49 protein-coding genes and 1 pseudogene (2 of these 50 running past the window's edge) are annotated in these 55,921 nt (G+C 70.4%); 30 read left to right on the forward strand and 20 right to left on the reverse strand.

What is annotated here, in order from left to right; genetic code table 11:
* A protein-coding gene (locus U742_RS0112525) for a glucokinase (protein ID WP_029353489.1) crosses the window boundary here: on the reverse strand, positions 1 to 472 show its 5' end (the start). It extends 512 nt beyond the left edge of the window; only the first 472 of its 984 coding nucleotides appear in the window; it begins with the start codon at positions 470 to 472; its stop codon lies off the left edge, out of view.
* Positions 473 to 625: 153 nt separating this feature from the next.
* On the opposite strand from U742_RS0112525, the gene U742_RS0112530 reads away from it, so the two are divergent.
* The 3 genes from U742_RS0112530 (at position 626) to purH (ending at position 5,718) form a co-directional block, all read left to right on the forward strand.
* Positions 626 to 2,020: an RsmB/NOP family class I SAM-dependent RNA methyltransferase gene (locus U742_RS0112530; protein ID WP_081852974.1), complete on the forward strand. Its 1,395-nt coding sequence runs from the start codon at positions 626 to 628 to the stop codon at positions 2,018 to 2,020.
* A gap of 230 nt (positions 2,021 to 2,250) precedes the next feature.
* Entirely contained in the window at positions 2,251 to 3,969 is a 1,719-nt protein-coding gene (locus tag U742_RS0112535; RefSeq protein ID WP_029353493.1) for a heparinase II/III family protein, read from the forward strand.
* A 147-nt stretch (positions 3,970 to 4,116) separates the two neighbouring features.
* Positions 4,117 to 5,718 carry a bifunctional phosphoribosylaminoimidazolecarboxamide formyltransferase/IMP cyclohydrolase gene (gene purH, locus U742_RS0112540; protein WP_029353495.1) on the forward strand — a complete coding sequence of 534 codons (1,602 nt, stop codon included), beginning with the start codon at positions 4,117 to 4,119 and terminating at the stop codon, positions 5,716 to 5,718.
* A 146-nt stretch (positions 5,719 to 5,864) separates the two neighbouring features.
* Here the strand turns inward: purH and U742_RS0112545 are convergent, their stop codons facing one another.
* Positions 5,865 to 6,551, reverse strand: a complete 687-nt coding sequence (locus U742_RS0112545; RefSeq protein WP_029353497.1) for an OmpW/AlkL family protein — start codon at positions 6,549 to 6,551, stop codon at positions 5,865 to 5,867.
* Between the two features lie 238 nt (positions 6,552 to 6,789).
* Here U742_RS0112545 and U742_RS0112550 point away from each other — a divergent pair, with 238 nt between their 5' ends.
* Positions 6,790 to 11,664 (forward strand): NAD-glutamate dehydrogenase, encoded by a 4,875-nt coding sequence (locus U742_RS0112550; RefSeq protein WP_029353499.1) that lies wholly within the window; start codon positions 6,790 to 6,792, stop codon positions 11,662 to 11,664.
* A gap of 121 nt (positions 11,665 to 11,785) precedes the next feature.
* Here U742_RS0112550 and acs read toward each other — a convergent pair whose 3' ends face one another.
* A complete protein-coding gene (gene acs / locus U742_RS0112555) occupies positions 11,786 to 13,741 on the reverse strand; it encodes an acetate--CoA ligase (protein ID WP_029353501.1) in 1,956 nt (651 codons plus the stop codon).
* A gap of 198 nt (positions 13,742 to 13,939) precedes the next feature.
* Entirely contained in the window at positions 13,940 to 14,587 is a 648-nt protein-coding gene (locus U742_RS0112560; protein ID WP_029353502.1) for a class I SAM-dependent methyltransferase, read from the reverse strand.
* A gap of 114 nt (positions 14,588 to 14,701) precedes the next feature.
* Here U742_RS0112560 and U742_RS0112565 point away from each other — a divergent pair, with 114 nt between their 5' ends.
* Positions 14,702 to 15,256 carry a DUF3280 domain-containing protein gene (locus U742_RS0112565; protein WP_051661123.1) on the forward strand — a complete coding sequence of 185 codons (555 nt, stop codon included), beginning with the start codon at positions 14,702 to 14,704 and terminating at the stop codon, positions 15,254 to 15,256.
* Positions 15,257 to 15,266: 10 nt separating this feature from the next.
* Here U742_RS0112565 and U742_RS0112570 read toward each other — a convergent pair whose 3' ends face one another.
* From U742_RS0112570 to tsaD, 3 genes are read right to left on the reverse strand one after another with little or no spacing between them, the layout of a single operon-like run.
* Positions 15,267 to 15,686, reverse strand: a complete 420-nt coding sequence (locus tag U742_RS0112570) for an EVE domain-containing protein (protein ID WP_029353504.1) — start codon at positions 15,684 to 15,686, stop codon at positions 15,267 to 15,269.
* 25 nt (positions 15,687 to 15,711) lie between these two features.
* Complete coding sequence (locus U742_RS0112575) at positions 15,712 to 16,707, reverse strand: NAD(P)H-dependent glycerol-3-phosphate dehydrogenase (RefSeq protein WP_029353506.1); 996 nt, start codon at positions 16,705 to 16,707, stop codon at positions 15,712 to 15,714.
* Entirely contained in the window at positions 16,707 to 17,789 is a 1,083-nt protein-coding gene (tsaD, locus tag U742_RS0112580) for a tRNA (adenosine(37)-N6)-threonylcarbamoyltransferase complex transferase subunit TsaD (protein WP_029353507.1), read from the reverse strand. Before tsaD ends, U742_RS0112575 begins: the two co-directional genes overlap by 1 nt.
* 105 nt (positions 17,790 to 17,894) lie before the next feature.
* Here tsaD and hemC point away from each other — a divergent pair, with 105 nt between their 5' ends.
* From hemC to U742_RS0112600, 4 genes are all read left to right on the forward strand, one after another.
* Complete coding sequence (gene hemC, locus U742_RS0112585) at positions 17,895 to 18,824, forward strand: hydroxymethylbilane synthase (protein ID WP_029353509.1); 930 nt, start codon at positions 17,895 to 17,897, stop codon at positions 18,822 to 18,824.
* Between the two features lie 2 nt (positions 18,825 to 18,826).
* On the forward strand, positions 18,827 to 19,531 hold the full coding sequence (locus U742_RS0112590; RefSeq protein WP_029353511.1) for a uroporphyrinogen-III synthase: 705 nt from the start codon (positions 18,827 to 18,829) through the stop codon (positions 19,529 to 19,531).
* Between the two features lie 90 nt (positions 19,532 to 19,621).
* Positions 19,622 to 20,962: a hypothetical protein gene (locus U742_RS0112595; protein WP_029353513.1), complete on the forward strand. Its 1,341-nt coding sequence runs from the start codon at positions 19,622 to 19,624 to the stop codon at positions 20,960 to 20,962.
* Entirely contained in the window at positions 20,959 to 22,575 is a 1,617-nt protein-coding gene (locus U742_RS0112600; RefSeq protein WP_029353514.1) for a heme biosynthesis protein HemY, read from the forward strand. Before U742_RS0112595 ends, U742_RS0112600 begins: the two co-directional genes overlap by 4 nt.
* Before the next feature lie 708 nt (positions 22,576 to 23,283).
* Here U742_RS0112600 and cobT read toward each other — a convergent pair.
* From cobT to U742_RS0112615, 3 genes are all read right to left on the reverse strand, one after another.
* A complete protein-coding gene (cobT, locus tag U742_RS0112605) occupies positions 23,284 to 25,236 on the reverse strand; it encodes a cobaltochelatase subunit CobT (protein WP_029353516.1) in 1,953 nt (650 codons plus the stop codon).
* A gap of 4 nt (positions 25,237 to 25,240) precedes the next feature.
* Positions 25,241 to 26,227: a cobaltochelatase subunit CobS gene (gene cobS / locus U742_RS0112610; RefSeq protein WP_029353519.1), complete on the reverse strand. Its 987-nt coding sequence runs from the start codon at positions 26,225 to 26,227 to the stop codon at positions 25,241 to 25,243.
* 121 nt (positions 26,228 to 26,348) lie between these two features.
* Positions 26,349 to 26,975 (reverse strand): J domain-containing protein, encoded by a 627-nt coding sequence (locus U742_RS0112615; RefSeq protein WP_029353521.1) that lies wholly within the window; start codon positions 26,973 to 26,975, stop codon positions 26,349 to 26,351.
* A 111-nt stretch (positions 26,976 to 27,086) separates the two neighbouring features.
* Here U742_RS0112615 and U742_RS0112625 point away from each other — a divergent pair, with 111 nt between their 5' ends.
* Complete coding sequence (locus tag U742_RS0112625; RefSeq protein WP_029353523.1) at positions 27,087 to 27,383, forward strand: BolA family protein; 297 nt, start codon at positions 27,087 to 27,089, stop codon at positions 27,381 to 27,383.
* A gap of 64 nt (positions 27,384 to 27,447) precedes the next feature.
* Here the strand turns inward: U742_RS0112625 and U742_RS0112630 are convergent.
* From U742_RS0112630 to U742_RS0112640, 3 genes and pseudogenes are all read right to left on the reverse strand, one after another.
* Positions 27,448 to 28,161: pseudogene (locus U742_RS0112630) on the reverse strand (transporter associated domain-containing protein); the annotation flags it as partial.
* A gap of 161 nt (positions 28,162 to 28,322) precedes the next feature.
* Positions 28,323 to 29,450, reverse strand: coding sequence for a 3-dehydroquinate synthase (aroB, locus tag U742_RS0112635; protein WP_029353528.1), 1,128 nt, complete (start codon positions 29,448 to 29,450; stop codon positions 28,323 to 28,325).
* Positions 29,447 to 30,061, reverse strand: a complete 615-nt coding sequence (locus tag U742_RS0112640) for a shikimate kinase (RefSeq protein ID WP_156034220.1) — start codon at positions 30,059 to 30,061, stop codon at positions 29,447 to 29,449. The genes aroB and U742_RS0112640 overlap by 4 nt, the downstream gene beginning before the upstream one ends.
* A 179-nt stretch (positions 30,062 to 30,240) precedes the next feature.
* Here U742_RS0112640 and U742_RS23375 point away from each other — a divergent pair, with 179 nt between their 5' ends.
* The 6 genes from U742_RS23375 to U742_RS0112670 all read left to right on the forward strand — a co-directional run bounded on the left by U742_RS23375 (position 30,241) and on the right by U742_RS0112670 (position 36,979).
* Positions 30,241 to 30,384 carry a hypothetical protein gene (locus tag U742_RS23375; protein WP_197028249.1) on the forward strand — a complete coding sequence of 48 codons (144 nt, stop codon included), beginning with the start codon at positions 30,241 to 30,243 and terminating at the stop codon, positions 30,382 to 30,384.
* Positions 30,381 to 31,391, forward strand: coding sequence for a site-specific tyrosine recombinase XerD (locus U742_RS0112650; protein ID WP_029353531.1), 1,011 nt, complete (start codon positions 30,381 to 30,383; stop codon positions 31,389 to 31,391). The genes U742_RS23375 and U742_RS0112650 overlap by 4 nt, the downstream gene beginning before the upstream one ends.
* 77 nt (positions 31,392 to 31,468) lie before the next feature.
* Positions 31,469 to 32,860 carry a pyridoxal phosphate-dependent decarboxylase family protein gene (locus U742_RS0112655; RefSeq protein ID WP_029353532.1) on the forward strand — a complete coding sequence of 464 codons (1,392 nt, stop codon included), beginning with the start codon at positions 31,469 to 31,471 and terminating at the stop codon, positions 32,858 to 32,860.
* A 35-nt stretch (positions 32,861 to 32,895) separates the two neighbouring features.
* Complete coding sequence (locus tag U742_RS0112660) at positions 32,896 to 34,014, forward strand: PLP-dependent cysteine synthase family protein (RefSeq protein ID WP_038361389.1); 1,119 nt, start codon at positions 32,896 to 32,898, stop codon at positions 34,012 to 34,014.
* A 177-nt stretch (positions 34,015 to 34,191) separates the two neighbouring features.
* Positions 34,192 to 35,145: an acetyl-CoA carboxylase carboxyltransferase subunit alpha gene (locus U742_RS0112665; protein ID WP_029353539.1), complete on the forward strand. Its 954-nt coding sequence runs from the start codon at positions 34,192 to 34,194 to the stop codon at positions 35,143 to 35,145.
* Positions 35,146 to 35,314: 169 nt separating this feature from the next.
* Complete coding sequence (locus U742_RS0112670) at positions 35,315 to 36,979, forward strand: L,D-transpeptidase family protein (protein ID WP_051661124.1); 1,665 nt, start codon at positions 35,315 to 35,317, stop codon at positions 36,977 to 36,979.
* A gap of 12 nt (positions 36,980 to 36,991) precedes the next feature.
* Here the strand turns inward: U742_RS0112670 and U742_RS0112675 are convergent, their stop codons facing one another.
* The gene (locus tag U742_RS0112675; RefSeq protein ID WP_029353542.1) at positions 36,992 to 37,858 is read right to left on the reverse strand and encodes a DMT family transporter; all 867 of its coding nucleotides are present in this window, start codon (positions 37,856 to 37,858) and stop codon (positions 36,992 to 36,994) included.
* 225 nt (positions 37,859 to 38,083) lie between these two features.
* Complete coding sequence (gene secA / locus U742_RS0112680; protein WP_029353544.1) at positions 38,084 to 40,882, reverse strand: preprotein translocase subunit SecA; 2,799 nt, start codon at positions 40,880 to 40,882, stop codon at positions 38,084 to 38,086.
* A 359-nt stretch (positions 40,883 to 41,241) separates the two neighbouring features.
* Here secA and U742_RS0112685 point away from each other — a divergent pair, with 359 nt between their 5' ends.
* The 4 genes from U742_RS0112685 (at position 41,242) to U742_RS22925 (ending at position 44,372) form a co-directional block, all read left to right on the forward strand.
* Positions 41,242 to 42,234 carry a peptidylprolyl isomerase gene (locus U742_RS0112685; protein ID WP_029353546.1) on the forward strand — a complete coding sequence of 331 codons (993 nt, stop codon included), beginning with the start codon at positions 41,242 to 41,244 and terminating at the stop codon, positions 42,232 to 42,234.
* A gap of 148 nt (positions 42,235 to 42,382) precedes the next feature.
* A complete protein-coding gene (argJ, locus tag U742_RS0112690) occupies positions 42,383 to 43,636 on the forward strand; it encodes a bifunctional glutamate N-acetyltransferase/amino-acid acetyltransferase ArgJ (RefSeq protein WP_029353548.1) in 1,254 nt (417 codons plus the stop codon).
* An 82-nt stretch (positions 43,637 to 43,718) separates the two neighbouring features.
* Positions 43,719 to 44,123, forward strand: a complete 405-nt coding sequence (mutT, locus tag U742_RS0112695) for an 8-oxo-dGTP diphosphatase MutT (RefSeq protein ID WP_029353550.1) — start codon at positions 43,719 to 43,721, stop codon at positions 44,121 to 44,123.
* Between the two features lie 33 nt (positions 44,124 to 44,156).
* Complete coding sequence (locus tag U742_RS22925) at positions 44,157 to 44,372, forward strand: Flp family type IVb pilin (protein WP_081852979.1); 216 nt, start codon at positions 44,157 to 44,159, stop codon at positions 44,370 to 44,372.
* Positions 44,373 to 44,378: 6 nt separating this feature from the next.
* Here the strand turns inward: U742_RS22925 and U742_RS0112705 are convergent, their stop codons facing one another.
* On the reverse strand, positions 44,379 to 45,293 hold the full coding sequence (locus U742_RS0112705; RefSeq protein WP_038361393.1) for a methyltransferase domain-containing protein: 915 nt from the start codon (positions 45,291 to 45,293) through the stop codon (positions 44,379 to 44,381).
* Positions 45,294 to 45,393: 100 nt separating this feature from the next.
* Between U742_RS0112705 and U742_RS0112710 the strand changes: the two genes are divergently transcribed.
* From U742_RS0112710 to U742_RS0112730, 5 genes are all read left to right on the forward strand, one after another.
* Entirely contained in the window at positions 45,394 to 46,215 is an 822-nt protein-coding gene (locus U742_RS0112710; RefSeq protein WP_029353553.1) for a ComF family protein, read from the forward strand.
* A 61-nt stretch (positions 46,216 to 46,276) separates the two neighbouring features.
* Positions 46,277 to 46,540 carry a glutaredoxin 3 gene (gene grxC / locus U742_RS0112715; protein WP_029353554.1) on the forward strand — a complete coding sequence of 88 codons (264 nt, stop codon included), beginning with the start codon at positions 46,277 to 46,279 and terminating at the stop codon, positions 46,538 to 46,540.
* 34 nt (positions 46,541 to 46,574) lie between these two features.
* Positions 46,575 to 47,495 (forward strand): carbon-nitrogen hydrolase family protein, encoded by a 921-nt coding sequence (locus tag U742_RS0112720; protein WP_051661129.1) that lies wholly within the window; start codon positions 46,575 to 46,577, stop codon positions 47,493 to 47,495.
* Positions 47,492 to 47,959 (forward strand): DUF1178 family protein, encoded by a 468-nt coding sequence (locus tag U742_RS0112725; protein WP_029353558.1) that lies wholly within the window; start codon positions 47,492 to 47,494, stop codon positions 47,957 to 47,959. The genes U742_RS0112720 and U742_RS0112725 overlap by 4 nt, the downstream gene beginning before the upstream one ends.
* Before the next feature lie 23 nt (positions 47,960 to 47,982).
* Entirely contained in the window at positions 47,983 to 48,402 is a 420-nt protein-coding gene (locus tag U742_RS0112730) for an Ivy family c-type lysozyme inhibitor (RefSeq protein ID WP_197028250.1), read from the forward strand.
* 25 nt (positions 48,403 to 48,427) lie between these two features.
* Here the strand turns inward: U742_RS0112730 and U742_RS0112735 are convergent, their stop codons facing one another.
* From U742_RS0112735 to U742_RS0112745, 3 genes are read right to left on the reverse strand one after another with little or no spacing between them, the layout of a single operon-like run.
* Positions 48,428 to 49,051, reverse strand: a complete 624-nt coding sequence (locus U742_RS0112735; RefSeq protein WP_029353562.1) for a DsbE family thiol:disulfide interchange protein — start codon at positions 49,049 to 49,051, stop codon at positions 48,428 to 48,430.
* Positions 49,048 to 49,218: a heme exporter protein CcmD gene (ccmD, locus tag U742_RS0112740; RefSeq protein ID WP_029353563.1), complete on the reverse strand. Its 171-nt coding sequence runs from the start codon at positions 49,216 to 49,218 to the stop codon at positions 49,048 to 49,050. The genes U742_RS0112735 and ccmD overlap by 4 nt, the downstream gene beginning before the upstream one ends.
* An 8-nt stretch (positions 49,219 to 49,226) precedes the next feature.
* The gene (locus U742_RS0112745) at positions 49,227 to 49,961 is read right to left on the reverse strand and encodes a heme ABC transporter permease (protein WP_029353565.1); all 735 of its coding nucleotides are present in this window, start codon (positions 49,959 to 49,961) and stop codon (positions 49,227 to 49,229) included.
* A gap of 277 nt (positions 49,962 to 50,238) precedes the next feature.
* On the opposite strand from U742_RS0112745, the gene U742_RS0112750 reads away from it, so the two are divergent.
* The 3 genes from U742_RS0112750 to U742_RS0112760 all read left to right on the forward strand — a co-directional run bounded on the left by U742_RS0112750 (position 50,239) and on the right by U742_RS0112760 (position 52,088).
* A complete protein-coding gene (locus U742_RS0112750; protein WP_029353568.1) occupies positions 50,239 to 50,841 on the forward strand; it encodes a GNAT family N-acetyltransferase in 603 nt (200 codons plus the stop codon).
* A gap of 10 nt (positions 50,842 to 50,851) precedes the next feature.
* Complete coding sequence (locus tag U742_RS0112755; RefSeq protein ID WP_248310349.1) at positions 50,852 to 51,217, forward strand: ArsR/SmtB family transcription factor; 366 nt, start codon at positions 50,852 to 50,854, stop codon at positions 51,215 to 51,217.
* A gap of 121 nt (positions 51,218 to 51,338) precedes the next feature.
* Positions 51,339 to 52,088: an SDR family NAD(P)-dependent oxidoreductase gene (locus U742_RS0112760; RefSeq protein ID WP_029353570.1), complete on the forward strand. Its 750-nt coding sequence runs from the start codon at positions 51,339 to 51,341 to the stop codon at positions 52,086 to 52,088.
* Positions 52,089 to 52,133: 45 nt separating this feature from the next.
* Here U742_RS0112760 and U742_RS0112765 read toward each other — a convergent pair whose 3' ends face one another.
* The gene (locus U742_RS0112765) at positions 52,134 to 53,618 is read right to left on the reverse strand and encodes a pyruvate kinase (protein ID WP_029353572.1); all 1,485 of its coding nucleotides are present in this window, start codon (positions 53,616 to 53,618) and stop codon (positions 52,134 to 52,136) included.
* 319 nt (positions 53,619 to 53,937) lie between these two features.
* Between U742_RS0112765 and ffh the strand changes: the two genes are divergently transcribed.
* Together ffh and rpsP are read left to right on the forward strand one after the other, a co-directional pair.
* The gene (gene ffh / locus U742_RS0112770) at positions 53,938 to 55,488 is read left to right on the forward strand and encodes a signal recognition particle protein (protein WP_029353574.1); all 1,551 of its coding nucleotides are present in this window, start codon (positions 53,938 to 53,940) and stop codon (positions 55,486 to 55,488) included.
* 183 nt (positions 55,489 to 55,671) lie between these two features.
* Positions 55,672 to 55,921, forward strand: the 5' portion of a protein-coding gene (gene rpsP / locus U742_RS0112775; protein ID WP_029353577.1) for a 30S ribosomal protein S16. It continues 110 nt past the right edge of the window; 250 of the gene's 360 nt are visible here — the first part of the coding sequence; the start codon lies at positions 55,672 to 55,674; the stop codon falls past the right edge of the window.

The raw sequence follows: 55,921 nt of genomic DNA on the forward strand, positions 1-55,921 counted from the left end.
GGATCAGCCCGGCGACGCCGAAGCCGGTGCCGGGCCCGCAGACCAGCATCGGCGCGCGCGGATCGGCATGGCCGCCGCCGACCGTCACGAGATCGGCTGCGGTGAAGGCCGGCACGCCATAGGCGAGCGCCTCGAAATCGTTCATCGCGACGAAGCGCGTCCAGCCGAAGCGGCGGCGGATCGCGCGCTTGGAGAAGGACCAGCCGCGATTGGTGAGCCGCACATGGTCGCCATCCGCCGGACCCGCTACCGCCAGCATGACGCCGCGTATGGCCGCCGCCACCTCCGGCTCGCGGGCGGCGAGGTCCGCCTCGATCAGCGCCTCGAAGCCCGGGAAGGCGTCGTTGCGATAGATGCGCGGATCGGTCGGCACGCCGTCGGTGCCGACGGTGGCGAGCCGGGCGGAGGTGCCGCCGACATCGGCGACGAGAACGGAATGCAAGGGGGAGGCGGAGGCGTCGGTGGACAGCATGTACGGGCCGTGCGGCAGGGGGACGGGTGGAGGTTTGTTCGGGCGGCACTGTGCGGAGCTTGCGCGGGCGGCGCAAGCGGACGGGTGTGATCCTCCCGTCAAGCGTCCGGGAGGCGGTTGCGTTCCCGGGCCGGGCGGCCTAACCCGGCAGGGATGAGCAAATCAGAGCGCAATCCGCCGCCGCGCGCCTCCCGCGCTCCGCAGGGGCATGACCGGGATGCGGCCCGCGAGCCGAATCCCTCCGCGCCGGCTGCCGGCCTCGATTCCCGCCGCGCCGCCGTGGCCGCGATCGAGGCCGTGCTGGGCAAGGGCCGTCCGCTGGAGGAGACGCTGGAGCGGCTGACCCGCGATTTCGAGCCGCGGGACCGCGCGCTGGCGCGGATGATCGCGGCGAGCGTGCTGCGCCGCCTCGGCTCGCTGCGCGCGCTGCTCGGCGGGCTGCTCGACAAGCCGCTTCCCGAGCGGGCGCGCCGGGCCGAGACGCTGCTGCTGGTCGGCGCGGCGCAGGTGCTGCTGATGGACGTGCCGGACCATGCGGCGGTCGCCACCAGCGTCACGCTAGCCGGCGAGGAGGCGGCGAGCGCCGGCTACAAGGGGCTGATCAACGCCGTGCTGCGTCGGATCGCGCGAGAGGGCACGGAGCGCTTCGCCGCGCTCGACGGCGCCGGTCTCGATCTGCCGGAATGGCTGATGGCCGGCTGGGTCGCGACCTATGGCGAGGCGACGGCGCGGCGCATGGCGCTTTCGCTGCTCACCGAGGCGCCGCTCGACCTCACCGTGCGCGCCGACCCGGAGCTCTGGGCCGAACAGCTCGGCGGGCGGGTGCTGCCGACCGGCTCGGTGCGCCTCGCCGACGCCGGCAACGTGACCGCGCTGCCGGGCTTTACGGACGGCGCGTGGTGGGTGCAGGACGCCGCCGCGGCGCTGCCGGCCCGGCTGCTCGACGTCCGGCCGGGCATGAGCGTCGTCGATCTGTGCGCGGCGCCGGGCGGCAAGACCGCGCAGCTCGCGCTCGCCGGGGCGCGCGTCACCGCCGTCGACCGCTCCGGCCCGCGCCTGCGGCGGCTCGCGCAGAATCTCGCGCGTCTCGATCTGGAGGCGGCGATCGTCGAGGCCGACGCGACGAACTGGACAGCGCCGCCTTTCGAGGCGCTGCTGCTCGATGCGCCCTGTTCCTCGACCGGCACGCTGCGCCGCCATCCCGACGTCGCCTGGACCAAGATGCCGGACGACATCGCCAGCCTCGCGGCGCTGCAGGAGCGGCTGCTCGATCATGCGGTCGAACTCGTCGCCCCGGGCGGCCTCATGGTCTATTCGACCTGCTCGCTGGAGCCGGAGGAGGGCGAGCGCCAGATCGAGCGGTTGCTGGAGCGCCGCTCGGAGTTGGAACGGGTGCCGGTGACGGCGGGCGAGTGCGGCATCGCGCCGGAATGGATCAACGCGGCGGGCGAGGTGCGCACGCTGCCCTGCCACCTTCCCGACCCTGACCCGCGCCTCTCCGGGCTCGACGGCTTCTTCGCCGCGCGGCTGCGCCGGCGGCAGGGTTAACTTTATTTAAATGCCTCCGAAGGCTTCCTCGACCAGGTGGAAACATCTGCTCGATGCGAAAACGGCTCCGATTCGGGAGCTTGATTTCCCAAATCGCACGGTTCGCTCCGAGCCGCGCGGAACGGGCCTCGGGTGCCCTGGTACGGTTGGCCGTGTTGGATCGCTTGTTTAAGCTGCCCGACCTCGGACGGATAGTCCGGATCGATGCGCTGTCAGGGGGAGCGGCATCCATGTCCCGCGAGGCCTACGCGGAACGTGCGCGGCTGGCCCTGTTCGTCACGGGCTTCGGGTGGCGCACGCTGCGCGCGCGGGCGATGGCGCATCCCTTCTTCCCGTGGCGGGTCTCCGCTATTCCGGTGCCCGCGCGCCTGCTGATCGCGCCGCACGAACTGCGCACCGGCGATCCCACCCGCGCCACCGAGATCTATTCCGGCCGCTTCGCCTTCGCCGGCAAGATCGTGATGGCGGAGGGGCGCTCGCCCTTCGACATCCCGCATCCCTCGCGCGAATGGGGCGAGGTGCTGCTCTCCTTCTCCTGGCTCCGCCATCTGCGCGCCGCCGACACCACCATCTCGCGCGCCAATGCCCGCGCGCTGGTGAGCGACTGGATCGCGACGCGCGGTCACCGCAATCCGGTCGCGGCGCGCCCGGAGGTGGCGGCGCGGCGGCTCATAAGCTGGCTGTCGCAGGCGCCGCTGGTGCTGCAGGACGCCGACAAGGCGTTCCACAACCGCTTCATCCGCAGCCTGACCACGCAGGTGCGCTATCTGAAGGGCGTCGGTTCGGATGCGCGCGACGGCTATCCGCGCCTCATCTCGGCGATCGCGCTGTGCCTTGCCGGGCTATGCATGGCCGACCAGGCGCGGCTGCTGCGCTTCGCGCAGAAGCGCCTCGTCGAGGAGCTCGACCGGCAGGTACTGCCGGACGGGGGGCACATCAGCCGCAATCCGCGCACGCTGATCGAGCTGCTGCTCGACCTGCTGCCGCTGCGCCAGGCGTTCCACGCGCGGCACATGCCGCCGCCGCCGGCGCTGCTCAACGCCATCGACCGTATCATGCCGATGCTGCGCTTCTTCCGACACGGCGACGGCACCTTCGCGCATTTCAACGGCATGGGGCCGACGCCGGCGGATTCGCTCGCCACCGCGCTCGCCTATGACGATGCGCGCGGGTCGCCGGTCGCCAATGCGCCGCATTCCGGCTATCAGCGGCTGGAGGCCGGCGGCACGGTGATGATCGCCGATACCGGCCGCCCGCCGCCGATCTCGGTGAGCAGCGACGCGCATGCCGGCAGCCTCTCCTTCGAGCTGTCCTCGGGGCGCAACCGCCTCGTCATCAATTGCGGCACGCCGGAATCGAACCGCGATTCCTGGCGCACCGCGGCCCGGCAGACGGCGGCGCATTCCACCGCGGCAATCGAGGACACCTCGTCCTGCCGCTTTGTCGGCGACGGCGCCGTCACGCGGCTGTGCGGCACGCCGGTGATCGAGGGGCCGGCGGAGATCGGCGTCGACCGCTTCGAGCACGAGGGCGCGCAGATCGTGCGCGCCAGCCATGACGGCTATCGCCGCCGTTTCGGGCTGGTGCATCAGCGGGCGTGGCGGCTGTCTCTCGACGGGCGGCGTCTCGACGGCGAGGACGTGTTCCAGCCCGCCTCCGAGGAGGCGCAGGGCGGCAGCCGGGCCGGCAGCTTCACCATCCGCTTCCACCTCCACCCGTCGGTGACCGCCAGCCGCATCTCGGACGGCCCCATGGTGCTGCTGGCGCTGCCGGGCGGCGAGCGCTGGGTGTTCTCCGCGCCGAACGCCGAGGTCGAGATCGAGGAGAGCGTGTTCCTCGCAGCCAGCGGCGGCCCGCGCCGCTGCGAGCAGATCGTCGTCACCGGGCAGATACAGACGATGCCGCGGCTGGTCTGGACCTTCATGCGGGCGGAGGCGAGCCAGCTCTGAAGCGGGGGGCTATCGTCCCGGATTGTCGGCCAGCCCATGCCGCTCCGCGCCCCGCACGCGGCTGCGTGGCGCGGCATGCGGTTCACCTTGAGGCCGTGACGTGATAGGGCGGCGTCTTCCGCATGCCCTGACATCCGAGACCCCGCCATGCCCGACGCCGCGTCCGCCGATCTGCGCCCCATCCGGCGCGCCCTCCTGTCGGTCTCCGACAAGTCGGGGCTCGTGCCCTTCGCGACGCGTCTCGTCGAGGCCGGGGTCGCGTTGATCTCGACCGGTGGCACGCGCAAGGCGCTGGCCGAGGCGGGGCTGCCGGTCACCGACGTCGCCGACGTCACCGGCTTTCCCGAGATGATGGACGGGCGGGTGAAGACGCTGCACCCGATGGTGCATGGCGGCATCCTCGCCATCCGCTCCGATGCGGGGCACAGGGCGTCGATGGAGGCGCACGGCATCGCGCCGATCGACCTCGTGGTGGTCAATCTCTATCCCTTCGAGGCGACGGTGGCGGCGGGCGCCGGCTTCGACGACTGCATCGAGAACATCGACATCGGCGGGCCGGCGATGATCCGCGCCGCCGCCAAGAACCACGACGACGTCGCGGTGGTGGTCGATCCCGCCGATTATGACGCGGTGCTCGGCGAGATCGCGGCGCAGGGCGGCACCACGCGGGCGACGCGCCGGCGCCTCGCGCAGGCCGCCTTCGCGCGCACCGCGACCTATGACGCGGCGATCTCCAACTGGTTCGCGCAGGCGATCGGGGAAGACACGCCGCCCCGCCGCGCCTTCGGCGGCGCTCTCGCCGAGAAGCTGCGCTATGGCGAGAATCCGCACCAGCTCGCCGGCTTCTATGTCGGCGGCGCGGCGCGGCCCGGCGTCGCCACCGCCCGACAGCTTCAGGGCAAGGCGCTGTCCTACAACAATCTCAACGACACCGACGCCGCCTTCGAGGCGGTCGCCGAGTTCGACCCGACCCGCGCGCCGGCGGTGGTCATCGTCAAGCACGCCAATCCCTGCGGCGTGGCCGAGGGTGAGACGCTGGAGGCGGCCTATCGCAAGGCGCTCGCCTGCGACCCGACCTCGGCCTTCGGTGGCATCGTGGCGCTGAACCGCACGCTCGACGCCGAGGCGGCGCGGGCCATCGTCGAGATCTTCACCGAGGTGATCGTCGCTCCCGACGCCACCGAGGAGGCCATCGCCATCGTCGGCGGCAAGAAGAACCTGCGCCTCCTGGTCACCGGCGCGCTGCCCGATCCGCGCGGCGCCGGGCTGCAGGTGAAATCGCTGGCCGGCGGGCTGCTGGTGCAGACCCGCGACAATGCCGTGGTCGACGACATGGAGCTGAAGGTCGTCACCAAGCGGGCGCCGACCAATGCCGAGCTCGCCGACCTCGCCTTCGCCTTCCGGGTGGCCAAGCACGTGAAGTCGAATGCCATCGTCTATGCGAAGGACCTCGCGACGGTGGGCATCGGCGCCGGGCAGATGAGCCGGGTCGATTCGGCGCGCATCGCGGCGCGCAAGGCCCAGGACGCGGCGGCCACGGCCGGCCTCGCCGAGCCGCTGACCAAGGGCTGCGTCGTCGCTTCCGACGCCTTCTTCCCCTTCGCCGACGGGCTGATGACGGCGGTCGAGGCGGGCGCCACCGCGGTGATCCAGCCGGGCGGCTCGATGCGCGACAACGAGGTGATCGCCGCCGCCGACGCCGCCGGCGTCGCCATGGTGTTCACCGGCGTGCGCCATTTCCGGCACTGAGCCGGAGCGCCCGGACGCACGGCCGTCCCGGCCGAGCGGAAGCGGAGCCGGAATCGCTCGCCGCGGATGCGCTACGCAAACACGACGATCCCGGACACGGCCTCGCGGCCGTTCCGGGATGACGTCTCGTTCCGAAGGCGGTCCGCTCAGAACCGGTAGGTGACGCCGAGGCCGACGATCCACGGGTCGAGGTCGGCGGTGCCGGTCAGAGGCGTGCCATTCACGGTCACGTCGAAATCGGGCTTCAGGAAGAGCTTCTTGACGTCGACGTTGATGCCCCAGTGCTGGTCGAGCATGTAGTCGAAGCCGATCTGCAGCGCCCAGCCGAAGGTGTCCTTCACGTCCAGCGAATCGGCGCTGCCGGTACCCTCGTCGAAGAAGACCGTGTAGTTGATGCCGGCGCCGATATAGGGCTTGAACGCGCCGAAATTGGTGAAGTGGTACTGGAAGGTCAGCGTCGGCGGCAGCAGCCAGACATCGCCGATCTTGCCGAGGCCGGAGAGCGAGCCGCCGCCGTCGATGTCGTGCGGGGTGACGCCGAGGATCAGTTCGGCCGCGAAGTTCTCGGTGAAGTAGTAGGTGATGTCGAGTTCCGGCACCACCGAGTTCGAATAGCTCAGGTCAGAGCCAGGAACGCCGTCGACCGAACCGCCGTCATGCGGCAGCACGGCGAGCGCGCGCACGCGGATCTGCCACGGGCTCGGCGCCTCGATCACCGGGGCCGGCGCCTTCACCGGCATCGACGCGATATCGGCGGCAGAGGCACCGCCCACCATGCCAGACGCCAGCGTCGCCGCCGCCAGAACCGACATCCCCAAAAGCCTTGCAGACATTGCTGCACCCCCGTTAGCCGTCAATTGTTTATGAATGTATCTGGCGCCGCCGCGTCCACCCTCCTCTTGATCCAGATCAACCCGCTGCCCTCGCGGCAGGCGAGGCCCGCATGTTCCTCACCGCATGTTGCGCCGCCGCAACAGATGCCGCCCTGCTGTCATCCGGCCGTCGGGTGTAAGGTGCAGGGATAGGCGCCAGCCGTTCATCCCGGCTCGGGCGTCGTGGGAGGAGAAAAGAATGGGTGTCGAAGGTTTCCTCGCGAGCGAGGACGAGCGGGCCGCGCGGCAATTGGTCGAGCAGGCCGACGTAATCCTCGATGCGACCGACGACGAGGTGCCGGTGCATTTCGCCGCGCGGCTGTTCGGGCGGGCGGTGGCGGAGGATGTGAGGCTCTACAGCGCGCACGAGCTGGCCGAGCTCGCCCGCGCGGCCTTCGCGCATCTCAAGCGGCGCACCACGCGCGGCGCCGACATCCGCGTCTTCCTTCCCGAGCCTGCCGATGGCGAGCGCCTCGGCGAGGTCACCGTCATTGAGATCCTGAACGACGACATGCCATTCCTGCTCGATTCGGCGATGGCGGAGCTGAACGCGCAGGGCCTTGTGGCCAGCCTGGTGGTGCACCCGATCCTGAAGGTGGAGCGCGATGCCGCCGGCACGCTGCACGGGCTCGCCGATACCGACGCCGGCCCGGCCGACCGCGCGCAGGACGCCCGCGCCCGGCGCGAGAGCCTGATCCACATCCATGTCGCCCGCATCGAGGACGAGGGCCGCCGGGAGACGATCGCCGCGGCGCTGGGCGAGGTGATGCGGGAGGTGCGCTCGGCGGTCGACGCATGGCAGCCGATGATGCGCCAGGTGACGCAGGCGGTGGAGGAATTGCGCGCCGCGCCCGGACCGGCCGACGAGGTGAGCGAGGCGGTCGCCTTCCTCGAATGGCTGCTCGCCGGCAACTTCACCTTCCTCGGCTGCCGCCATTACGACATTGCCGTTCCGGCGGGCGAGCGGGCCGATCTAGGCAGCTTCGTGCGCCGCATGGACGACGCGCTCGGGCTGCTGGCCGATTCGGAATTCCGGCTGTTCCGCCGCCCGGCCGACCCGGAAGGCGTCTCCGTCGACCTTTCCGACGTGCTGGGCGAGCCGAGCCCGCTGATCGTCACCAAGTCACGCACGCTCTCGCGCGTCCATCGCCGGGCGTGGATGGATGTCGTGGTTGTCAAGCGCTACGACGAGGCCGGCCGGATCGTCGGCGGGCTGTGCATCGCCGGCCTGTTCACCGTCACCGCCTATACCAGCTCGGCGCGCACCATTCCGCTGCTGCGCCGCAAGGTCGCCGACGTGCTCGCCCGCGCCGGCTTCGCACCGGAGAGCCATTCCGGGCGGGCGCTGGTGAAGGTGCTGGAGAGCTATCCGCGCGACGACCTGTTCCAGGTCGATCCGCCGACGCTCTACCATTTCGCGCTCGCCATACTCCAGCTCGACGAGCATCCGCGCGTGCGCGTGCTCTCGCTGCGTGAGCGCTTCGACCGCTTCGTCTCGGTGCTCGTCTTCGTGCCGCGCGACCGCTACGACAGCTCGGTGCGCGAGCGCATCGGCGCCTATCTCGCCGCCAGCTACGGGGGACGCCTAACCAGCTTCCGCCCGCTGTTCATGGAAGGCCCGCTCACCCGCGTTCACTTCAACATCGAGCGGATGAGCGAGCAGGCGCCCGACGTGCCGCGCGCCGAGCTGGAGGCACAGGTCTCCGCCATCATCCGCACCTGGGACGACGGGCTCTCCCGCGCCATCGGCCTCGTCTATCCGCCCGATCAGGCGGCGGCGCTGCGGCTGCGCTATGCCAGCGCCTTCCCCGCCGGCTACCAGGACGGCTATCCGCCGGAGGGGGCGCTCGCCGACATGCGGCTGATCGAGCGGCTGGGCGATGCGAAGCCGGTCGCGGTCGATTTCCACCGGCCGCCCGGGCTCGACCGACCGGACCGAAGCCGCGTCGCGCTTAAGGTGTTGAGCTACAAGGTGCCGCGTCCGCTCTCCGAGCGTGTGCCGCTGCTGGAGGCGATGGGCTTCGTCGTGGTCGACGAGCGCACCTTCACCGTGAAGCCGGCCGGCGGGGCGCCGGTCTATGTCCACGACATGGTGCTGGGCCGGCGCGGCGAAGGCGAGATCGCGCTCGACGTGCTGGAATCGCGCCTGCACGCCTGCCTCATGGCGGTGCTGACCGGCACGGCCGAGAGCGATGGCTTCAACGCGCTGGTGCTGAATGCCGGGCTCGGCTGGCGCGACGTCGCGCTCATTCGCACGCTCGCCCGCTATCTGCGGCAGGTCGGCGTGCCCTACAGCCAGGACTATCTCTGGGCGACGCTGAACGCGCATCCCGCCATCGCGGAGAAGCTGGTGGCGCTGTTCCACGCCCGGTTCGAGCTCGGGCCCGATGAGGGCCGCGCCGAGCGGCAGGCGACGATCCGCGCCGAGATCGAGACCGCGCTCGCCGACGTGCAGAGCCTCGACGAGGACCGCATGCTGCGGCGCTTCGCCAATCTGATCGAGGCGGCGCTGCGCACCAATTTCTTCCAGAACGGCCCGGACGGGCACCCGAAGGGGGCGATCGCCGTCAAGTTCGCCAGCGGCGAGGTCGAGGGCCTGCCGCTGCCGCACCCGCTGTTCGAGATCTTCGTCTATTCGCCGCGCGTCGAGGGCGTGCATCTGCGCTTCGGCCGGGTGGCGCGTGGCGGGCTGCGCTGGTCCGACCGGCCGCAGGACTTCCGCACCGAGGTGCTCGGCCTCGTCAAGGCGCAGCAGGTGAAGAACGCGGTGATCGTGCCGGTCGGCGCCAAGGGCGGCTTCGTGCCGAAGCAACTCCCGGCCGGCCCGCGCGAGGCGATCCAGGCGGAGGGGATCGAGGCCTACAAGCTGTTCGTCGGCAGCCTGCTCGACCTCACCGACGACATCGAGGGCGCCGAGATCGTGCATCCCAGCGAGGTGGTGCGGCACGATGCGGACGACCCCTATCTCGTCGTCGCCGCCGACAAGGGCACGGCGACCTTCTCGGACATCGCCAACGGCCTGTCGCAGGCGCGCGGCTTCTGGCTGGACGATGCCTTCGCCTCCGGCGGCTCGGTCGGCTACGACCACAAGGGCATGGGCATCACCGCCCGCGGCGCCTGGGAGGCGGTGAAGCGGCACTTCCGCGAGATGGATGTCGACATCCGTGTCACCCCCTTCACCGTGGTCGGCGTCGGCGACATGTCGGGCGACGTGTTCGGCAACGGCATGCTGCTGGAGGACACGATCAAGCTGGTCGCGGCCTTCGACCATCGCGACATTTTCCTCGATCCGAACCCGGATCCGGTCGCCTCGCTCGCCGAGCGCCGGCGGCTGTTCAACCTGCCGCGCTCGAGCTGGCAGGACTACGACAAGGCGCTGATCTCGGAAGGCGGTGGCGTGTTCTCGCGCGCGGCCAAGAGCATCCCGCTATCCCCGCAGGTGCGCGCCGCGCTCGGCTTCGACAAGGCGAGCGCCTCGCCCGCCGAGGTTATGAGCGCGATCCTGCGGGCGCCGGCCGATCTGCTCTGGTTCGGCGGCATCGGCACCTATATCCGCTGGTCCGGCGAGACCGACGCGCAGGTCGGCGACCGGGCGAACGACGCCATCCGCATCGCCGCCACCGAGGTTCGCGCCAAGGTGATCGGCGAGGGCGCCAATCTCGGCGTCACCCAGCGCGGGCGCATCGAGGCGGCGCGCCGGGGCGTACGGCTCAACACCGACGCCATCGACAACTCGGCCGGCGTGAACACCTCGGACGTCGAGGTGAACATCAAGATCGCGCTCGGCAAGCCCTATCGTGACGGGCGCCTCGACGCCGAGGCGCGTGCGGCGCTGCTCGCCGGCATGACCGACGAGGTGGCGGTGCTGGTGCTGCGCAACAACTACCTGCAGACGCTGGCGCTCTCGCTCGCCGAGCGGCGCGCGCTGGATGAGCTCGGCTTCCACCAGCGGCTGATGGCGAACCTCGAATCGCGCGGGCTGCTCGACCGCGCCGTCGAATTCCTGCCCTCGGATGTCGAGCTTACCGAGCGGCGCGGGCGCGGCGAGGCGCTGACCCGGCCGGAGCTCGCGGTGCTGCTCGCCTATGCCAAGCTTACCGCGCATTCCGACCTGCTCGACAGCGACGTGCCTGACGATCCTTATCTTGCCCACGAGCTGAAGGCCTATTTCCCGCTTGAGCTGAATGACCGCTTCCCGGACGGCGTCGACGGGCACCGGCTGCGCCGCGACATCATCGCGACCCAGCTCTGCAACGCCATGATCAACCATGGCGGGCCGGCCTTTCTGACGCGGCTCGCCGACGAGACCGGGGCGGATGCCGGCTCGATCGCCAAGGCGTTCGCGGCGACGCGGGACGGCTTCGACGTCGAGGGCCTCAACCGCTCCATCGACGCGCTGGACGGCAAGGTGCGGGGCGCGGTGCAGCTCGAGCTCTACGCCGCCGTGCAGGAGCTGGTGCTCGACCGCACCGTCTGGTTCCTGCGCAACGTCGATCTCAAGCGCAGCCTCGACGAGCTGGTGGCGCATTATGCCGCCGGCGTGGCACCGGTGGTCGACACGCTGCGCGGGGTGGTGCGCGACCTGCTGCCGGAGGAGACGCGCGCGCAGAACCAGGCGCGCGTCACCGGCTGGACGCAGGCCGGCGTGCCCGAGGAGCTGGCGCGTCGCATCGCCATGCTGCCCGCCGTGGAGAACTCGACCGACATCGTGATGATCGCCGACCGTGCCGGCGCCTCCATCTCCGATGTCGCGGCGACCTTCTTCGCGGTGGCGCTGAGCTTCCGGCTCGACCACATTCTCGGCCCGGCGCGGGCGCTCTCGGTGCCGGACTATTACGACCGGCTGGCGCTGGAGCGCGCCATCGCCTCCTTCGAGATCGCGGTGCGGCGCCTCACCGCCGAGGTGCTGGCAGGCTTCGGTCCGGGCGCCGCCGGCGTCGAGGGCTGGGCGCAGGCGCGCGGCGCCGAGGTCGAGCGTGCGCGCAACGCCGTGCACGAGATCGCCGGCTCGGGGCTGAGTGTCTCCAAGCTGTCGGTGGCGGCAAGCCTGCTTGGGGACCTGGTGAAGGGGTAGGTCCCCGTCATGGCCGGGCTCGTCCCGGCCATTGACGTTTCTGGTCGCCCTTGGGAGACGCGAATGCCCGGCACGAGGCCGGGCATGACGTCATTCGTGCGGGGACGATCTCCCGGCGCGGCTACGCCGCCCCGGCCTCGCGCTTGTTCTGGCGGTTGCTGATCAGGTCGTCGACCACGGCCGGGTCGGCCAGCGTCGAGGTGTCGCCAAGGCTGCCGAACTCGTCCTCGGCGATCTTGCGCAGGATGCGGCGCATGATCTTGCCGGAGCGGGTCTTCGGCAGGCCCGGCGCGAACTGGATGAGGTCGGGCGAGGCGATCGGGCCGATCTCCTTGCGCACCCAGACGACAAGCTCCTTGCGCAGCTCCTCGGTCGGCGCCTCGCCGGCCATCAGCGTCACATAGGCGTAGATGCCCTGGCCCTTGATGTCGTGCGGATAGCCGACCACGGCGGCCTCGGACACCTTCGGATGGGCGACAAGGGCGCTCTCCACCTCGGCGGTGCCCATGCGGTGGCCGGAGACGTTGATCACGTCGTCGACGCGCCCGGTGATCCAGTAATAGCCGTCGGCGTCGCGCCGGCAGCCGTCGCCGGTGAAATACTTGTTCGGATAGGCCGAGAAATAGGTCTGCATGAAGCGGTCATGGTCGCCGTAGACCGTGCGCATCTGGCCGGGCCAGCTATCGGCGATGACGAGGTTGCCCTCGCAAGCACCCTCCAGCACATGGCCTTCGGCATCCACCACCTGGGGCTGCACACCGAAGAAGGGCAGCGTCGCCGAGCCCGGCTTCAGTTTCATGGCGCCGGGCAGCGGGGTGATGAGGATGCCGCCGGTCTCGGTCTGCCACCAGGTGTCGACGATCGGGCAGCGCTCCTCGCCGACGACGCGGTGATACCATTCCCACGCTTCCGGATTGATCGGCTCGCCGACCGAGCCGAGCAGGCGCAGCGAGGCGCGGCTGGTCTTCTTCACCGGCTCGTCGCCGCCCTGCATCAGCGCGCGGATGGCGGTCGGCGCGGTGTAGAAGATGTTGACCTGGTGCTTGTCGATCACTTCCCAGAAGCGGGAGTTGGTCGGATAGTTCGGCACGCCCTCGAACATCAGCGTAGTGGCGCCGTTGGCGAGCGGGCCGTAGACGATGTAGCTGTGCCCGGTCACCCAGCCGACGTCGGCGGTGCACCAGTAGATGTCGCCCTCGTGGTAGTCGAAGACATACTGGTGCGTCATCGAGGCGTAGACGAGATAGCCGCCGGTGGTGTGCAGCACGCCCTTGGGCTGGCCGGTCGAGCCGGAGGTATAGAGGATGAACAGAGGGTCCTCGGCGTTCACATGCGTCGCCGGGCACTCGCTGGTCACGAGATCGGCCGCCTCGTGATACCAGACGTCGCGGCCGGGGGTCATGTCGACCGCGCCGCCGGTGCGCTTCACCACGATGACGTGGTCGACCCCGTCGGTCTTGGCGATGGCGGCGTCGACATTGGCCTTCAGCGGCACCTTGCGGCCGCCGCGCAGGCCTTCGTCGGCGGTGATGACGACCTTGGAATCGCAGTCGCGGATGCGGCTCGCGAGGCTGTCCGGCGAGAAGCCGGCGAACACCACCGAATGGATCGCCCCGAGCCGCGCGCAGGCCAGCATGGCGAAGGCGGCTTCCGGGATCATCGGCAGATAGATGGTGACGCGGTCGCCCTTCTCGACGTTGCGGTTGCGCAGCACGTTGGCGAAGCGGCAGACCTCGTCGTGCAGTTCCTGATAGGTGATGGTGCGCGACTGCGAGGGATCGTCGCCTTCCCAGATGATGGCGACCTGGTTGCCGCGCGTCTTCAGATGCCGGTCGATGCAGTTCCAGGCGACGTTGGTGACGCCGTCCTCGAACCATTTGATCGAAACGGCGCCCGGAGCGAAGGATGTGTTCTTCACCTTGGTGTAGGGCCGGAACCAGTCGATCCGCTTGCCCTCCTCGCCCCAGAAGGCCTCGGGGTCGGCGATCGAGGCGGCATAGCGGGCGCGGTAGCCGGCTTCGTCGAGATAGGCGCGTTTCGTCCAGACGGAGGGGACGTCGTAGACTTTCTCGGACATGGCGTTTCTCCCTTGCGCGCCGAGGGCGTCTGTCGTGGACAGCCCGTCTTGCATCGTGAGGGGATTATGGTCAGCACCCCGGCGCCCGACAAGGATGCACGGCGCGAGACTTTGGTCGTGCGATAAAGTGCTTATACGGCGCCCGAAACAGGCGATCCCGACCCGGGGAGCAGCCCCCCGTTCGACGCTGTGCCCGGCTCAGGCGCGGGGCCGCCAGACGGCGGTGCGCTTGATCTCGCTGTCCTCGAGTTCGCGCGAGACCGGCACGCCGTATTCCGCGAGACGCTCGAGCCGCTCGCGCGGCAGATAGGAGCGGCCCGGATCGCCGATCAGCACGCGCGCCCCGCGCCGGGCGAGACCTTCCATCCAGGCGAAGACGCGTCCCGCGAGATCGCGCTCATAGGCGATGTCGCCGGCGAGGACGACGTCCCAGCCGGCGTCGGTGCCGATGAGGTCGGCCGCGACGGGCTGGAGCAGGGCTGTCTCGTTGGCTTCCGCGTTCAGCCCGATCGCCGCGACGGCGAAGGCATCGATGTCGGCGGCGGTGACATGGCGCGCGCCGGCCTTCGCGGCGGCTATGGCGACCAGCCCGGAGCCCGAGGCGAAGTCGAGCACCCGCATGTCCCGCACCGTCTCGGGATGGTCGAGCACATAGCGTGCGAGCGCCTGACCGCCCGCCCAGGCAAAGGCCCAGAAGGGCGGCGGCAGGCCCATCGCGCCGAGCTCCTCCTCGGTGCGCTGCCAGATCGGCACCGCCTCGTCGGCGACGTGCAGGCTGATCTCCGGCACCAGCGGCACCGGGCGCAGCCGCGTCTCGGCGCGGATGAAGGCGGCGGGCGCGATCATAGCCGTCCCCGGAGCGCAGCGGCGCGGGGCGGCGATGGCGGGACGGCTCGCGGAGCGAGGCCGAGAAGCGTATGCTCGGATTTCTCGATGCCAGCCTCGCGCCGAAGGTGCCGCATGTCAGAGACGCTTCCACCTGTTCATGGCCGGCTGCCGATCCGGGCCGGGCTGGTTATCGGCCTTGCCCTGCTGAGCGCAAGTCCCGCGCTCCGGGCGGCGGAATCCGTACCCACGAAGATCGCCGTCTTCGATTTCGAGCTCAATGACCGCAGCGCCGGCGGCGGCGTTATCGCCGAGGACGCCAACGACCGGACCAACCTCAAGGCGGCGAGCGAGCTCGCCCGAAAGATGCTCGAAGCCTCCGGCCGCTACAGTACGGTCGATACCGCCGCCGCCGTGGCCGGCATCGCCTCGGCGGGCGGCGTGCGGGCCTGCAACGGGTGCGACTCGGCGCTCGCCCGCGATCTCGGCGCCGACCAGTCGATGGTCGGGCTGATCACCCGCGTGAACCGCACCGAATACACCATGCAGATCATGGTCCGCGACGCGCGGACGGGTGCCGTGGTCAGCAATGCGTTCACCGGCCTCAGGATGGGCGCCAACTATGCCTGGCCGCGCGGCGTCAAATGGCTGATGGACAACAGGCTGCTCGCGGCACCCCGCACACCGTGACAAGACCCGCTCAGCTCTTCGCGCCGGCCATCTCCAGCACGATCTTCCATTCCGCGTCGGTGACCGGCTGCACGGAGAGGCGGGAATATTTCAGCAACGCCATCTCGGCGAGGCGCGGCTCATCCTTGATAGCGGCGAGGCTCACCGGCTTCGGCAGCGGCTTCACCGCCTTGAGGTCGACCATGAAGAACTTGCCGGTCGGGTCGGAGGGGTCGGGGTACGCCTCCTTGATCACCTCGACGATGCCGACGATCTCCTTGCCCTCGTTGGAGTGGTAGAAGAACCCCTGGTCGCCGAGCTTCATGGCCAGAAGCTGCTGCTTGGCGAGGTGGTTGCGCACGCCGTCCCAGTGCGTGCCCTTGGCGCCGGCGGCGACCTGCATGTCCCAGGACCATTTGAAGGGTTCGGATTTGTAGAGCCAATGCGCCATGATTCGTCTATCTCGCTGTTCGCACTTACGTTTCGGCTTTCTGCGGGCGTGCCAGCAGTAGCCCGATCGCGGCGTCGATGTCGCGGCTTCCGGCCAGTACGCTCGCCACCGCCTCGGCGATCGGCATGTCGACGCCGCGCGCGCGCGCCATCTCGACCAGCGCGCCGGCGGTGAAGGCGCCCTCGGCGAGCCTGGTGCCGGCCTCGCCCGAGAAACGGCCGGTCTTCCCGATGTCGATGCCCAGCGCATAGTTGCGCGACTGCGCGGTGGAGGCGGTGAGGATGAGGTCGCCGAGGCCGGAGAGCCCGGTCAGGGTCTCGGTCCGCGCCCCGAAGGCCTTGCCGAACCGCATCAGCTCCGCGAAGCCGCGGGCGATCAGCGCCGCCCCGGCGCTGGCACCCAGAGCCCGGCCGGCGACGATGCCGGCGGCGATGGCGAGCACGTTCTTCGCCGCCCCGCCGATCTCGACGCCGCGCACGTCGTCGCTGTGATAGAGCCGGAAGGAGGGCGAGCCGAGCGCCGTCGAGAGCGCCTCGGCGAGGCCGAGATCCTGCGCGGCAAGGGTCACCGCCGTCGGCAGGCCGGCGGCGACGTCGGCGGCGAAGCTCGGACCGGAGAGGATCGCCGGCACCGCCGCCGGGCAGGCCTGCGCCACCACCTCGGTCATGAACTTCAACGTTCCGCGCTCGATTCCCTTGGCGCATGTGACCACCGGCGTGCCGGGCCTCACATGCGGCGCAAGGGCCTGAGCGGCCTGGCGGCTGGCTTGCGCGGGCACCACCAGCAGCACGACCTCGCAGTCGGCCAGCCGGTGCAGCGAGGCGGAGGGCGAGACCGACGGCGCCAGCTCGACGCCGGGCAAATGCCGCTCGTTGCGCCGCGTGCGCGCCATCTCGGCGATCGCGGCCTCGTCGCGCCCCCACAGCACCACCTCGCGGCCGGCGCGGGCGGCAGCGTTGGCGAGCGCGGTGCCCCAGGCGCCGGCGCCGGCGACGCCGAATCGGTTGAAGCGCTCGGGCATCAGTCGGTGGACTCGGAAGCAGGTCCGGCGGCGGGCGCGGCGGCAGGCTCGGCCAGCGGCCAGCGGGCGCGGGGCGGCACGTCGAGATCGTCGACGAGGCCGAGGGCGAGGCGCTCGGCGCCGGCCCAGGCGATCATCGCGCCATTGTCGGTGCAGAGCGCGGGCGGGGGCACGGCGAGCCTTGTGCCGGCATCCGCCGCGACCTTCTGCAGCGTGCGGCGGACCGCCTCGTTGGCGCCGACGCCGCCGGCGAGCACCAGCGCGTTCGGCTTCTCGCCGCGCTCGCGCATCAGCCGGAGCGCCGCGCGCACCCGGTCGGCGATCACCTCGACGATGGCGTGCTGGAAGGAGGCGCAGAGGTCGGCCACGTCCTGCTCGCTCAACGGCGCGATACGCATCGCCTCCTGCCGCACCGCGGTCTTGAGGCCGGAGAGCGAGAAGTCCGGCTCGCGCCGCCCCAGCATCGGGCGCGGCAGGGCGAAGCGCTCGGCATTGCCCCTCACCGCCGCGTTCTCCACCGCCGGTCCGCCCGGATAGGGCAGGCCGAGCATCTTGGCGACCTTGTCGAAGGCTTCCCCGATGGCGTCGTCGATGGTGCCGCCGAGCTTCACGTACTGGCCGATGCCGGTGACGCAGACGAGCTGGGTATGCCCGCCGGAGACCAGCAGCAGCAGATAGGGGAAGGGCACGGAATCGGTCAGCCGCGCGGTCAGCGCATGCGCTTCGAGGTGATTGACCGCGATCAGCGGCTTGTGGGCGGCGAGCGCGATCGCCTTGGCGGTGGTCAGCCCGACGATGACGCCGCCGATCAGACCCGGCCCGGCGGAGGCGGCGATGCCGTCGAGATCGGCCAGCGTCACGCCGGCCTCGCTGAGCGCCTGCGCCACGACCTCATCGAGCACCTCGACATGGGCGCGCGCGGCGATCTCCGGCACCACGCCGCCATATTCGGCATGGTCGGCGATCTGCGAGAGGATGACGTTGGAGAGGATTTCGCCGCTCGCATCGGGATGGCGGCGGATCACCGCGGCGGCGGTCTCGTCGCAGGTGGTCTCGATGCCGAGCAGCAGGAGGTCGCTCATCGCGGGTGCCGTGGCCTTGCGGGCGCGTGATGCGACCCGCCGTTGACTTTGCGGTCGGGCTGAGTGTTCTGGACCGCCCTGGAACCGCTATCATCGCTGACCATCATGACGCAATCGCTTCCCCGCCTCCGCATCGGCACCCGTGGCAGTCCGCTCGCCCTCTGGCAGGCCCATGCGGTGCGTGAGGCGCTGGTCTTGCGCCATGGCTGGCCGGAGGAAGCGGTGGCGATCGAGGTGATCCGCACGTCGGGCGACACCATCACCGACCGGGCGCTGGCGCTCGCCGGCGGCAAAGGGCTGTTCACCAAGGAGATCGAGGACGCGCTGCTCGACGGGCGCATCGACCTCGCGGTGCATTCCGCCAAGGACATGGCGACGCGGCTGCCGGACGGGCTGCACATCGCCGGCTATCTGCCGCGCGCGGATGTGCGCGATGCGCTGATCCTGCGCGAGGGGAACTCGCTCGACGACCTGCCGCCCGGCGCCAGGGTGGGAACCGCCTCGCTCAGGCGCGAGGCGCAGCTCAGGCGCCTGCGGCCCGACCTTCAGGTGTCGCTGCTGCGCGGCAATGTGCACACACGGCTCGCCAAGGTGGAGAACGGCACCTTCGACGGCACGCTGCTCGCCTATGCCGGGCTCTCCCGCCTCGGCCTCGCAGGGCGTGCCAGCGCGGTGCTCGACACCGATCTGTTCCTGCCGGCGGTGGGGCAGGGGGCGGTCGCCATCGAATGCCGCGCGGAGGACCCGCCGACCAACCTGCTGCTCGCCGCCGTGACCGACGCCGACACGGCGCTCGCCGTCTCGATGGAACGGGCCTTCCTCGCCGAGCTGGACGGCTCCTGCCGCACGCCCATCGCCGGCCTCGCGCAGGTCACCGACGACGAGATCAGCTTCCGCGGCATGCTGCTCGCCACCGACGGCAGCGCGGCCTTCGAGACGGCGCGGCGCGGCCCGCGCGCGGAAGCGGTGCGGCTCGGCGCGGATGCGGGGCGCGAGGTGCGCGCAGCGGCTCCGCCCGGCCTGATCCCGACCTAGCCATGCGCGTGCTGGTGACGCGCCCGCAGCCGGATGCCGACGCCACCGCCGCGCGGCTGGCGGCGATGGGCCACGAGGCGCTGGTCGATCCGATGCTGGTCGTCGAGCCGGTTCCTGGGGCGCGGCTGCCCGCCGGCCGTTTCGATGCGGTGGTGCTGACCAGCGTGAACGGGGCGCGGGCGCTGGCCGGTCGGCCGGAGCTTGTCGGCCTCAAGGGATTGCCGCTCTACACGGTCGGCCGGCGCACGGCCGCGGCGGCGCCGGAAGGCTTTTCGCGCGTCGCGGTGGCCGGTGGCGACGGCGCGGCGCTCGTCGTCCTGCTGCAGGCCGAGCTGCCAAAGGGTGCACGGCTCCTGCACATCGCCGGCGAGGAGCGGGCGGTCGATCTCGGCGCGGCGTTGGCGCAGGTCGGCATCGCGGTGGAGCTGTTCGTGATCTACCGCGCGGTTGCCGCGTTGCGACTTTCGGACGCGACCGTAGCGGCCCTCGGGGGCGGCGGGATTGACGTCGCGCTGCATTTCTCGCCGCGCACCGCCGCGACGCTCGCCGCGCGGGCCACCGAGGCCGGCCTTGCCGCCGCATTGGCGCGGATCGACCATCTGTGCTTCTCGCGGAATGTCGCCGCGCCGCTGGAGGCGGCAGGCGCGCCGGCGCGGATCGCGGCCGCCCCCACCGAAGAGGCCTTGCTCGACCTCATCGGCCGGTGAACCATAAGCGTCCTGCCGAGGTTGCAGAGGAGGGACGGGCGGTCTATCCCCAAGGGGCCGGATCGGCGTTCAAGATCGGTGAGGTGGGCAGTGGCAAGCGACGACCCGGCAGATGATCCCAAGCACGCACCGGCCTCGCACGACCCGGCCGCCGGCGCGCCGCAGCGCGATTCCGCGAGCGGGCGCTTCAAGCGGCGCGCGCCGCCGACCATCGACCTCGCCGCCACCGACGTGACGCCGCGCGATCCGGCGCCGGACGCGGCCACTGAAGATTCGCCGCCAGACAAGGCGGAAGGCGGCTCCGAGGCCATGGCTGCCGAGGCCGGCGAAACCGCCGAGCCGACGCCGGCCGGCATCGCCGGAGCCGAGGCGCCGTCATCCTCCCCGCCTGAGACGCCGGAGCGCCGGCCGATGGGCTTCTTCGCGGTGCTCCTCGCGGCGCTGCTGTCCGGCCTGATCGGCGGGGGCTTCGCCTTCGCGGTGGCATCCAGCTTCTATGGCGCGGCGGAGAACATCGACGCCATCACCGATGTCGAGGCGCGCGTGGTCGACCTGCGCCAGCGCATCGAGGTGCTGGAGAGCCGGCAGGCGAGCGTGCCGCCGGCCGATGTCGGGCCGCTGAAGGCGCAGATCGCCGAGCTCGAAAAGAAGATCGTGGCGGTGGAGACGGCGGCGACATCCGCGCCCGCACCTGCGGCGCCTGCCGCATCGCCGGAGCTGATGGAGCGCATCGCCGCGGCCGAGGCGCTCGCCAAGCAGGCCAATACCGACGCCAGCCGGCCGGCCGCCTCGCCGGAGGCGCTCACCGAGCTCGGCGCCAAGGTCGCCGGGCTGGAGCAGCGCATCGAGGCGGCGGCTAAGGCGGGCGAGGATAAGGCGCGCGGCGCGGCGCAGCTCGGCGCGCTGGCGGCGCTGCGCGGGGCGATCGCCTCCGCCGCGCCGTTCGAGGTCGAGCTCGGGGCCGCCCGCTCGCTGCTCGGACCGGCCGGGGCGGCGCTCGCGCCGCTGCAGGCGAGCGCGGCGAGCGGCCTGCCGAACGGCCCGCAGCTCGCCGAGCGCCTGCGCGCGGCCTTCGCACCGCAGGCGGCGCCCGCGCCGGCCCCTGCGGCGGAGTCCGCTTCGCCGCCCGCTGGCGGCGAGGAGGGGATGTTCGACCGTCTGAAGCGCAGCGCCGTCGGCCTCGTCAGCGTCAAGCGCGTTGCCGAGGCGCCGGTCGCCGGCGCCGTCACCCCGGCGCAGGTCGGCACTGCCGAGGCCGCCCTCGCGCGCGGCGATTTCGACGCGGCGTTGGCCAGCCTGAAATCCCTGCCGGAGGCGGAAGCGGCGCCGGCTGCGCCGATCGTCGCCGCCATCGAGGCACGCCAGAGCGCGCTCGCCGCCGTGGCGACGCTCGACCGTCAGGTTCTCGCCGGCCTCGGAGCGACGCCATGATCCGCCTCGTCGTCTATCTCCTCGCGCTCGCGTTGCTCGCCTTCGGCATCGCCTGGCTCGCCGATCGTCCGGGCGAGGTGGCGATCGTCTGGCAGGGCTGGCAGATCCAGACCAGCGTGATGGTGGCGGCGAGCGCGCTGCTGGCAGTCATCGCCGCGGCGATCCTTATCTGGTCGCTGATCCGGCTGCTCTTCCGTTCGCCCGACCTGATCGCGCTCGCGCTGCGCAACCGGCGCTCGGCGCGCGGCTGGGCGGCGGTCTCGCGCGGGCTGGTGGCGGTCGGCTCCGGCGATGTCGCCGGGGCCCGGCGCGCCGCCTCCGATGCGCAGCGCCTGATCGCGAGCGAGCCGCTGACCCGGTTGCTTGCCGCGCAGGCGGCGCAGCTTTCCGGCGACGCCGAGGGCGCCGAGGCGGCGTTCCGCGCCATGGCGGAGACGCCCTCGACCCGGCTGCTCGGCCTGCGCGGCCTGCATGTCGAGGCGCGCCGCCGGGGCGATGCGGCCGCCGCGCTGGTGACCGCCGAGGAGGCGGTGCGCTTCGAGCCGGGGCTCGCCTGGGCGGCCGATGCGGTGATCGAGGCGCGCTGCCTTGCTGGCGATTACGGCGCCGCGCGCGCGATGCTGGAGCGCGAAGCCGCGCACGGCTCGCTCGACCGCGCGACGCACCGGCGCCGGCGCGCCGTGCTGCTGGCGGCGGAGGCGCAGGCGCTCGAGCTGTCCGATCCGGCGGTGGCGCGTGAGCGGGCTCTGGAGGCGGTCAAGCTGGTGGCGACCCTGGTGCCGGCGGCGGCGACCGCCGGCCGGCTGCTCGGCGCCAGTGGTGATGTGCGCAAGGCCTCGAAAATCCTCGAGGCCGCCTATGCCGCGACCCCGCATCCCGACCTCGCCGAGGCTTATCTCTATCTGCGCGCCGGCGACGCGGCGCGTGACCGGCTGAAGCGCGTGCGCAATCTCATCGCCCGCGCGCCGGCGCACCCGGAGAGCGCGATGGCGCTCGCCCGCGCGGCGCTCGACGCGCAGGACTTCGCCGCCGCCCGGGCCGCGCTGGCGCCGCTGCTGGAGGCGCCGACGCAGCGCGTCTGCCTGCTGATGGCCGAGCTGGAGGCGGCGGAGAGCGGGGATGTCGGTAAGGCGCGCGAATGGAGCGCGCGGGCAATGCGCGCCGCGCGCGATCCGGTCTGGATCGCCGACGGGGTGGTGGCTGAGCGCTGGGCGCCGATCTCGCCGATCAGCGGCCGGCTCGATGCCTATGTGTGGGAAGTGCCGCCCGGAGTCGCGGCGACACCGGTGCTGGAACACGAGGCGGAACGGGTGACGGCGGCCATCGCCGCCGCGGTGCAGAGCCGGGCACTCGCGGAAGCGGCCGAGACGCGCCAGACCGTCGTGGTGGTGAACGAGCCGGCGACACCGGAAAAGGCTCCGACGCCGGAGCCGCCGACCTTGGTGGCCGCGCCGGCGCTGGTGCCGACCCAGGAGCCGCGCCCTGCGGCCGTGGCGGCCGGCCGGGCCTCGGCAGTGATCGCGACGCCGCATCTGCCGGACGATCCCGGACCGGGGGGCGATCCCGACGACATGCCCGACGGGCGCGCGTCGTCGCCTCAATTCCGGGCCTGAGGTCGCCTCGCCAGCCTTTTGACGGGCTGTCTGCGCCGAAAACGCGAACGCCCCACGCTGGCAGAGCATGGGGCGTCGACAGAGGAAAGCGGGAAAGAGGGGTCGCCCGATAGGCGATCCCGCCAGAGCCCCGATCGCTCGTCAGGCGATCGGGAGGGAAAGACCGGGCCGGAGTACATCCGTCCTGACCCGGTCACGAGCCGGCGCGGTGTTGACGAAACACCGCCTGAGGCCGACCTCAGCGTGAGGCTTCGCCTCGCGAGACACAGCCGACCGGCCGCCCTGTTCTGGGGGATGACGCCTATATGGGGCGCCGCGGCGGATGTTCAAGGGGGGCGATTGTCGGGGTCGAAGCAAGCCGTCATCCCCGACGGCCGCAGGCCGATCCGGGATCGTCCGACGTGCAGGCCGACGCCCCTCCGCCGGCACCCCTCCGCCGGATCGTGCCATGAGTCTGTCGGCACGCGATCCCGGCTCTTCGCTGCGCTGCGGCCGGGATGACGGGGTGCGGGAAGCGGCGAGGCACCTGAAAGCAGCCGTCATCCCGAGGTGCTCGACCGCAGGTCGAGCCTCGAAGGATGGTCGTCCGGGTGCGCCTGACCCCCATTCTTCGAGGCCCGCTGACGCGGGCACCTCAGGATGACGTTGTTCAGAGTGGAAGCGGGCAGAGTGGAAGGGGCCCGCGAGCCCCCGCCACCGACTGCCGGATCACTGCAGCCGCTGGCCGGCCGGCGCGCCGGCGCTGCGGGCGGGCGAACGTGACGGGCCTCCGCGCGGCGAGCCGCCACGCGCGATCTTCGCGTTGGCCTTCTCGTCGAACAGCTCGGCGAGCTTCTCGGTCATGGCGCCGCCGAGTTCCTCGGCGTCGACGATGGTGACGGCGCGCTTGTAGTAGCGCGTCACGTCGTGGCCGATTCCGATGGCGATCAGCTCCACCGGCGAGCGGTCCTCGATCTGCTGAATGATCCAGCGCAGATGCCGCTCCAGATAATTGCCGGGGTTCACCGAGAGAGTGGAATCGTCGACCGGCGCGCCGTCGGAGATCATCATCAGGATGCGGCGGGACTCGTTGCGCGCCAGCAGGCGGTTATGCGCCCAGTCCAGCGCCTCGCCGTCGATGTTCTCCTTCAAAAGGCCCTCGCGCATCATCAGGCCGAGATTCTTGCGCGCGCGGCGCCAGGGGGCGTCGGCGGCCTTGTAGATGATGTGGCGCAGGTCGTTGAGCCGGCCGGGCGCCACCGGCTTGCCGGAGGCGAGCCACGCCTCGCGCGCCTGCCCGCCCTTCCACGCCTTGGTGGTGAAGCCGAGGATCTCGACCTTCACGCCGCAGCGCTCAAGGGTTCTGGCAAGTATGTCCGCGCAGGCGGCGGCGACCGTGATCGGGCGCCCGCGCATCGAGCCGGAATTGTCGAGCAACAGCGTCACCACGGTGTCGCGGAAGTCGGTGTCGCGCTCGCGCTTGAAGGAGAGCGGCTGCATCGGGTCGATGATGACGCGCTGCAGGCGCGCCGGGTCGAGCATGCCCTCTTCGAGGTCGAACTCCCAGCCGCGGCTCTGCTGCGCCATCAGCCGGCGCTGCAGCCGGTTGGCGAGGCGGGCGACGACGCCCTGCAGATGCACGAGCTGCTTGTCGAGATAGGAGCGCAGACGCGAGAGCTCCTCGGGGTCGCACAGCTCGTCGGCGTTCACCGTCTCGTCGAAGCGCGGCGTGAAGGGGTGGTATTCGGGCGCGCGCGGCTCGGCCACCGCCGGCGTCTGCGGGCGCCAGGGCTCGCTCGAATCATCCGCATCGCCGAGCTCGGCGTCGTCGGAGAGCTCGGAGGTCGGCTGCTCCTGCTGCTCCTCGGAATCCTCGGGCGTCTGGTCGGAGGAGAGCTCGCTCTCGACCTCGGTGGTGCCCTCGGCGTTCTCCTCCTGATCGGCGTCGGCGCCCTTGCCGGCGTCGTCCTCGCGCTTGTCGTCGGCGTCGGTGGAGGGGTCGTTGTTCTCGTCGAAGGGGGCGATGTCCTCGCCCATGCCGAGCGAGGAGAGCAGATCGCGCATCGCCTCGGCGAAGTGTCGCTGGTCGTCGGCGGCGGTCGCCAGCTCGTCGAGCGCGGTGGCGCCGCGTTCCTCGATGAAGCCACGCCAGAGATTGACCATCTCGCGCGCGGCGGCCGGCGGCGCCATGCCGGTGAGGCGCTCGCGCAGGATCAGCGAGAGCGCGTCTTCGAGCGGCGCGTCGGAGCGGTCGGCGAGCTGGGCGAAGTTGGCCTTCTGGTAGCGGTCCTCCAGCATGGCCGAGAGGTTCAGCGCGACGCCGTCCATGCGCAGCGCGCCGAGCGCCTCGCAGCGCGTCTGCTCGGCCGCCTCGAAGGCGGCGCGGGCGGCCTGCCCGGTGGGCACCAGCCTCTTGTGCACCTTCGGATCATGGCAGGCGAGGCGCAGCGCCATGGAATCGGCGTGGCCGCGCAGCACGGCGGCGTCCTGCTTGGTCAGGCGACGGCTCGGCTCGGGCAGGCGCGCGCGGCCCTCGCCATAGCCCGGCCGCTCGGTGCCGAAGGTCACCTCGATCTCCCGATTCCCCGCAATCGCGCGCAGGCAGCCGGTCACCGCCCGCTTCAGCGGCTCGGTGGGGGATTCCTTCGGCGGGGTGCGCGGATTGCGGTTGGTCGAGGACATGAGGTCAGCTCAGCGCGACGTTGACGGCGGACTCGGTCAGCTCCTTGCCGAAGCAGCGCTGGTAGAACTCGGCGACCAGCGTGCGCTCCAGTTCGTCGCACTTGTTGAGGAAGGTGACGCGGAAGGCGAAGGCGAGATCCTTGAAGATGTCCGCGTTCTCCGCCCAGGTGATCACCGTGCGCGGGCTCATCACGGTCGACAGGTCGCCATTGATGAAGGCCTGCCGCGTGAGGTCGGCGAGGCGCACCATGCGCGAGACCGTGTCGCGGCCTTCCGTGGTCTGGAAGTGCTTGGCCTTGGCGACGACGATGTCGACCTCCTTGTCGTGGGCCAGGTAGTTCAGCGAGGTGACGATGGACCAGCGGTCCATCTGCGCCTGGTTGATCTGCTGGGTGCCGTGATAGAGGCCGGTGGTGTCGCCGAGGCCGATGGTGTTGGCGGTCGAGAACAGCCGGAAGGCGCTGTGCGGGCGGATGACGCGGTTCTGGTCGAGCAGCGTCAGGCGGCCGGAGGATTCCAGTACGCGCTGGATCACGAACATCACGTCCGGGCGGCCGGCGTCATATTCGTCGAACACCAGGGCGACGTTGTTCTGGTAGGCCCAGGGCAGGATGCCGTCGCGGAACTCCGTGACCTGCATGCCTTCCTTCACCACGATGGCGTCCTTGCCGATCAGGTCGATGCGGCTGATGTGGCTGTCGAGGTTGACGCGCACGCAAGGCCAGTTGAGCCGCGCGGCGACCTGCTCGATATGGGTCGACTTGCCGGTGCCATGATAGCCAGTGACCATCACGCGGCGGTTATGGGCGAAACCGGCAAGGATGGCGAGGGTAGTGGCGCGGTCGAACAGATAGTCCGGGTCGAGGTCCGGCACATATTCGTCGGGTTCCGCATAGGCCGGCACTTCGAGATCGACGTCGAGGCCGAAGACCTGACGAACCGAGACCTTCATGTCCGGAACCGGGGCAGCTTGGGTGGTGGTCGCGGTCATCCTTCCTCCGTTGCCGCCGCTGCGGCATGGTCGTGAGCGTCTCGTGAACGTCAGGTTGTCTTAAAGCCTTTTGCCGCGCTGCGAAATGCTTCGCGTCGAGCGGCACGGGCACAATCGAGCATCAACAGAAGCCTGCGCCTTTCAGGTAGTTATAGGCCTGAATCACATCGCGCAGGCGATCTTCGGTCGATATGTCGCCCCCGTTCGCGTCGGGGTGGTATTTCTTTACGAGCACCTTGAAGCGGGCCTTGATCTCCTCGGCCGAGGCGCTGAGCTCGACGCCGAGCGTCTCCAGCGCCTTGCGCTCGGCGTTGCGGATCATCCGGCTCTCGCGGGCGGGCTCCGCCTCGGGCCGCGCGGTGCCGCCGAACTCACCGAACACGCCGAAGGGATCAGCGAAGCCGGCGCCGGGATGGCTGCGCTGGAACTCGTCGGCGACGCGGGCGCGCCCGCCGTTCTGGCCCATCTTCCAGGTCGGCCGGTGGCCGGTCAGCGCGTCCTTCTGATAGGCGGCGACGGCGTCGTCCGGCATGCCGGCGAAGTAGTTGTAGGACTGGTTGTAGGCGCGCACATGCTCGAAGCAGTAGCGCCAGAACTGGCCTTCCTGGTGCCGCCCCTTGGGTGCGCGGTGGGTGGCCGGCTCCTCGCATCCGGCCCATTCGCAGGTCGGGCAGGCGGCGGCGCGCAGGCGCCGGTCCTTGTCCGGCTTGACGCGGATGCGATCGAAGATGGGAGAGTCGAGTTTCATGGCGGCGATTATGCTGGCGTGGGCTCAGGTATACAAGAAACCTCGGGGGCATAACCGCCTCCGCGGGCCGGATATTGACGCGGTGTTGCGCGCCGGGTACCGCATCGCGGCATGAACAGCCCGACGCCGCCTTCCCCCGCCGTTGCCGACGCGCTGGCGCGCATCCGCGTGGCGCTGGCCGAGCTCTCCCCGACCGTGCTCGACCTCGAGGATGAAAGCCATCGCCACGAGGGCCATGGCGGCCATCGTCCCGGTCAGCTCACCCACCTGAGGGTACGCATCGTGGCCGAGGCGTTCCGCGGACTGTCCCGCATCGAGCGGCATCGGGTGGTGAACGGCCTTCTGGCTGCGGAGCTGGCCCGCAGCCTGCACGCGCTCGCCATCGAGGCGAAGGCGCCGGGGGAATGATCTGAAAGGCTGGGTCGCCCGCCAGATATGGGTGCGCGGGGTCGAAATTCCAGACGCCGGTGCCTCACGCTACACGCTGCGCCGGCAGGGGCATCACCCGGAGCAGGGTGATGCGGTTGCGCTGCTTGCGCATCACCTGGAAGCGGAAGCCGTGGAAGATGAAGGTCTGGCCCGGCTCGGGGATGATGCGCGCCTCGTGGATGACGAGGCCGGCGATGGTGGTGGCTTCCTCGTCCGGCAGGTGCCAGCCCATGGCGCGGTTGAGGTCGCGGATGGCGACGCTGCCCTCGACGCTGACCGAGCCATCCGGATGGCGGCGGGCGCCGGTGAAGGCGATGTCGTGCTCGTCGGCGATATCGCCGACGATCTCCTCCAATATGTCCTCCAGCGTGACGAGGCCCATCACCTCGCCATACTCGTCGACCACCAGCGCGAAATGCTGCTTGCGGCGGCGGAAGGCCTTGAGCTGGTCGGCGACCGAGGTGCTGTCCGGCACGAACCAGGCGGGCAGGGCGATCTTCTGGATGTCGAGCCGGGTGACGTCGTTGGCGAGCGCCTGCAGCTCGCGCAGCAGGTCCTTGGCGTGCAGCACGCCGACGATGTTGTCCGGACTGTCGCGCCACAGCGGTAGGCGGGTGAAGGGGGAGGCCAGCACCTCGCGCACCAGTTCCTCGGGTGGCTCGCCGGCGTCGAGCGTCGCCATCTTGGTGCGGTGGACCATGATGTCGGAGACTTCGAGCTCGCGCAGATTGAGCAGGCCCGCGACCATGTCGCGGTCGTCGTCCGCGAGCCCGGCTGCCGTCTGCAGCGTCGCGATCGCCTCGCGGAGCTTTTCCTCCTCGTTCGGAGCGGGAGGCTGTGGCGGGGGCGCCGCGGCGGCCGTCTCGTTGCGGCGTCGCCGTGCCGCCGCGCGCAGCCGGGCGATGACCGCGAGCGACCTCATTGCCGCTCGGCCTCGAGGAAGGCGCGCACCGCGGCGGGATCGACGTCGCGGGCGATGAAGCTCTGGCCGATGCCGCGGGCGAGGATGAAGGTGAGCGCGCCGCGCGAGACCTTCTTGTCCTGCGCGATCAGGTTCATCAGCCCGTCGGTGTCCGGCAGTTCGCCGGGGATGTCGGCGATGCGGGTCGGCAGCCCGACGGCGCGCAGATGCGCGGCCACGCGCTCGGCGTCCTGGCCCGCGCACAGGCCCTGCGAGACCGAGAACCGGAAGGCCTGTGCCATGCCGACCGCCACCGCCTCGCCATGCAGCAGGCGCTGCGAGAAGCCGGCGCCGGCCTCCAGCGCGTGGCCGAAGGTGTGGCCGAGATTGAGCAAGGCGCGGTCGCCGGTCTCGAACTCGTCGCGCGCCACCACGTCGGCCTTGGAGGCGCAACTGGTGGCGATCGCCTCGATGCGCGCCGGGCCGCCGGCGAACACCTCGCGCCATTTGCGCTCCAGCCACTCGAAGAAGGGGGCGTTGTCGATCAGCCCGTATTTGGCGACCTCGGCATAGCCGGCGCGGAACTCGCGCAAGGGGAGCGTGTCGAGCGCGTCGGTGTCGGCGAGCACCAGGACCGGCTGGTGGAAGGCGCCGATCAGGTTCTTGCCGTGGCGCGAATTGATGCCGGTCTTGCCGCCGACGGAGGAATCCACCTGCGCCAGCAGGCTGGTCGGCACCTGCACGAAGTCGACGCCGCGCCGCAGCGTCGCGGCCGCGAAGCCGGCGAGATCGCCGACCACGCCGCCGCCGAGCGCCAGGACGAGGTCGCGCCGCTCGATTCGGGCGGCGAGCAGGCCGTCGAGCACGGCCTCGAAGGTGGCGAAGCTCTTCGAGCCCTCGCCCGGCGCCACGGTGACGGTCGAGGGGGTGAGGCCGGCCTCCTTCAGCGAGGCTTCGACCGGCGCGAGATGGCGTTCCGCCACATTGGCGTCGGTGACGATGCCGACCCGCGCGCCGGGCCGCAGCGCGGCGATGCGGGAGCCGAGGCCGGCGATCAGCCCCGGCCCGATCACGATGTCATAGGCGCGGGCGCCGAGGCCGACAGGCACCACGGTCGGGGCTTCGATGTCGTGAAGGGCGCTCACGCCTCGTCTCCTTTCGGCACGTCCGCATCCGGCGATCCCGCAAGGTGCTGGCCGAGCGCGGCCATCACCTCCTCGACCATGATCTCGTGCGGAACCTCATGCGAGATGACGGTGACATCGGCGAGACCATAGACCGGGTAGCGCTCCTCGATCAGCCGCGACAGCGTGGCGGCGGGGTCGCCGCTCTTCAGGAGCGGGCGGTCGTCGCGCCGGCGCACGCGGCGCAGCAGCACGTCGAGCTCGGCCTTCAGCCAGACCGAGACGCCCCGCTCGGCGATGGCCGCGCGGGTCTCGCCATTCATGAAAGCGCCGCCGCCGGTCGCCACCACGTTCGGCGCACCTTCCAGCAGGCGGGCAATGACGCGCTTCTCGCCGGCCCGGAAAGCGGGCTCGCCGTGCTGGGCAAAGATCTCGGGGATGGTCATGCCGGCGGCATGCTCGATCTCGGTGTCGGCATCGACGAAGGGCAGCCCCATGCGCCGGGCGAGACGCTTGCCGAGCGACGACTTGCCGGCCCCCATCATGCCGACCAGCACGATGGAGCGCTCGCCGAGCTGCCGGCGCACCCGCGCGGCGTGCTCGTCTTCCGGTTCGTTGGTCGCGGCGTCCATGGCGGCGGCGTCCATGCGGCGGTGTTCCATGGCCGGCGGGGAGGCCGGCCGCTCCGCCACCTATCACCGGTCGCCGGGCGAGGCAATTCGGCGCGCGCGCCGTTCCGTCAGGGGGGCGAAGGCACTAGCATGGAGGGTACCGACATCCCGCGATTCGAACCGCCAGATCCGCGACCGCCATGCCGAGCCTGATCCGCCTTCTCGTCATCCTCGGAGTGATCGGCGGCATCGCCTATGGCACGCTCTGGGTGTTCGCCAATCTCGTGGAGCCGCATCCGCGCGAGATGAGCGCCACCGTCCCGCAGGAGCGCTTCGCCAAATGAGCGCCGGCAAGGGCATCCCGTCGCGTGGCCCGGTCGCCCTGTTCCTCGACATGCTGGCGGCCGAGCGCGGGGCCGGGCCGAACACGCTCGACGCCTATGGGCGCGATCTGTCGGACTATACGGAGTTCCTCGCGAGCGAGGGGTGCGGCCCGCTCGACGGCGGCACGCAGGCCATCCGCACCTATCTCGCCGAGCTGACGAAGCGCGGCTTCGCCACCACCACCGTCGCCCGCCGCCTCTCCGCCATCCGCCAACTCCACCGCTTCCTCTACGTCGAGGGCTACCGGGGCGACGATCCTGCCGCCGTGCTGGAGGGGCCGAAGCGCGGCCGGCCGCTGCCGAAGGTGCTCTCGCTCGACGAGGTCACGCGGCTGATCGAGACCGCCCATGCGCGCGCCGGCGATCCGCAGGCCTCGCCGTCCGAGCGGGCGCGCCGGGCGCGCGTTGCCTGCTTCATCGAGCTGCTCTACGCGACGGGGCTGCGCGTTTCCGAGCTCGCGGCGCTGCCGGCGAGCGCGGCGCGGGCGCAGGGCGACGCGCTGATCGTGCGCGGCAAAGGCAACAAGGAGCGGCTGGTGCCGCTCGGCGACCCGGCCAAGGCCGCCATGGCCGCCTACCGCGCCGCGCAGGAGGCCGCATCGCAAGCCGCCGCCGAGGCTGCGAAAGCTGCGAAAAGGGCAGGGGGAAAGCGCCCGGCCGGGCAGAAGGCGACCGGCGGCTCGCGCTGGCTGTTTTCCTCGGCGGCGGCGAGCGGGCACATCACCCGCCAGCAGGTCGCGCTCGATCTCAAGGACCTCGCGCTCAACGCCGGGCTCGACCCCGCCAAGCTCTCCCCGCACGTGCTGCGCCACGCCTTCGCCAGCCACCTGCTCGCCCATGGCGCCGACCTCAGGGTGGTGCAGACCCTGCTCGGCCACGCCGACGTCTCGACCACGCAGATCTATACGCATGTGCTGGACGAGCGGCTGAAGAGCCTCGTCAGGGACCTGCACCCGCTGGCGGAATGACCGTTGCCGACGCGGGCCGCTCCATCGGATCGAATTATGGTCTAGCTTCTGCCCATTGAATCGCGGGGGCGGATGAGATGCGCGAGCTGGAGATATCCGATCAGGAGCTGTCGGCGCTGATGGAGCGCACGCTCGGGCTCGCCCGGACCTACTGGTCCGGGGTCGAGGCCCTGCCGGCCGCCCCGGTGGCGAGCGCCGGGCAGATGCAGGAGCTGTTCGCGAGGCCGTGGGCGGAGACCGGCCGTGGAAGCACGGTGTTGGACGACTTCACGCGCATCTCCGCGCATGTGCGGCCCTCGGGCGGGCGGTTCTTCGGCTATGTCTTCGGCTCCGGCGAACCGGTCGGGGCGCTCGGCGAATGGCTCGCCGCCGTGCTCAACCAGAATGTCGGGGCCTGGCGGTCGGCGCCCGCCGCGACCGCCATCGAGCAGACCGCCGTGGGCTGGCTGGCCGAGGCGGTCGGCTGCGCCGGCTTCACCGGCAGCCTGTGCGGCGGCGGCTCGGCGGCCAACCTGATGGCGCTCGCCATGGCGCGCGAGGCGAAGCTGCCCGCCAATGAGGACGGCGCCCGGCCGGGCATCGTCTACGCCTCCGAGCAGGTGCACATGTCGATCCCGAAGGCGGTCGCGCTGCTCGGCCTCGGGCGCAAGAACCTGCGGCTGATCCCGGTCGACGACGGTTTTCGCATGCGGGTCGACGCGCTGGAAGCGGCGATCGCGCAGGATCGGGCCTCGGGCGCGACGCCGATCGCGATCGTCGCGACGGCCGGCGCGGTGGCAACTGGCGCCATCGACCCGCTTGAAGAGATCGCCGCAATCGCCCGCCGCGAATGGCTGTGGATGCATGTCGACGGCGCCTATGGCGGGCTCGCCGCGCTGGCGATGCCGGAACAGTTCCGCGGGCTGTCGGAGGTCGATTCGCTCTCCCTCGACGCGCATAAATGGCTCTACCAGCCGGTCGATTGCGGCTGTCTCGTCTATCGCGACGCAGCGGTCGCGCGCCTCGCCTTCTCGCACAGCGGCGACTATGTGCGGGCGCTGAACGAGAATCCGCAGGAGGCGTTCGCCTTCTTCGAGGAATCGGTGGAGCTCACCCGCCGTTTCCGCGCCCTGAAGCTCTGGATGTCGCTGCAATATCACGGGCGTGCCGCTTTCCGCGCGGCGATCGCGCGCGATCTCGGCCATGCGCAGATGCTGGCCGAGGCGGTCGCGGCCCGTCCCGAGCTCGAACTGCTCGCGCCGGTACCGCTCAGCGCGGTGTGCTTCCGGCATCGCGCGCGGGACAATGCCGCGGTGCTGCGGCGGGTGCTGGCGCGCGGGCGGGTGTATCTGTCGAACGCGACGATTAACGGGCAGTTCGCGCTCCGGGCCTGCTTCGTCAATCACCGCACCCGGCCGGAGGACGTCGCGATGATCGTCGAGGAGGTCCTCGCCGCCGCGGACGATCTCAATGACCGCCCCGCCGCCTGACGCCGCGCGGGTTGAGCACGGCCCGGCAAGCCGCAATGGGGGACACGCCCTTGGAGAGTGACGACATCGCACTTCCCGCCTGCCGGGACCGCGCATGGACACGCCGCGCCATCGAGCTGCTGCAGGGCGACCGCCGGCGCTCGGCGGACACGCACCTTCTCAAGCCGTTCTTCGCTGGGCTCGGCGGCCTGTCCATCTATCTCAAGGATGAATCCACCCATCCGACCGGCAGCCTCAAGCACCGGCTCGCCCATTCGCTGCTGCTCTACGGCATCTGCAACGGGCGGATCGACGAGGGCACGACGCTGGTCGAGGCGTCCTCCGGCTCGACGGCGGTGAGCGAGGCCTATTTCGCCCGGCTGCTCGGCCTGCCCTTCATCGCGGTGATGCCGCGCTCGACCAGCCGCGCCAAGGTCGAGGCGATCGAGAGCTTCGGCGGCCGCTGCCATTTCGTCGACACGCCCGGCGAGGTCTACGGCGTCGCCGCCGAGCTCGCGCGGGCGACCGGAGGCCACTATCTCGACCAGTTCACCAATGCCGAGCGGGCGACCGACTGGCGCGGCAACAACAACATCGCCGAGAGCATCTTCAACCAGATGCAGGCCGAGCCGGCCCCGGTGCCCGACTGGATCGTGATGAGCGCGGGGACCGGCGGCACCTCGGCGACGATCGGGCGCTATATCCGCTACCGCAACCTGCCGACGCGACTCTGCGTCGCGGATGTCGAGCATTCGGCGTTCTACGACGCCTATGTCACCGGGGACATGTCCGTCACCTGCTCCACCCCCTCGCGGATCGAGGGGGTCGGCAGGCCGCGCGTCGAGCCGTCCTTCACCCCCGGCGCCATCGACCACATGATGCGGGTTCCCGACGCAGCCTCCATCGCCGCCGCGCATGTGCTCTCGGACCGGCTGTTCCGCCGGGTCGGCGGCTCGACCGGCACGAATTTCTACGCGCTGTGCCGCCTTGCCGCGGCGATGCTGCGCGAGAAGCGCGGGGGCGCGCTGGTGACGCTGATCTGTGACAGCGGCGAGCGCTACGCCTCGACCTATTTCGACGCCGACTGGCTGAAGGCGAACGGCATCGACATCGCTCCCCACCGCACCACGATCGAGCGCTTCCTCGACACCGGCGCGTTCCTGCCGGAGCGCTGAGCCGCCGGCGGATCGCCCCATCGTGAAACCGCCGGGCCGGCCGCGCCGTTGGGGAAGGACCCGCCGGGGTTTGCCTTTGGCGGCGGCTGCCGGTATCTGTCCGCACCGCCGTCATCAGTATGTGCCAGTTTCGCTTTGCCCCTCGCTTTTCCGATCAATCCGGATCTCCCATCGCCGATGCGCAGCTACCTCGATTTTGAAAAGCCCGTTGCCGAGCTCGAGGCGAAGCTCGAGGAATTGCGCGCGCTCTCGGCGGAAGGCGGCGCGGTCGCGATCAGCGACGATATCGGCCGGCTGGAGGCCAAGGCCGGCGAGGCGCTGGTCCAGCTCTACGCGAACCTGACGCCCTGGCAGAAGACGCAGGTGGCCCGCCACCCGATGCGCCCGCACTTCTCCGACTATACGGCGCGCGTGTTCGAGGACTTCACGCCGCTCGCCGGCGACCGCAAGTTCGGCGAGGACGCGGCGATCCTCGGCGGCTTCGCGCGCTTCCGCGGGCAGGCGGTGTGCCTCATCGGGCAGGAGAAGGGGTCGTCCACCGAGACCCGCATCAAGCACAATTTCGGCATGGCGCGGCCGGAGGGTTACCGCAAGGCGGCGCGGCTGATGGAGCTCGCCGACCGCTTTTCGCTACCGGTCATCTCGCTGGTCGACACCGCCGGCGCCTATCCCGGCATCGGCGCGGAGGAGCGCGGCCAGGCCGAGGCGATCGCCCGCTCGACCGATGCGTGCCTCTCGCTCGGCGTGCCGAACGTCGCCCTCATCATCGGCGAGGGCGGCTCGGGCGGGGCGATCGCGCTCGCCACCGCAAACCGGGTGCTGATGCTGGAGCACTCGATCTACAGCGTCATCTCGCCGGAAGGCGCGGCCTCGATCCTGTGGCGCGACACTGCCAAGGCGCAGGAGGCGGCGACCAATATGCGCATCACTGCGCAGGACCTCGCGAGACTCGGCATCATCGACACCATCGTGCCGGAGCCGACTGGGGGCGCGCATCGCGATCCCGACGCGACGATGGACGCGGCGGGCAACGCGATCGAGGCGGCGCTGGAGAGCCTGCAGGGGCTCGATGCTTCCGCCCTGCGCAAGGCGCGGCGCGAGAAGTTCCTGGCGATCGGTCGCAATCTCTGAAGGTGCCATGATGCCGTGACTGACGACCGGTATCGGGGGCCGGGCTTGCGGGAACGGCCTGTCGAGGATAACGCTTACCCATGTTGCTGTTCGTCGGGGCGTTCAGGGGAGTCGCGCGTTGATCGCTGGGGTTCCTTCGCAGCCGTCGCGGGGGCGTCGGCCTGTCACCATGCGCAGCGGCCTTGCCGCGCGCTGGCGCGGGGCGCTGCTGGCCGGCGTCGCGGCGCTGGCGCTCGCCGCCTGCAACGGTGGCAGCGGACCGGGACCGGGCGCCAAGGCGATGAAGCCGCTCTCGCCCGAGATGGTCTCGCTCATCGAGAGCAAGGGCATGACGAAGGACAGCCCCATCGTCGTGCGCATCTTCAAGGAAGAGTCGGAGCTGGAGGTCTGGAAGGAGACGCGCAACGGCGAGTATGCGCTGCTCAAGACCTATCCGATCTGCCGCTGGTCGGGCGAGCTCGGTCCGAAGGTGAAGGAAGGCGACCGGCAGGCGCCGGAAGGCTTCTACACCATCACGCCGGGCCAGATGAACCCGAATTCGAACTACTACCTCGCCTTCAACATGGGCTTCCCCAACGCCTATGACAAAGCGTGGGGCCGCACCGGCGCCAATCTGATGGTGCATGGCGACTGCTCGTCCTCGGGCTGCTACGCCATGACCGACGAGCAGGTGCAGGAGATCTTCGCGCTCGGGCGCGACAGCTTCCTCGGCGGGCAGCGCTCCTTCCAGGTGCAGGCCTATCCGTTCCACATGACCGCCTCGAACATGGCGCGTCACCGGAACAATCCGAGCATGCCGTTCTGGCGGATGATCAAGGAAGGCCACGACGCCTTCGAGATCGCCAAGGCGCCGCCCAAGGTCGACGTGTGCGAGAAGCGCTACGTCTTCAACGCGACGCCGACCGACCCGACGCAGAAGTTCAATCCGAGCGGCCCCTGCCCCGAATTCACGCAGCCGGAGGACATCCAACAGCAGGTCGCGGCGCGCAAGGCGGCCGACACGGCGCGCATCGCCGCGCTGTCGCCGATGACGCCGGTCGCGCCGGTGCGCACCGGCAAGGACGGCGGGATGAACCAGGTGTTCCTCGCCAAGCTGCAGAACCCGAAGCTGAAGGCGCCGGGCTCGCTGCCGCCGGTGGTGAAGCCGCCGGGGCTCGACTATGGCGTCGCGACCAACGAGCCGGCGCCGGCCGAACTGCTCGCGCCCGACAGTGCGACGCCGAGCGCCACCGAGAGCGTCGCGCTCGCCTCGGCGAACGTGCCGATGCCGATGCCCCGCCCGGCCGGCGCGCCGCGCGCCCAGCCCGAGACGGTGCTGTTCGCGAACAACAGCGCGCCCGCCGCGCCGGCAACCCGCGTCGCCTCGATCGACAGCGGCGGCTTCCTGAGCGGCGTGACGAAGTTCTTCGGCGGTGGCGACGAACCGGCGGCCGCTCCCGCGCCGTCGGCGACCGCGCCGTCTTCCGCTCCTGTGGCGTCGTCCGCCGCGCCGGCGCCGTCCGCCTCGCCCTCGCTGTCGTCGCGTCTCGGCCTTTCCTCGCTCGGCAAGTGGTTCGGGCAAGGCGAGCCCGAGCCGGCCGCGCCGGTGGCTATGGCCACGCCCGCCGCCGTTCCGGTGCCGCCGACCCGCCCGGCGGCGCCCAAGCCGCAGGCGACCGCGCCCGCCGCCACGCCGCGCGCGGCGGCGGCCCAGCCGGCTTCCCAGCCCGCCGCATCCCAATCCGTCGCGCCGGCGCCGCAGGCGGCGGCCGCCCAGGCCTCGGACGCCCAGTGGATCGAAACGCCGAGCCTGCCGGGCGCGACAATCGTCACTCCAGGGACGTTCGGCCAGTAGGCGCGTGCGGTTTCACGCGAGCAACAGCACGCCAGCAATGAGCACGGCGCAGCCGGCGAGCCGCCACGGTCCGACCGGCTCCTTCAGGATGAGCAGTCCGAGCAGCGCGCCGACCATCATCGACATTTCGCGCATGGGGGCGACGGCGCTGACCGGGGCGCCGATGTCGAGCGCTGCCAGCACCAGTATGTAGGACAACGGCGAGAGCAGGCCGACGCCGAGGGCGAGATGCCAACGGCCCCGCATGGCCGCGCGGAAGCCCACAGGGTTCGCGAACATCACCGGCGTCAGAAGGGTGGCGCGCACGAGGTTCGAGAACCAGTCGAGCAGTACCGGCGCGATGGCGAGTGCTTTCACCCCATAGGCGTCGATGACGGTATAGGTGGCGATCAGCCCGCCCGTCGCGAGGCCCCAGCACACGCCGAGATGGCCTTCCCTTTTTCGAAAGGCGGCGAAGCTGCCCTGCGTCGCGATGAGCCCGATGCCGGCGACGACCGCGAGCAGCCCGAGCACACCGGGCAGGGTGACGGGTTCTCCGAAGAGAAGAAAGGCCGTAGTGGCGGAGAGAAGCGGCCCGCTGCCCCGGGCGACCGGGTAGACTACGGAAAGGTCTGCGACCTGATAGCCGCGCTGCAGGCAGAGGCTGTAGGCGAGATGGACGAGGCCGCTGGCAAGGATGCAGGCACCGACCGGCCAGCTCCAGTCCACCGCGCGCTCGGCAAGCAGCCAGCCGACCCAGGGCGCGTAGGCGAGGCAGGCGATGAGGTTATAGGCGACGACGAAGGGCGGGCCGGCATCGGCGGCGCGCTTCGACATGAGATTCCAGCTTGCATGGATGAGCGCCGCCGCCACGACGAGCGCCAAGGCGAGAAAGGTCACGAGACCTCCTTATGCCCGGAAGGGCATCTGGTGTCTCGACGTCTCCGCCTCTGGGGTTTTATCCCTCGGGTGCAGCCATGGCGACGCGCCATGGTTTTCGCAACGCTCGGTCCAGCGGCGCCTTCGCGCCCGGAACCCTAGTTGCCACTCGGTCGATCGCCCTCATCTACACCCCGGAGACCGGCCGCCGCAACTGCGATACGACGGCACAGCCGCCCGGCCACCTCAGGCAAACCGTCCGTGGCAGTGCTTGTATTTCTTGCCCGAGCCGCAGGGGCAGGGCTCGTTGCGTCCGACGCGGCCCCAGCTCGACGGGTCGTTCGGGTCGCGGTTCGGCGAGGCGGCGTCCTCGGCGGGGGCCAGCGTCGCCTCGCGGGCGAGTTCGGCATCGGCCATCGCGAACTCGTTCTCGCCGGTGGTGGCGTCGGCGTGCTCGAGCATCATCGGCGGCAGGCTGTCCTCCGGCGGCGGCGCGGTCATCACCTCGACGCGCATGAGCTGGGCGGTGACCGCCTCGCGCAGGCTGGCGAGCATGGCCTCGAAGAGCTGGAAGGCCTCGGACTTGTACTCGTTCAGCGGGTCGCGCTGGGCATAGCCGCGCAGGCCGATGACCTGGCGCAGATGGTCGAGGGTGACGAGATGCTCGCGCCAGAGATGGTCGAGCGTCTGCAGCAGGATCGACTTCTCGACATAGCGCATGATCTCCGGGCCGTACTGCGCGACCTTGGCGGCCATCGCCTCGTCGGCGCGGGTCTGGATGCGCTCGCGCATCTCCTCGTCGGCGATGCCCTCTTCCTTCGCCCAGTCGGCGACCGGCAGGTCGAGGCCGAGCATGTTGTGCAGCGCCTCGGCGAGGCCGGCGGTGTCCCACTGCTCGGGATAGGCAGTGGGCGGCACGAACTTGGTCACCAGATCGTCGATCACGCCGTGGCGCATCTCGGCCACGGTCTCGGCGACGTCCTCGTCCTGCATCAGCTCGACGCGCTGCTCGAACACCACCTTGCGCTGGTCGTTCATCACGTCGTCGTATTTCAGCAGGTTCTTGCGGATGTCGTAGTTGCGCGCCTCGACCTTCTGCTGCGCCTTCTCCAGCGCCTTGTTGATCCAGGGGTGGATGATCGCCTCGCCTTCCTTGAGGCCGAGCTTCTGCAGCATGCCGTCGAGCCGGTCCGACCCGAAGATGCGCATCAGGTCGTCTTCCAGCGACAGGAAGAACTTGGAATGGCCGGGGTCGCCCTGGCGGCCGGAACGGCCGCGCAACTGGTTGTCGATGCGCCGGCTCTCGTGGCGCTCGGTGCCGAGCACGAACAGGCCGCCGGCGTCGAGCGCCTTCTGCTTCAGCCGGGCGACCTCCTCGCGGATGGTCTTCTCGGCGGCCGCGCGCTGCTCGCCCTCGGGCATGGATTCGAGCTCGTGGGCGATGCGCATGTCGGCGTTGCCGCCGAGCTGGATGTCGGTGCCGCGACCAGCCATGTTGGTGGCGATGGTGATGGCGCCGGGCACGCCGGCCTGCGCCACGATGTAGGATTCCTGCTCGTGGTGGCGGGCGTTCAGCACCGCGAACACCTTCTCGTCGGCCTCGCCCTCGTCGCCGTCATAGAGCGGGCGGAAGGCGTCCGGGTCGGTGAAGTCCTTCTGGCGGAAGCCGCGGGTCTTCAACAGCTCGGCGAGCAGCTCGGACTTCTCGATCGAGGTGGTGCCGACCAGCACCGGCTGGCCGCGGGTCTTGCAGTCGGCGATCAGCTCGATGATGGCGTTGTATTTTTCACCCGCCGTCCGGTAGACCTCATCGTCGTCGTCGATGCGCTTAACCGGCAGGTTGGTCGGAATCTCGATGACTTCGAGCCGGTAGATGTCCTGGAACTCCGCCGCTTCCGTGTTCGCCGTACCGGTCATGCCGGCCAGCTTCTCGTACATGCGGAAATAGTTCTGGAAGGTGATGGAGGCGAGCGTCTGGTTCTCCGGCTGGACCTGCACGCGCTCCTTGGCCTCCAGCGCCTGGTGCAGGCCTTCCGAATAGCGGCGGCCCGGCATCATGCGGCCGGTGAACTCGTCGATGATGACGACCTCGCCGTTGCGCACGATGTAGTCCTTGTCGCGCTGGAACAGGGTATGGGCGCGCAGCGCCTGATTGACGTGGTGCACCACCGAGACGTTCTCGATGTCGTAGAGGCTGTCGGACTTAAGCAGGCCAGCGTCGCGCAGCAGGCCCTCGATCTTCTCCATGCCGGCTTCGGTCATGGTGACGGAGCGCTGCTTCTCGTCGACCTCGTAATCCTCCTTCGACAGCTTCGGAATGTAGGTGTCGATGGTGTTGTAGAAGTCCGAGCGGTCGTCCAGCGGGCCGGAGATGATGAGCGGGGTACGCGCCTCGTCGATGAGGATCGAGTCCACCTCGTCCACCACCGCGAAATGGTGCGGGCGCTGAACCATCTGGTTCAGCTCGTACTTCATATTGTCGCGCAGATAGTCGAAGCCGAGCTCGTTGTTGGTCGCGTAGGTGACGTCGCAGGCATAGGCGGCGCGGCGCTCGTTGTCGTCCATGCCGTGGACGATGATGCCGACGGTGAGGCCGAGGAAGCTGTAGACGCGGCCCATCCATTCGGCGTCGCGGCGGGCGAGGTAGTCGTTCACGGTGACAACGTGCACGCCCTTGCCGGTCAGCGCGTTGAGATAGACCGCGGTGGTGGCGACCAGCGTCTTGCCTTCACCGGTGCGCATCTCGGCGATGCCGCGCTCGTGCAGCACCATGCCGCCGACGAGCTGGACGTCGAAATGGCGCTGGCCGAGGGCGCGCTTGGCGGCCTCGCGCACGGTGGCGAAGGCTGGCACCAGCAGGTCGTCGAGGCTCTTGCCCTCGGCGAGCTCGCGGCGGAACTGGTCGGTGCGGGCGCGCAGCTCCGCATCGCTCAGCGCCACAAGCTCCGGCTCCAGGGCATTGATGGCCGCGACCTTCGGCTGATAGCCGCGCACGCGGCGGTCGTTGGCCGATCCGAAAATCTTTCGCGCAAGAGCGCCGAACATCGCGTCTTCCAATCCGTGTCCCGCCAGGGCAGAGATCAGGCCAGGCGGTGACGGGCCGCCGGGCCCTTTGGCGATGCTGCGCCCGCCTCATCCGATCGAGACGCCCTTTGCGGCCGAAATGGGTCGGTCGGCGGGTTTCGACGGGCTGCGGCACGTACCGCCGGGTCACATAAAGGCGAGCGCCGGGGAGGCGCCGCGCGGCGTGCCACACTTATGAACGGGTTTGGGGGTTGTCAATCACAGTGCAGCTTCCGGTCGACACAAGGGGGCCGCAGCCCCGCCGCTTGCAACCCGTGCCGAACTCGGCCAGCTTTCGCCGCCGAACAGCGGACAACCGCAAACACCCAAGGAATGGTTCCATGATGTCTCATCGTCCGCGTCCCGTGCGCGCCCATCGCGCCGGCCGGCTTCTCGCCGGCGCCGCCGCGCTTCTCATCGGTGCCGCCGGCGTCGTTCCGGTCGCCCATGTCGCTTTCGCACAGACCGCGCCGGCCGCCGCCACGGCTTCGACGGATGATCCGGTGCTCGCCACGGTGAACGGCGTCGAGCTGCGCCGCAGCGACCTCAAGATCGTCGAGGATGAGCTTGGCGCCAACCTGCCTCCGCAGCTCGTCGGCCCGGCGCGCGAGGAATACATGCTCGGCTTCCTGATCGACCTGACCGCGCTCGCCCAGGCCGGCGAGGCGCAGAAGCTCGACCAGACCCCGGAATTCGCCCAGCAGATCGCCTTCGCCAAGAAGCGCCTTCTGATGCAGGCCGCGCTGACGCAGGCGACTAAGGCCGCGGTTTCCGACGAGGCTCTGAAGAAGACCTATGAGGAAGCGGTGAAGCAGCAGAAGCCGGAAGAGGAGGTGCATGCGCGCCACATCCTGTTCCGCGCAGACCCGAAGGACGAGAAGGCCTCCGCCGAGGCCGAGGCGAAAGCCAAGGACGTCGCGGCCAAGGTCAAGAAGGGCGAGGATTTCGCCACCCTCGCCAAGCAGCTCACCGAGGACCCCTCCGGCAAGGAGAACGGCGGCGATCTCGGCTTCTTCGCCGAGGACCAGATGGTGCCGGAATTCGCCACCGTCGCCTTCAAGCTGAAGCCGGGCGAGGTGTCCGATCCGGTGAAGACGCAGTTCGGCTGGCACGTGATCAAGGTCGAGGAGAAGCGCGAGAAGCCGGTGCCGACCTTCGAGCAGGTCAAGCCGCAGATCGAGCAGTTCCTCGCCCAGAAGGCGCAGGCCGATGTGGTGCAGAAGACCCGCGACGCGGCCAAGGTGGTGAAGACCGACGCGGCGCCGAAGCCGAGCGACCTTGTTCCCGGCGGTCAGCAGCCCGCCGCGCCGGCCGACGCCCCGAAGACGCCGTGAGGCGATAGCTAGGGCGATCCATATTGCCGTAGTGATGACGATGGCCGGGTCTTCCCGGCCGTCGCTGTTTTTGCCGTCTTGCGTGCGTCATCCGCATCGGGCACACCGCTTCGCGCCCGTCTCGTCCGCCGCATCCTCCGAGAGCCACATGTCCGCTGCCAAAGCCCCTGCCGTCTCGCCGCTCGCGCCCAAGACCACGCCGGAGGTCGGTCCGGTCGAGGGGGTGCGCTTCGCCACCGCCGAGGCCGGCATCCGCTACAAGGGGCGCACCGACGTGCTGCTGCTGGCGCTCGACGCGGGCACGAGCGTCGCCGGCGTGTTCACGCGCTCCAAATGCCCTTCGGCGCCGGTCGAGTGGTGCCGCGAGCAGCTCTCCGGCGGCGTGGCGCGCGGGCTGGTGGTCAATTCTGGCAATGCCAACGCCTTCACCGGGGCGAAGGGTCGCGAAGCGACCAAGCTGACCGCCGAACTCGCCGCCAAGGCGCTCGGCTGCAAGGAAAGCGAAATCTTCCTCGCCTCCACCGGGGTGATCGGCGAACCGCTCGACGCCAACAAATATCGCGGCGTGCTGGACGAGACGGCGAAGCGCCTCGCGCCGCTGCCGTGGATCGACCCGGCCCGCGCGATCATGACCACCGACACCTTCCCCAAGCTCGCCACCGCGACCGCCACGATCGATGGTGTGAGCGTCACCATCGCCGGCATCGCCAAGGGCGCCGGCATGATCGCCCCCGACATGGCGACCATGCTCTCCTTCGTCTTCACCGATGCGGCGATCGAGGCGCCGGCGCTGCAGGCGCTGCTGTCGAAGGGCGTCACCGACAGCTTCAACGCGGTGACCATCGACGGCGACACCTCGACCTCCGACACGCTGATGCTGTTCGCCACCGGCGCGGCGGCGAAGCGCGGCGCCCCGCGCATCGCCGATGCCGCCGACCGCCGCCTTGCCGGTTTCCGCAAGGCGCTGCAGCGCGTGCTGGCCGACCTCGCCGAGCAGGTGGCGCGGGACGGGGAGGGTGCCCGCAAGCTGGTGCGCATCGCCGTCACCGGCGCAGTCTCCAAGCGCTCGGCGCGTCGCGTCGCCATGTCGATCGCCAATTCGCCGCTGGTGAAGACGGCGGTCGCCGGCGAGGACGCCAATTGGGGGCGTGTCGTCATGGCGGTCGGCAAGGCCGGCGAGCCGGCCGACCGCGATTTGATCACCATCTCCTTCGGCGGCATCCGGGTGGCGACCGAGGGCGCGCGCGATCCCGGCTATGACGAGGCCGAGGTGTCGGCCTACATGAAGGGGCAGGTGATCGACATCGGCGTCGACCTCGGGCTCGGTCGCGGGAGCGACCGGGTGATGACCTGCGACCTGACCAAGGAATATGTCGCCATCAACGGCGACTACCGCTCGTGAAAAAGCGCTGGAAACAGCGGTTTTTCGGCGATCGCGTCAGCGCCGCGTTAAGAGGTTCCCCGCTACGGTCAGGGAGTTGTTCGTGAAGCTCGTGCTTGTCGCCGCCTGTGCGCTGGTCGATGCCGATGGCCGTGTCCTCATCTCGGAGCGGCCGGCCGGCAAGGCACTCGCCGGACTCTGGGAATTCCCGGGCGGCAAGGTCGAGCCTGGCGAACGGCCGGAGGAGACGCTGATCCGCGAGCTGGCCGAGGAGCTGGGTATCCAGGTCAAGGAAGCCTGCCTCGCTCCGCTCACCTTCGCCAGCCACACCTATCCGGACTTCCAGCTATTGATGCCGCTGTGGATCTGCCGGAGATGGGAAGGGCTGGCGCAGGGTCGCGAGGGCCAGCGTCTGGCGTGGGTGCGTCCGCAGAAGCTGCGCGACTATCCGATGCCGCCGGCCGACGAGCCGCTCATTCCGATGCTCGTCGACATCATCGGTTCATAGGCGCCGGGGCGTCCCGGCGCAGCGGGGCGCGTGATGACCGGGTACAGGCGGATACGAAGGCACGACGCCGCGGCGGTGCTGGGCGGCTTCTGGCGCGATCAGGGCGCGGCGACCGCCATCGAATATGCGCTGGTCGCGAGCAGCATCGGCGCCGCCATCGCCGCCACCGTCTACACACTGGGCGACGAGGTTCTCACCACCTATTACACGCGGATCAGCGAGGCGGTGGCCTCGGCCAGCCCGAACTGACGGAATCTACTCGTCGCGCTCCGCCCGGTCGCTTAGCGGCAAAGGCAGCTCCTTGGTGCCGAGGGCATCGGCGAGGCGCTTTCGCGCGGATCCCGGCCGCAACGGCGTCTGCTGGCTCTCATGCGGCGCCCAGCCGGATATGAAGACGACCTCGAAGGTGGCGCGCAGCCGCCCGTCCGGGTCCGCGAAGCGTTCCCCATAGACCTCGACGAGGCGCGCCAGCGTCCCCCGCCGCAGCGGCTCGCGCCGGCGGGCGGCGAGCGGGTTGGTCGCGCCCATGCGGCGCAGATCGGCGAACAGCGCGAAGATGTCGCCATAGCGCACGGTGACGCGGTCGACGTCGGTGACCGGCAGAGCGAGGCCGGCGCGCTGCAGCAGCCCGCCGAGGTCGCGCAGGTCCGCGAAGGGCGCGACGCGGGGCGAGATGCCGCCGAGCGTGTCGCTCTCGGCGATGGCGAAGGCCTCCCTCAGCTCGCCCAGCGTGCCGCTGCCGAACAGGGCGGCGAGCAGCAGCCCGTCCGGGCGGAGCGTGCGGCGAAGCTGCGCGAGCAGGCCGGGCAGGTCGTTCACCGTCTGGAAGGCGAGCGCCGACACGACGAGGTCGAGCGAGGCCGGCGCGATGGGCAGCGCTTCCGGATCGGTGACGACGTCGACATCGGCGCGCTCGGCGGGACCGAAGACGTCCAGCCGGCCGACCATCGGGCTGCCGGCGAGCGCGCGGCGCAGCGCGTCGGCGGGCGTGCCGAGGTCGGCGGCGCGGGCGAATTCCCGCTTCACCGCCGTCAGCCGGTCGGCGAGGTCTTCCGCCACGCGATCGAGCAGGAAGGTCTCCGGGCCGAGCCGCAGCGCGCGGCGGCGGGCGGCGGCGAGGGCGCGGGCATCGAAGATCTCGAACGGGCCGGAACCGTCTGGCGCGGACAAGCGGCAGTCTCCCTGGACGACGCGGGCGCGTGGCGCTCGCGCGAGCCATAGGCCGCATCGGGGCGCGGGTCAAAGCGGGTCGGCCGTGATAGGATCGCTCATGCTCGACGATGTCGTCACGCCGTCCTCTTCGCCGTCCCTCGCCGCGCGCGTCGGACGAGGCGTGCCGGCTGCGCTGCGCGGTCTCGGCCGGGCGGCGGTCGATCTGGTGCTGCCGCCGGTCTGCGCCGGCTGCCGGACGGCGGTGGCGGAGCCCGGCTGCCTGTGCGGGGCGTGTTGGAGCGGCCTCGACTTCATCGAGCGACCCTATTGCGAGCGGCTCGGCATCCCCTTTGCGTTCGATCCCGGCGGGGCGAGGCTCTCGGCCGAGGCGCTTGCCGATCCGCCCGCCTATGACCGGGCGCGGGCGGCGGTTCTCTATGGCGGCATCGGCCGCGATCTGGTGCACGGACTGAAATACAACGACCGCACCGAGACCGCCCGGCTGCTCGCCCGCATGATGTCGCGCGCCGGCGCCGAGCTGCTCGCCGGCGCGGACGCGCTGGTGCCGGTGCCGCTGCATCGGCTGCGGCTGTGGCGGCGGCGCTTCAACCAGTCGGCGGCGCTGGCGCTCGGCATCGCCCGCGAGAGCAGCGTCGCCTTCCGGCCCGAATGGCTGGAGCGCCGGCGCCCTACGGCTCCACAGTTCGGCCTCGACCGGTCGGCGCGCGCGAATAACGTCGCCGGCGCCTTCGCCGTGCCGGAGGCGATGCGCGCCGAGCTGGCCGGACGCCGCATCGTCCTCGTCGACGACGTGCTCACCACCGGCGCCACCATGGACGCCTGCTGCAAGGCGCTGCTGCGCGCCGGCGCCGCTGGCGTCGACGTCCTGGTGTTCGCACGGGTTGTTGATGGGCGGTCGGCGCCCATATCATTGAGCTAGCGCCATCCGGAGGCAGACGAATATGCCCCAAGTGAACCCGTCCCAAGCGAATGTGTCTGACGTGAGCTCGTCCGACGTCGTGATCTACACGACCCGCTACTGCCCCTATTGCCACGCGGCGAAGGACCTGCTGGACCGCAAGGACGTCAGCTTCCGGGAGGTCGACGTGACCGGCGATGCGGAGGGGCGGGCCGCCATGGCGCGGCGCGCCAACGGGCGCACCAGCGTCCCGCAGGTGTTCATCCGCGGCAACCATGTCGGTGGCTGCGACGATCTCTACGCGCTCGACGAGGCCGGCGAGCTCGACCCGTTGCTCGCCGGCTGATATCGAGCGCCCCGCTGTTCGACGGAGACTATTGATGACCGCATCCGACGCTCCCGCCCCGGCTCGCAAGGACCGCCTTGGCAAGCCGTTCCGCGCGGCGCTGGTGCAGATGTGCACGGCCAGAAGCGTCGAGGCGAATGTGGCGGCGGCCTCCGCGCTGATCCGCCAGGCGGCGGGCGAGGGCGCGACCTACATCCAGACGCCGGAGATGACCGGCACGATGGAGGAGAACCGGCAGGCGCTGTTCAAGCTGCTGCACGAGGAGGAGCACGACCCTGCGCTGGCCGCCTTCCGCGCGCTGGCGGCGGAGCTGAAGGTGCACCTGCATATCGGCTCGCTGGCGGTGAAGGCGAGCGAGCACCGGGCCGCCAACCGCTCCTATCTCATCGCGCCGGACGGCACGATCGCGGCGCGCTACGACAAGATCCACATGTTCGACGTCGACCTGCCGAATGGCGACGTCTATCGCGAATCCACTGCCTACCGGCCCGGCGAGCTCGCGGTGCTGGCGGACCTGCCGGAGATCCGGCTCGGCTTCACCATCTGCTACGACCTGCGCTTTCCCGCGCTGTTCCGCGCATTGGCCGAGAGCGGCGCTGGCATGATCGCCGTGCCGGCCGCCTTCACCAAGTCCACCGGCGAGGCGCACTGGCACATATTGTTGCGGGCGCGGGCGATCGAGACCGGCTCCTTCGTGCTCGCGGCGGCGCAGGGCGGGCGCCACGAGAACGGCCGCGAGACCTTCGGCCACAGCCTCATCATCGATCCCTGGGGCACCGTGCTCGCCGAAGGCGGCACCGAGCCCGGGGTCATCCATGCCGAGATCGATCCGCAGAAGGTGGCGGCGGTGCGCGCGCGCATTCCCGCGCTCGACCATGGCCGGCGCTTCGAGCTCTTGCCGCCGGGCGAGCACGGCCGGCTGCATCTGGCCGCCTCGCAAGGGGATGCGGCATGATCCTTTATCAGCTCCGCTGCGCCGCCGATCATGAGTTCGAGAGCTGGTTCCGCGACTCCTCGGCCTATGACGCGCAGCGCAAGCAGAAGCTGGTGACCTGCCCGCTCTGCGGCTCGCCGGAGGTGGAGAAGGCGATCATGGCGCCGGCCCTCGGGCGCGGCACCCGCAAGGCGGAGGAGCCGGCGCCGGCCGCTCCCGCCGAGGAGGCCGCTCCCGCCAAGGTGGCGCTGATGTCCGAGAAGGAGCAGGCGCTGCGCGAGATGCTCAAGGCGGTGCGCCAGCATGTGGAGGCGAATGCCGACTATGTCGGCGACGAGTTCGCCAGCCTCGCCCGCCAGATGCACGAGGGCGATGTGGAGAAGCGCTCGATCTATGGCGAGGCGAGCCCCGACGAGGTGCGCGCGCTGGTCGAGGACGAGATCGAGGTGCATCCCCTGCCGTCGCTGCCGGACGAGCGGAACTGAGGCGTCGCGGTGGGAAGGGTATGATGGCCCGCCCTGACCTGTGTGCCGGTGTCGTCGCTCTCGCTCTTTTCGCGCTGGCGGTGCCTGCCCGCGCTCAGGATCCCTCGCCCGCTCATGACAAGCCGCTGCTCTACGAGCTGGTCGCCCGCGAGCCCTACCGCACCACCTGGCACAAGCTCGTCGCGCCGGTACTGAAGAACGAGCGCTGGCTGAGGAGCGCGCGCGGCGTCTGGGAGCCGACCCGGACGGTCACCGTCGACGGGGCACGGTTCGATGTCTATTTCCTGTGCAAGCCGACCGCCTGCGCCACCAACGAGATCACCGTGATCTTCGAGTCGGGCGGCCATCACGCCGCGGCCGCCTTCCGCAGCCCGGCAGGCACGCAACTGCTCGGCGCGCCGGGGGACCGCATGCGGCGGGCCCTGCTCTCGGCGTTGCACTAGGCGGCGCGCGGCGCGCCGCCCCGCCTCAAGAGGACGGCGTCGTGGGCGAGGGTGCGGCCTTGGCCTTCTCGATCTCCGGCAGCAGGCGCGTCTTCAGCCCCTCGGCATCGATCGGGCCGACATATTTGTAGGCGATGCGCCCGTCCCGGCCGACGACGAAGGTCTCCGGCACGCCATAGACACCCCATTCGATCGCCGCGCGGCCGCCCGCGTCGACGCCGACCGCGGCATAGGGATTGCCGAAGCGGCCGAGGAAGCGGCGGGCGTTCTCGGCGTCGTCCTTGTAGTTGAGGCCGACGAGGCGGAAGCCCCCCATCTTCGACAGCTCGACGAGATAGGGGTGCTCGTCGCGGCACGGCACGCACCAGGAGGCGAAGACGTTCAGCACCGTCACCTCGCCCTTCAGGGCGGCCGAGCTCAGCCCCGGCACGGCGGCGCCATCGCGCGTCAGCCCTTCGAGCGGCGGAAGGTCCAGCGCCGGCGCCGGCCGGCCGATCAGCGCCGAGGGCAGGCGCGAGGGATCGCCCGAGAACAGCCGGCCATAGAACAGGCCCGCCAGTGCCAGGAAGGCGACGAGCGGCAGCAGGACGAGGATGCGCCGGCGCCGGACCGGCGTTTCGGAGGGCGTGCTGGTGCCGGTCCCGGTCACGGCGCCGTCCCGTCGCCGGCCGAGCGGCGGCGCACGCCGCGCGCCTCCATTTCGGCGAGGCCGGCCCGCACGGCGCGTCCATCGAGCGCGATCCACAGCGCGAGGGCGCCGAGCACCGCTGCCGAGACGGCGTAGGCGGCGATGATGAAGGAGGCGTGCTCACCCATGGCGACCCTCACGCATAGGCCGCTTCGGCGGCGGCGCGGGCTTCGAGGTTGCGCAGGCGACGGCGCAGGATCTCGTTGCGCATGGCGGCGAGATGCAGCGTCAGCATCAGGCCGGTAAAACCCGCGGCGGTGAGCAGCAGCGGCCAGAGCAGGCTCGGATGGATGGTCGGGCCATCCATGCGGAACACCGAGGCGGGCTGGTGCAGCGTGTTCCACCAGTCGACCGAGAACTTCACGATCGGCACGTTCACGAAGCCGACCAGCGTCAGCACGGCGGCGGCGCGACCGGCCTGGTTCGGGTCCTCGATCGCCGAGCGCAGGGCGATGAGCCCGAGATAGAGCAGCAGCAGCACCAGCATCGAGGTCAGGCGCGCGTCCCACACCCAGTAGGTGCCCCACATCGGCCGGCCCCACAGCGAGCCGGTGACGAGGCAGAGGAAGGCGAACACGGCGCCTATGGGCGCGAGTGCCTTGTGCGAGACATCCGCCAGCGGATGGCGCCAGACCAGAATGCCGAGCGCCGAGAGGGCGAGCAGGCTGTAGCCGAGCATGGCGAGCCAGGCGAAGGGCACATGGATGTACATGATGCGCACCGTCTCGCCCTGCTGGTAGTCGGCCGGCGCCTGGAAGGCGAGCCAGAAGCCGATCGCGAGCAGGACGGCGCTCGCCAGCGCAAGCCACGGCAGCACCCGCCCGGCGAGGGCGAGGAAGCGGGTGGGGTTGGCAAGGTCCATCAGCGCCATGGCGCGGTTCTAATCGTCCGGCCCGATACGGGCAACAGAGGGGTCGTACGGCACAACGCGGATGTGATGGCGGGGAGCTGCGACATGAGCGCCAGCACGGAGGCGTGAAGGACCGACGTGAGGCTGCCGGATGAACGCCCGGTGAATGCCACGTTCAGGCGGGATTTGTGGGGCGTTGCCTAGCGTGCCACCACGATTCGCGCTTCCTCGACGAGGCGTGCTGCCCGAAACCAGAGGGTGCCCCGCGCGGGGAGCCTCCGCACGACGGAGACCGACCATGATCCACGCTCACGCCCAGAGCCCGACTCTCGCCCTCGCCGGCCTGCGTATCCGGCGCGCCAACGCCCCCGATCTCAAGGACATCGCGCGGCTGCAGGCGGCGGCGCTACGCGGCTTCGCCCGGCGGGCGCATGGCGCGGAGGTGATCGACGCGCTCATTCCCCATATCGGCGCCTTCGATGCCGAGCTGGTGGCGGACGGCACTTTCTTCATTGCCGAGATCGAGGGCGAGGCGGTGGCCTGCGGCGGCTGGTCCCTGCGGCGCCCGAGCTTCATGGTGGGCGGCACGCGTTCGCGCGAGATCAACCTGCCGGAAATCGACGACGATCCCGACGTGCCGCATCTGCACGGCGTCTTCGTGCACCCGCTGTTCATCCGCCATGGCATCGGCTCGGCGATCCTCGAGCGGATCGACGCTGATCTGCGGCAGCAGGGCTTCGCCCGCGCCCGGCTCGCGGCGACGCTCAGCGGCGAGGGCTTCTTCGCCGAGCGCGGCTGGCGCCGCCATGGCGCCGTGTTCGGCGCGCTGGAGGGGGGCCTCGTCTTCGTCGGCATGGGCATGGAGAAGCGCTTCGCCTCGGAGCTCAAGCTGGCGGCGTGAAGCTTGCCACATGACGGATGAAGGCCAGCGTCATATTGCCAGGACGCCGGTCTCGACCAATATGACGGACATGTCCGTCGCCGATCCCGCCCCCGACACGCCCACCCTGACCGACCGCCAGTTCGCGCTGATCGCCCGCGCGCTCGCCGAGCCGCGCCGCTACGAGATCCTCAAGCAGATCGGCGAGCGTTCCGGGGCCATGCCGTGCGGCTGCCTGCACGAGACGCATGGCGTGTCGGCGGCCACCATCTCCCATCACGTCAAGGAACTGGAGAACGCGGGGCTCATCGAGATCCTGCGCGAGGGCAAGTTCGCGCGCCTCGTGCTCAGGCGCGACGTGCTCTCCGCCTATCTCGACCGCCTGTCGAGAATCTGAGCGCCCGTTTCGGGTCGCCAATTTCGTGCGATGCGCCTCTTGTATCGTTTCGATGAGCGTCTAACTATCGCTCATCGATTAGATGATCATCTAATCATCGAAACGAGGCAGGAGAATTCGCATGACAAAGCTCGCGGGCAAGGTAGCGGTGGTGACCGGCGCCTCCAAGGGTATCGGCGCCGGCATCGCCAAGGCACTGGCGGAGGCCGGCGCGGCGGTGGTGGTGAACTATTCCTCCGCGCGCGACGGTGCGGAGAAGATCGTGAAGGAGATCGAGGCGGCCGGCGGCAAGGCGATCGCGGTGCAGGCGAACGTGGCCAAGGAGGCCGAGGTGGAGCGGCTGTTCGCGGAGGCGAAGGCGGCCTTCGGCTCGGTTGACGTGCTCGTCAACAATGCCGGCGTCTACCGCTTCGCGCCGATCGAGCAGTTCTCCGAGGAGGACTTTCGCTGGCACTTCGACGTCAATGTGCTCGGCCTTCTCTTCGCCACCCGCGAGGCGGTGAAGCATTTCGGCGAGAAGGGCGGCAGCATCATCAACATCGGCTCGGTCGCCACCGAGGTGGCGTGGCCGCAGACCAGCGTCTACACCGCGACCAAGGCGGCCGTGGCCTCGATCACCAAGACGCTCGCCAACGAACTCGGGCCGAAGAAGATCCGGGTGAACAACATCGCGCCCGGCGGCGTCGAGACCGAAGGCACCCACACGATCGGGGTGGTCGGCAGCGATCTCGAAAAGGAGATGGTGGCGCAGACGCCGCTCGGCCGCATGGGCCAGCCGCAGGACATCGCGCCGGTCGCCGTCTTCCTCGCCTCGTCGGAAGCGGGCTGGGTCACCGGCCAGACCATCTTCGTTTCCGGCGGACTGCAGTGAGCTGGGGGACGGCGGCGTCGTGCCGCCGTCCGTCGCCGCGCGCCGTTACCAGGACTTGAGCGCACGCAGCGTCGGCGTCTTCTTGGTCATGTGACCGGCCATGCGCCCGAGCAGGTGGTCGAGCAGCTCGACCGCCTGGCCGACCGCCGGTCCCTTGTTCAGCATCACGCATTCGGCGCGCGCCGACATGGCGGCGTCAGTCATCTCGCCGCGCGAGGGGACGCCGTCCTTCACGAGGTCCTCGAGAACCTGCGTCGCCCAGATCGCCGGCACCGCCGCGGCCTCGCAGAGCCACAGCAACTCCTCCTGCATCTCCGCCATCCGCTCGAAGCCGATCTCGGCGGCGAGGTCGCCGCGCGCGATCATGACGCTGAACGGCCAGCGGCCATGCGCCCGCGCGATGAGGCCCGGCAGGTTCTTCACCGCGTCGGGCCGCTCGATCTTGGCGACGAGGCCGATGGGGCGGATGCGGTCGCCGAAACGGGCGAGCGCCGCATCGAGCAGATCGAGGTCCTCCGGCCGGCTGACAAAGGAATAGCCGAGCATGTCGGCATGGCTGAACACGGTCGCGAGGTCGGCCTCGTCCTTGGTGGTGAGCGGGGAGAGGCCGAGCGCGGTGTCCGGCAGGTTCACGCCCTTTTCCGACTTCAGCCGGGTGCCGCCGGACTTGGTGAGGGTCACGCGGATCACCGCCTCGCCCTCGGCGACGCTCTCGACCACGGCCTCCAGCTTGCCGTCGTCGTAGCGCACGCGGTCGCCGACCGCGAGGCGAGTGACCATCTCCGGCAGCGAGACGGCGGCGGAGAAGGTGGCCGTCTCGTCGATGCGGGGCTCGCCATTGGCGACGAGGCGGATCGCATCGCCCGCCTGCACGCGGCCGTGCTTGGCCGGCTTCACCGCCTCGGTGCGGATCTTCGGGCCGGCAATGTCCATCAGCACGGGAATGCGCCGGCCGACCGCGGCTCCCGCCTCGCGCACATGCGCGGCCATCGCGGTCCAGGCGGCCGCGTCGTCATGCGCGCAGTTGATGCGCGCGACGTCCATGCCGCGCCGGGCGAGGTCGTGGACGAAGGCGGCGTCCTGCGCGGCCTCGGAGGGCAGCGTGACCATGATGCGGCACGGACGGTTCGCCGGCGCCGGGCCGAACAGCTCCTCCGCGGCGTGGGCGAGCGCCTGCTCGCCGGCGAAGAAGGCCGTCTCGTCCGGCACCGGGAAGGGCGAGGGGCGGCCGGTGAGTGCCGCGAGCGCCGCGATGGTGGCGTCCAGCGTCGGCATCACCCGGCTCTCCAGCCGGCCGAGCGAGGAAAGCCCGCGTTGCATCAACCGGCGCTGCAGCGGGCGCAGGTCGTGGTGGCGCAGGGCGAGGTAATGCGCGAGGTTGACCAGCATGGGATCGCTCGTCGCCGCCGCGTTCTCATAGGCGTGGATGAGCGGCTCGGCAGCTTCGGCGACCGCGATCCGCAGCGCCACCAATTCGTCCATCAGCGCGTCGGCGCCCTCGAAAGCGAGGGCCTGCTGCGGGCTGTTCATGCTATCCTCCGGTCGCAAGGAGCGCCCCGGCTGGTTCACCGCCCGGGTCCGGCGCACGGTAAGACGGGACCGTAACGCCGCTGTGACCATGAACGGTCGGCGCTGGCATGTCCTTGAGGGAGGTCAGGAGCCGCGTTTCCGGCGGCTTTCCTTGACTTCGCCACATCGGCCCGATAGGAACCCGCGATCCTCGCACGTTCCGCGAGCCGTCCCGCCGCCCGGTCCCGGAGACCGGAGGTCCACGCCCGACAGCGCGATGCGCCCTCGGGCGCTTTCGGCTTTGCGCGAATGATCGTGGCAACGGAACCAGGCGAACGGCATGTTCGATTCATTGAGCGACCGCCTTGGCGGCATACTCGACCGGCTGAAGAAGCGCGGCGCCCTCTCCGAGGCCGACGTGAACGAGGCCATGCGCGAGGTGCGCCGGGCGCTGATCGAGGCGGACGTCGCGCTCGACGTGGTGCGCTCCTTCATCGACCGGGTGCGTGCTCGCGCGGTCGGCGCCGAGGTGATCAAGTCGGTCACGCCCGGCCAGATGGTGGTGAAGATCGTCCATGACGAACTCATCGCCATGCTCGGCTCGGACGCCAAGCCGATCGATCTGGAGGCCGCCCCGCCGGTGCCGGTGCTGATGGTCGGTCTGCAGGGCTCGGGCAAGACCACCTCCACCGCGAAGATCGCCAAGCGCCTCACCGAGCGGGGCAACCGCAAGGTGCTGATGGCCTCGCTCGACACCCGCCGCCCGGCGGCGATGGAGCAGCTCGCCACCCTCGGCAAGCAGGTCGGCGTCGAGACGCTGCCGATCGTCGCCGGCCAGAGCGCAGTGCAGATCGCCCGCCGCGCCATGGAGGCGGCCCGGCTGGGCGGCTTCGACGTGGTGATGCTCGACACCGCCGGCCGCGTCACCCTCGACGAGGCGCTGATGGCCGAGGTCGCCGAGGTGAAGCAGGTGGCGCGTCCGCACGAGGTGATCCTCGTCGCCGACAGCCTCACCGGCCAGGATGCGGTGAACACGGCCAAGGCCTTCGACGAGCGCGTCGGCCTCACCGGCATCGTGCTGACCCGCGCCGACGGCGACGGGCGCGGCGGCGCCGCGCTGTCCATGCGCGCCATCACCGGCAAGCCGATCAAGCTGCTCGGCACCGGCGAGAAGATGGACGCGCTGGAGGATTTCGACCCCCGCCGCGTGGCGGGACGCATCCTCGGCATGGGCGACGTGGTCGCCCTCGTCGAGAAGGCGGCCGAGAGCATCGACGCCGAGAAGGCGATGGCCGCCGCCGAGCGGATGCGCAAGGGCAATTTCGATCTCGACGACCTGCGCATGCAGCTCGACCAGATGGAGAAGCTCGGCGGCCTCGGCGGGCTGATGGGCATGCTGCCCGGCGTCGGCAAGATGAAGAACCAGATGGCCAATGCCGGCGTCGACGACCGGATGATCAAGCGCCAGAAGGCGGTCATCGATTCGATGACGAAGAAGGAGCGGCGCAATCCCAAGCTGCTCGACGCCTCGCGGAGGAAGCGCATCGCCGCCGGCTCCGGCACCAAGGTCGAGGACGTCAACCGGCTGATGAAGATGCATCGCCAGATGGCGGACATGATGAAGCTGATGGGCGGCCCGGCCGGCAAGCGCGGCCCGATGGCCGGTCTCGCCAACATGTTCGGCCTCGGCTCTGCCGGCATGCCCAAGCCCGAGGACATCGCCAAGCTGGCCGAGAAGATGCCGGGCGGCGGGCTTCCGGGCGGCATGCCCGGCGGGCTGCCCCCAAAGTTCCCCGGCAATCTGCCCGGTCTGCCGGGCGGGCTTCCGGGCCTCGGCTCCAAGCCGGGCGGGTTTCCGGGCCTGCCGGGCTTCCCGCCGAAGAAGAAGTGAAGACAGACGTGCCGACCCCAAGCCTTTAACCGTCATCCCGGACGGCGCCGCAGGCGGCGATCCGGGATCGTTCCCCGCTCTCGGGCGGCCAGCGATCCCGGATCTCCGTTCGCTCCGCTCTCTGCGTCCGGGATGACGCTTTAGAAACCGACGAACGAACTGAACGACTGAAAGGAAAGACCAATGTCCCTGAAGATCCGTCTCGCCCGCGGCGGCGCCAAGAAGCGTCCCTATTACCGCATCGTCGTCGCCGACTCGCGCTCGCCGCGCGATGGCCGCTTCATCGAGAAGATCGGCACCTTCGATCCGCTGAAGCCGAAGGACGCCGCCGACCGCTTCGTGCTCGACGTCGAGAAGGCCAAGGCCTGGCTCGCCAAGGGTGCCCAGCCGACCGACCGCGTCGCCCGCTTCCTCGACAGCCTCGACGTCGCCA

The sequence above is a fragment of the Allobosea sp. 117 genome, from assembly GCF_000702305.1.
Classification (GTDB): domain Bacteria; phylum Pseudomonadota; class Alphaproteobacteria; order Rhizobiales; family Xanthobacteraceae; genus Ancylobacter.

Bases quoted from the DNA above. Each gene is read 5' to 3' on its own strand.
- U742_RS0112530 (WP_081852974.1), top strand. From the start codon at position 626: ATGAGCAAATCAGAGCGCAATCCGCCGCCGCGCGCCTCCCGCGCTCCG.
- U742_RS0112535 (WP_029353493.1), top strand. From the start codon at position 2,251: ATGTCCCGCGAGGCCTACGCGGAACGTGCGCGGCTGGCCCTGTTCGTC.
- purH (WP_029353495.1), top strand. From the start codon at position 4,117: ATGCCCGACGCCGCGTCCGCCGATCTGCGCCCCATCCGGCGCGCCCTC.
- U742_RS0112545 (WP_029353497.1), bottom strand. From the start codon at position 6,551: ATGTCTGCAAGGCTTTTGGGGATGTCGGTTCTGGCGGCGGCGACGCTG.
- U742_RS0112550 (WP_029353499.1), top strand. From the start codon at position 6,790: ATGGGTGTCGAAGGTTTCCTCGCGAGCGAGGACGAGCGGGCCGCGCGG.
- acs (WP_029353501.1), bottom strand. From the start codon at position 13,741: ATGTCCGAGAAAGTCTACGACGTCCCCTCCGTCTGGACGAAACGCGCC.
- U742_RS0112560 (WP_029353502.1), bottom strand. From the start codon at position 14,587: ATGATCGCGCCCGCCGCCTTCATCCGCGCCGAGACGCGGCTGCGCCCG.
- U742_RS0112565 (WP_051661123.1), top strand. From the start codon at position 14,702: ATGTCAGAGACGCTTCCACCTGTTCATGGCCGGCTGCCGATCCGGGCC.
- U742_RS0112570 (WP_029353504.1), bottom strand. From the start codon at position 15,686: ATGGCGCATTGGCTCTACAAATCCGAACCCTTCAAATGGTCCTGGGAC.
- U742_RS0112575 (WP_029353506.1), bottom strand. From the start codon at position 16,707: ATGCCCGAGCGCTTCAACCGATTCGGCGTCGCCGGCGCCGGCGCCTGG.
- tsaD (WP_029353507.1), bottom strand. From the start codon at position 17,789: ATGAGCGACCTCCTGCTGCTCGGCATCGAGACCACCTGCGACGAGACC.
- hemC (WP_029353509.1), top strand. From the start codon at position 17,895: ATGACGCAATCGCTTCCCCGCCTCCGCATCGGCACCCGTGGCAGTCCG.
- U742_RS0112590 (WP_029353511.1), top strand. From the start codon at position 18,827: ATGCGCGTGCTGGTGACGCGCCCGCAGCCGGATGCCGACGCCACCGCC.
- U742_RS0112600 (WP_029353514.1), top strand. From the start codon at position 20,959: ATGATCCGCCTCGTCGTCTATCTCCTCGCGCTCGCGTTGCTCGCCTTC.
- cobT (WP_029353516.1), bottom strand. From the start codon at position 25,236: ATGTCCTCGACCAACCGCAATCCGCGCACCCCGCCGAAGGAATCCCCC.
- cobS (WP_029353519.1), bottom strand. From the start codon at position 26,227: ATGACCGCGACCACCACCCAAGCTGCCCCGGTTCCGGACATGAAGGTC.
- U742_RS0112615 (WP_029353521.1), bottom strand. From the start codon at position 26,975: ATGAAACTCGACTCTCCCATCTTCGATCGCATCCGCGTCAAGCCGGAC.
- U742_RS0112625 (WP_029353523.1), top strand. From the start codon at position 27,087: ATGAACAGCCCGACGCCGCCTTCCCCCGCCGTTGCCGACGCGCTGGCG.
- U742_RS0112640 (WP_156034220.1), bottom strand. From the start codon at position 30,061: ATGGACGCCGCGACCAACGAACCGGAAGACGAGCACGCCGCGCGGGTG.
- U742_RS23375 (WP_197028249.1), top strand. From the start codon at position 30,241: ATGCCGAGCCTGATCCGCCTTCTCGTCATCCTCGGAGTGATCGGCGGC.
- U742_RS0112650 (WP_029353531.1), top strand. From the start codon at position 30,381: ATGAGCGCCGGCAAGGGCATCCCGTCGCGTGGCCCGGTCGCCCTGTTC.
- U742_RS0112655 (WP_029353532.1), top strand. From the start codon at position 31,469: ATGCGCGAGCTGGAGATATCCGATCAGGAGCTGTCGGCGCTGATGGAG.
- U742_RS0112660 (WP_038361389.1), top strand. From the start codon at position 32,896: ATGGGGGACACGCCCTTGGAGAGTGACGACATCGCACTTCCCGCCTGC.
- U742_RS0112665 (WP_029353539.1), top strand. From the start codon at position 34,192: ATGCGCAGCTACCTCGATTTTGAAAAGCCCGTTGCCGAGCTCGAGGCG.
- U742_RS0112670 (WP_051661124.1), top strand. From the start codon at position 35,315: ATGCGCAGCGGCCTTGCCGCGCGCTGGCGCGGGGCGCTGCTGGCCGGC.
- secA (WP_029353544.1), bottom strand. From the start codon at position 40,882: ATGTTCGGCGCTCTTGCGCGAAAGATTTTCGGATCGGCCAACGACCGC.
- U742_RS0112685 (WP_029353546.1), top strand. From the start codon at position 41,242: ATGATGTCTCATCGTCCGCGTCCCGTGCGCGCCCATCGCGCCGGCCGG.
- argJ (WP_029353548.1), top strand. From the start codon at position 42,383: ATGTCCGCTGCCAAAGCCCCTGCCGTCTCGCCGCTCGCGCCCAAGACC.
- U742_RS22925 (WP_081852979.1), top strand. From the start codon at position 44,157: ATGACCGGGTACAGGCGGATACGAAGGCACGACGCCGCGGCGGTGCTG.
- U742_RS0112710 (WP_029353553.1), top strand. From the start codon at position 45,394: ATGCTCGACGATGTCGTCACGCCGTCCTCTTCGCCGTCCCTCGCCGCG.
- U742_RS0112720 (WP_051661129.1), top strand. From the start codon at position 46,575: ATGACCGCATCCGACGCTCCCGCCCCGGCTCGCAAGGACCGCCTTGGC.
- U742_RS0112725 (WP_029353558.1), top strand. From the start codon at position 47,492: ATGATCCTTTATCAGCTCCGCTGCGCCGCCGATCATGAGTTCGAGAGC.
- U742_RS0112730 (WP_197028250.1), top strand. From the start codon at position 47,983: ATGGCCCGCCCTGACCTGTGTGCCGGTGTCGTCGCTCTCGCTCTTTTC.
- ccmD (WP_029353563.1), bottom strand. From the start codon at position 49,218: ATGGGTGAGCACGCCTCCTTCATCATCGCCGCCTACGCCGTCTCGGCA.
- U742_RS0112745 (WP_029353565.1), bottom strand. From the start codon at position 49,961: ATGGCGCTGATGGACCTTGCCAACCCCACCCGCTTCCTCGCCCTCGCC.
- U742_RS0112750 (WP_029353568.1), top strand. From the start codon at position 50,239: ATGATCCACGCTCACGCCCAGAGCCCGACTCTCGCCCTCGCCGGCCTG.
- U742_RS0112755 (WP_248310349.1), top strand. From the start codon at position 50,852: ATGACGGATGAAGGCCAGCGTCATATTGCCAGGACGCCGGTCTCGACC.
- U742_RS0112760 (WP_029353570.1), top strand. From the start codon at position 51,339: ATGACAAAGCTCGCGGGCAAGGTAGCGGTGGTGACCGGCGCCTCCAAG.
- U742_RS0112765 (WP_029353572.1), bottom strand. From the start codon at position 53,618: ATGAACAGCCCGCAGCAGGCCCTCGCTTTCGAGGGCGCCGACGCGCTG.
- ffh (WP_029353574.1), top strand. From the start codon at position 53,938: ATGTTCGATTCATTGAGCGACCGCCTTGGCGGCATACTCGACCGGCTG.